Origin of the sequence: Algoriphagus iocasae (assembly GCF_014206875.1) — a bacterium.
GTDB classification, from domain to species: Bacteria; Bacteroidota; Bacteroidia; order Cytophagales; family Cyclobacteriaceae; genus Algoriphagus; species Algoriphagus iocasae.
The window spans coordinates 1,666,050-1,720,779 of record NZ_JACIJO010000001.1 but is presented as its reverse complement, the minus strand read 5'-3'; the positions used below and the strand labels follow the sequence as shown (position 1 = coordinate 1,720,779).

46 protein-coding genes and 1 pseudogene are annotated in these 54,730 nt (G+C 40.7%); 23 read left to right on the top strand and 24 right to left on the bottom strand.

What is annotated here, in order from left to right:
• Positions 1-72: 72 nt before the first annotated feature.
• Entirely contained in the window at positions 73-399 is a 327-nt protein-coding gene (locus FHS59_RS07400) for a hypothetical protein (RefSeq protein WP_184494446.1), read from the bottom strand.
• A 63-nt stretch (positions 400-462) separates the two neighbouring features.
• The gene (locus FHS59_RS07395; RefSeq protein ID WP_184494445.1) at positions 463-1,236 is read right to left on the bottom strand and encodes an AraC family transcriptional regulator; all 774 of its coding nucleotides are present in this window, start codon (positions 1,234-1,236) and stop codon (positions 463-465) included.
• Positions 1,237-1,420: 184 nt separating this feature from the next.
• Between FHS59_RS07395 and FHS59_RS23140 the strand changes: the two genes are divergently transcribed.
• Positions 1,421-1,609: a hypothetical protein gene (locus FHS59_RS23140; RefSeq protein WP_221444453.1), complete on the top strand. Its 189-nt coding sequence runs from the start codon at positions 1,421-1,423 to the stop codon at positions 1,607-1,609.
• A gap of 18 nt (positions 1,610-1,627) precedes the next feature.
• Here FHS59_RS23140 and FHS59_RS07390 read toward each other — a convergent pair whose 3' ends face one another.
• From FHS59_RS07390 to FHS59_RS07380, 3 genes are all read right to left on the bottom strand, one after another.
• Positions 1,628-2,278 carry a hypothetical protein gene (locus FHS59_RS07390; RefSeq protein WP_184494444.1) on the bottom strand — a complete coding sequence of 217 codons (651 nt, stop codon included), beginning with the start codon at positions 2,276-2,278 and terminating at the stop codon, positions 1,628-1,630.
• Between the two features lie 350 nt (positions 2,279-2,628).
• A complete protein-coding gene (locus FHS59_RS07385; RefSeq protein ID WP_184494443.1) occupies positions 2,629-5,286 on the bottom strand; it encodes an ABC transporter permease in 2,658 nt (885 codons plus the stop codon).
• A complete protein-coding gene (locus FHS59_RS07380) occupies positions 5,253-5,603 on the bottom strand; it encodes a PadR family transcriptional regulator (RefSeq protein ID WP_184494442.1) in 351 nt (116 codons plus the stop codon). The genes FHS59_RS07385 and FHS59_RS07380 overlap by 34 nt, the downstream gene beginning before the upstream one ends.
• A gap of 527 nt (positions 5,604-6,130) precedes the next feature.
• Between FHS59_RS07380 and FHS59_RS23600 the strand changes: the two genes are divergently transcribed.
• Entirely contained in the window at positions 6,131-6,298 is a 168-nt protein-coding gene (locus FHS59_RS23600; RefSeq protein WP_184494526.1) for a TrkA C-terminal domain-containing protein, read from the top strand.
• Positions 6,299-6,410: 112 nt separating this feature from the next.
• Here FHS59_RS23600 and FHS59_RS07370 read toward each other — a convergent pair whose 3' ends face one another.
• The 6 genes from FHS59_RS07370 to FHS59_RS07345 all read right to left on the bottom strand — a co-directional run bounded on the left by FHS59_RS07370 (position 6,411) and on the right by FHS59_RS07345 (position 14,240).
• The gene (locus FHS59_RS07370; protein ID WP_184494441.1) at positions 6,411-7,145 is read right to left on the bottom strand and encodes a YoaK family protein; all 735 of its coding nucleotides are present in this window, start codon (positions 7,143-7,145) and stop codon (positions 6,411-6,413) included.
• A gap of 492 nt (positions 7,146-7,637) precedes the next feature.
• The gene (locus tag FHS59_RS07365; RefSeq protein ID WP_184494440.1) at positions 7,638-10,088 is read right to left on the bottom strand and encodes an ABC transporter permease; all 2,451 of its coding nucleotides are present in this window, start codon (positions 10,086-10,088) and stop codon (positions 7,638-7,640) included.
• Between the two features lie 563 nt (positions 10,089-10,651).
• Positions 10,652-12,493: an ATP-binding protein gene (locus FHS59_RS07360; RefSeq protein ID WP_184494439.1), complete on the bottom strand. Its 1,842-nt coding sequence runs from the start codon at positions 12,491-12,493 to the stop codon at positions 10,652-10,654.
• Between the two features lie 571 nt (positions 12,494-13,064).
• The gene (locus FHS59_RS07355) at positions 13,065-13,448 is read right to left on the bottom strand and encodes a DoxX family protein (RefSeq protein WP_184494437.1); all 384 of its coding nucleotides are present in this window, start codon (positions 13,446-13,448) and stop codon (positions 13,065-13,067) included.
• Entirely contained in the window at positions 13,445-13,909 is a 465-nt protein-coding gene (locus FHS59_RS07350) for an SRPBCC domain-containing protein (RefSeq protein ID WP_184494435.1), read from the bottom strand. The genes FHS59_RS07355 and FHS59_RS07350 overlap by 4 nt, the downstream gene beginning before the upstream one ends.
• A gap of 7 nt (positions 13,910-13,916) precedes the next feature.
• Complete coding sequence (locus FHS59_RS07345; protein ID WP_184494433.1) at positions 13,917-14,240, bottom strand: metalloregulator ArsR/SmtB family transcription factor; 324 nt, start codon at positions 14,238-14,240, stop codon at positions 13,917-13,919.
• A 732-nt stretch (positions 14,241-14,972) separates the two neighbouring features.
• Between FHS59_RS07345 and FHS59_RS07340 the strand changes: the two genes are divergently transcribed.
• Positions 14,973-15,251: a DUF3892 domain-containing protein gene (locus tag FHS59_RS07340; RefSeq protein ID WP_184494431.1), complete on the top strand. Its 279-nt coding sequence runs from the start codon at positions 14,973-14,975 to the stop codon at positions 15,249-15,251.
• Between the two features lie 43 nt (positions 15,252-15,294).
• On the opposite strand, the gene FHS59_RS07335 is transcribed toward FHS59_RS07340, so the two are convergent.
• The 3 genes from FHS59_RS07335 to FHS59_RS07325 form a co-directional block, all read right to left on the bottom strand.
• Entirely contained in the window at positions 15,295-15,798 is a 504-nt protein-coding gene (locus tag FHS59_RS07335; RefSeq protein WP_184494429.1) for a hypothetical protein, read from the bottom strand.
• An 81-nt stretch (positions 15,799-15,879) separates the two neighbouring features.
• Positions 15,880-16,059 carry a hypothetical protein gene (locus tag FHS59_RS07330; RefSeq protein WP_184494427.1) on the bottom strand — a complete coding sequence of 60 codons (180 nt, stop codon included), beginning with the start codon at positions 16,057-16,059 and terminating at the stop codon, positions 15,880-15,882.
• A gap of 1 nt (position 16,060) precedes the next feature.
• On the bottom strand, positions 16,061-16,219 hold the full coding sequence (locus FHS59_RS07325) for a hypothetical protein (protein WP_184494425.1): 159 nt from the start codon (positions 16,217-16,219) through the stop codon (positions 16,061-16,063).
• Positions 16,220-16,944: 725 nt separating this feature from the next.
• Here FHS59_RS07325 and FHS59_RS07320 point away from each other — a divergent pair.
• From FHS59_RS07320 to FHS59_RS07275, 10 genes are all read left to right on the top strand, one after another.
• Complete coding sequence (locus FHS59_RS07320; protein ID WP_221444452.1) at positions 16,945-17,931, top strand: glycosyltransferase family 2 protein; 987 nt, start codon at positions 16,945-16,947, stop codon at positions 17,929-17,931.
• 9 nt (positions 17,932-17,940) lie between these two features.
• On the top strand, positions 17,941-19,761 hold the full coding sequence (locus tag FHS59_RS07315; protein WP_184494423.1) for an ABC transporter ATP-binding protein: 1,821 nt from the start codon (positions 17,941-17,943) through the stop codon (positions 19,759-19,761).
• Complete coding sequence (locus FHS59_RS07310) at positions 19,754-20,701, top strand: glycosyltransferase family 2 protein (RefSeq protein ID WP_184494422.1); 948 nt, start codon at positions 19,754-19,756, stop codon at positions 20,699-20,701. The genes FHS59_RS07315 and FHS59_RS07310 overlap by 8 nt, the downstream gene beginning before the upstream one ends.
• Complete coding sequence (locus FHS59_RS07305; protein WP_184494420.1) at positions 20,698-21,672, top strand: glycosyltransferase family 2 protein; 975 nt, start codon at positions 20,698-20,700, stop codon at positions 21,670-21,672. Before FHS59_RS07310 ends, FHS59_RS07305 begins: the two co-directional genes overlap by 4 nt.
• Positions 21,641-22,381 carry a glycosyltransferase family 2 protein gene (locus FHS59_RS07300; RefSeq protein ID WP_184494418.1) on the top strand — a complete coding sequence of 247 codons (741 nt, stop codon included), beginning with the start codon at positions 21,641-21,643 and terminating at the stop codon, positions 22,379-22,381. Before FHS59_RS07305 ends, FHS59_RS07300 begins: the two co-directional genes overlap by 32 nt.
• Positions 22,382-22,385: 4 nt before the next feature.
• On the top strand, positions 22,386-23,228 hold the full coding sequence (locus tag FHS59_RS07295; protein ID WP_184494416.1) for a glycosyltransferase family 2 protein: 843 nt from the start codon (positions 22,386-22,388) through the stop codon (positions 23,226-23,228).
• Positions 23,229-23,574: 346 nt separating this feature from the next.
• A complete protein-coding gene (locus FHS59_RS07290; RefSeq protein ID WP_184494414.1) occupies positions 23,575-24,681 on the top strand; it encodes a hypothetical protein in 1,107 nt (368 codons plus the stop codon).
• A 46-nt stretch (positions 24,682-24,727) separates the two neighbouring features.
• Entirely contained in the window at positions 24,728-25,753 is a 1,026-nt protein-coding gene (locus FHS59_RS07285) for a sensor histidine kinase (RefSeq protein ID WP_184494412.1), read from the top strand.
• A 23-nt stretch (positions 25,754-25,776) separates the two neighbouring features.
• On the top strand, positions 25,777-26,814 hold the full coding sequence (locus tag FHS59_RS07280; protein ID WP_184494410.1) for a histidine kinase: 1,038 nt from the start codon (positions 25,777-25,779) through the stop codon (positions 26,812-26,814).
• The gene (locus FHS59_RS07275) at positions 26,811-27,581 is read left to right on the top strand and encodes a LytR/AlgR family response regulator transcription factor (RefSeq protein ID WP_184494408.1); all 771 of its coding nucleotides are present in this window, start codon (positions 26,811-26,813) and stop codon (positions 27,579-27,581) included. The genes FHS59_RS07280 and FHS59_RS07275 overlap by 4 nt, the downstream gene beginning before the upstream one ends.
• Positions 27,582-27,989: 408 nt before the next feature.
• Here FHS59_RS07275 and FHS59_RS07270 read toward each other — a convergent pair whose 3' ends face one another.
• Positions 27,990-30,422: an ABC transporter permease gene (locus FHS59_RS07270; protein WP_184494406.1), complete on the bottom strand. Its 2,433-nt coding sequence runs from the start codon at positions 30,420-30,422 to the stop codon at positions 27,990-27,992.
• A gap of 655 nt (positions 30,423-31,077) precedes the next feature.
• On the opposite strand from FHS59_RS07270, the gene FHS59_RS07265 reads away from it, so the two are divergent.
• Positions 31,078-32,997, top strand: a complete 1,920-nt coding sequence (locus FHS59_RS07265) for a carboxypeptidase-like regulatory domain-containing protein (protein WP_184494404.1) — start codon at positions 31,078-31,080, stop codon at positions 32,995-32,997.
• Positions 32,998-33,070: 73 nt separating this feature from the next.
• Positions 33,071-33,910, top strand: coding sequence for an alpha/beta hydrolase (locus tag FHS59_RS07260; protein WP_184494402.1), 840 nt, complete (start codon positions 33,071-33,073; stop codon positions 33,908-33,910).
• A 454-nt stretch (positions 33,911-34,364) separates the two neighbouring features.
• Here FHS59_RS07260 and FHS59_RS07255 read toward each other — a convergent pair whose 3' ends face one another.
• Positions 34,365-35,831 carry a CotH kinase family protein gene (locus FHS59_RS07255; protein WP_184494400.1) on the bottom strand — a complete coding sequence of 489 codons (1,467 nt, stop codon included), beginning with the start codon at positions 35,829-35,831 and terminating at the stop codon, positions 34,365-34,367.
• Between the two features lie 534 nt (positions 35,832-36,365).
• Between FHS59_RS07255 and FHS59_RS07250 the strand changes: the two genes are divergently transcribed.
• From FHS59_RS07250 to FHS59_RS07240, 3 genes and pseudogenes are all read left to right on the top strand, one after another.
• Positions 36,366-36,686: a hypothetical protein gene (locus FHS59_RS07250; protein ID WP_184494398.1), complete on the top strand. Its 321-nt coding sequence runs from the start codon at positions 36,366-36,368 to the stop codon at positions 36,684-36,686.
• A gap of 46 nt (positions 36,687-36,732) precedes the next feature.
• Positions 36,733-38,067 (top strand): annotated as a pseudogene (locus FHS59_RS23595) (amidohydrolase family protein).
• 377 nt (positions 38,068-38,444) lie between these two features.
• Positions 38,445-39,905, top strand: a complete 1,461-nt coding sequence (locus FHS59_RS07240) for a potassium/proton antiporter (RefSeq protein WP_184494396.1) — start codon at positions 38,445-38,447, stop codon at positions 39,903-39,905.
• A 365-nt stretch (positions 39,906-40,270) separates the two neighbouring features.
• Here the strand turns inward: FHS59_RS07240 and FHS59_RS07235 are convergent, their stop codons facing one another.
• Together FHS59_RS07235 and FHS59_RS07230 are read right to left on the bottom strand one after the other, a co-directional pair.
• Complete coding sequence (locus tag FHS59_RS07235; protein WP_184494394.1) at positions 40,271-40,735, bottom strand: DUF4625 domain-containing protein; 465 nt, start codon at positions 40,733-40,735, stop codon at positions 40,271-40,273.
• Between the two features lie 15 nt (positions 40,736-40,750).
• The gene (locus FHS59_RS07230; RefSeq protein ID WP_317168172.1) at positions 40,751-42,994 is read right to left on the bottom strand and encodes a TonB-dependent receptor; all 2,244 of its coding nucleotides are present in this window, start codon (positions 42,992-42,994) and stop codon (positions 40,751-40,753) included.
• A 219-nt stretch (positions 42,995-43,213) separates the two neighbouring features.
• Here FHS59_RS07230 and FHS59_RS07225 point away from each other — a divergent pair, with 219 nt between their 5' ends.
• Together FHS59_RS07225 and FHS59_RS07220 are read left to right on the top strand one after the other, a co-directional pair.
• Positions 43,214-43,591, top strand: a complete 378-nt coding sequence (locus tag FHS59_RS07225; protein ID WP_184494392.1) for a transcriptional repressor — start codon at positions 43,214-43,216, stop codon at positions 43,589-43,591.
• Between the two features lie 34 nt (positions 43,592-43,625).
• Positions 43,626-44,396, top strand: coding sequence for a DUF4625 domain-containing protein (locus FHS59_RS07220; protein ID WP_184494390.1), 771 nt, complete (start codon positions 43,626-43,628; stop codon positions 44,394-44,396).
• A 182-nt stretch (positions 44,397-44,578) separates the two neighbouring features.
• Here FHS59_RS07220 and FHS59_RS07215 read toward each other — a convergent pair whose 3' ends face one another.
• From FHS59_RS07215 to FHS59_RS07205, 3 genes are read right to left on the bottom strand one after another with little or no spacing between them, the layout of a single operon-like run.
• Entirely contained in the window at positions 44,579-45,013 is a 435-nt protein-coding gene (locus FHS59_RS07215; RefSeq protein ID WP_184494388.1) for a DUF3299 domain-containing protein, read from the bottom strand.
• Positions 45,006-46,337, bottom strand: coding sequence for an ABC transporter permease (locus FHS59_RS07210; protein WP_184494386.1), 1,332 nt, complete (start codon positions 46,335-46,337; stop codon positions 45,006-45,008). The genes FHS59_RS07215 and FHS59_RS07210 overlap by 8 nt, the downstream gene beginning before the upstream one ends.
• Before the next feature lie 10 nt (positions 46,338-46,347).
• Complete coding sequence (locus tag FHS59_RS07205; protein WP_184494384.1) at positions 46,348-46,998, bottom strand: ABC transporter ATP-binding protein; 651 nt, start codon at positions 46,996-46,998, stop codon at positions 46,348-46,350.
• Positions 46,999-47,111: 113 nt separating this feature from the next.
• Between FHS59_RS07205 and FHS59_RS07200 the strand changes: the two genes are divergently transcribed.
• The 3 genes from FHS59_RS07200 (at position 47,112) to FHS59_RS07190 (ending at position 49,258) form a co-directional block, all read left to right on the top strand.
• Complete coding sequence (locus FHS59_RS07200; RefSeq protein ID WP_184494381.1) at positions 47,112-47,522, top strand: MerC domain-containing protein; 411 nt, start codon at positions 47,112-47,114, stop codon at positions 47,520-47,522.
• 6 nt (positions 47,523-47,528) lie between these two features.
• On the top strand, positions 47,529-48,722 hold the full coding sequence (locus tag FHS59_RS07195) for a GTP-binding protein (RefSeq protein WP_184494380.1): 1,194 nt from the start codon (positions 47,529-47,531) through the stop codon (positions 48,720-48,722).
• 170 nt (positions 48,723-48,892) lie between these two features.
• Entirely contained in the window at positions 48,893-49,258 is a 366-nt protein-coding gene (locus FHS59_RS07190; protein ID WP_184494378.1) for a CobW family GTP-binding protein, read from the top strand.
• A 307-nt stretch (positions 49,259-49,565) separates the two neighbouring features.
• Here the strand turns inward: FHS59_RS07190 and FHS59_RS07185 are convergent, their stop codons facing one another.
• The 3 genes from FHS59_RS07185 to FHS59_RS07175 all read right to left on the bottom strand — a co-directional run bounded on the left by FHS59_RS07185 (position 49,566) and on the right by FHS59_RS07175 (position 54,047).
• Positions 49,566-52,157 (bottom strand): ABC transporter permease, encoded by a 2,592-nt coding sequence (locus FHS59_RS07185; RefSeq protein ID WP_184494376.1) that lies wholly within the window; start codon positions 52,155-52,157, stop codon positions 49,566-49,568.
• Between the two features lie 35 nt (positions 52,158-52,192).
• A complete protein-coding gene (locus tag FHS59_RS07180) occupies positions 52,193-52,531 on the bottom strand; it encodes a PadR family transcriptional regulator (protein ID WP_184494374.1) in 339 nt (112 codons plus the stop codon).
• Between the two features lie 691 nt (positions 52,532-53,222).
• Entirely contained in the window at positions 53,223-54,047 is an 825-nt protein-coding gene (locus FHS59_RS07175; RefSeq protein WP_184494372.1) for a YihY/virulence factor BrkB family protein, read from the bottom strand.
• Positions 54,048-54,730 lie beyond the last annotated feature (683 nt).

Here is a 54,730-nt window from a genome sequence, read left to right as displayed (position 1 = left end):
GGTCTCTTACACCTAAAATTGTCGCTGGGTCGCTGACAGGACTTCAATTATAATCCAAATCCTTCTTTTTTGCTATCTGACAAACCTAAGGTATTTGTCGGGTAAACCTGTATCATTATGAAGACTGCCTTCAAAATCAGTCAATTGACAAATGATGTTATAGAAGTCAAGGTAAGTAGCTGATTTATCGATTTCATTTTCTGCCCAAAGGTAAATGCTATCTATTTGAACTTCAGATCGATACTTGTAGAGTCCTGAATTTGCTTTAACCCGTATATTTTTAAAGACTTCCAGATCTTTTCTCATACGCTCCTTCGAAAAAGGATCATCTATGGATTGGGCAAAAAGGTAATTTGAAAGGGTGAAAAGGAAAGCTAAGCAGTAAATTATACGTTTCATTCGTATTAATTTTTCCCCAAATTTAAGACCCTGCCCAAGGATACACTTGTACAATATTGGCAATTATGAATCTTGAATAAGATTGGACTGGTAGTTTTTAGGGGATATGCCCACGTAGCTTTTAAATGTCCTGGAGAAGTGGGGCAAATCAGAAAAACCGTACCGATAAGCCAACTCTGTGAGCTCCAAATGTGGATGAATTAAATTTTTGCAAGAAAATATTTTCTTCATCAGAATATAGTTCATCGGCGTCATTCCCGTGGATGCTTTGAATTTTTTGACAAACCCATATTTGTTGATATTAGCCATTTTTGAGAGCTCATCCAGGCAAAATCTTTCTTCGATGTTTTTTTCTATATAGCTGTTGATTTCTTTAAAATCACGAATAAAATTCCCGTCGTAAACCTGTTCATTTTCGCAGGAATAAAATTTTAATGCCCCAATTAACTTTTCAAGTAAAGACGCTATTGCTTTAGGGTTTCTACTGGCTAAAGCATCGATTAACTGCGCAAATTGCTGATTTACCCTTTCACTGGTCAGTTTCTTGTTTATAAATGTGATATTTCGCCCATTTAACACATATTTCATTAAGTCACTGGAAATATAAACAGTATCGAATTTCAGCTGGGAGTCTTTATCTATCAATGGGTTGGAATGTATTTCATAGGGATTGGCAATTGAAATACTGCCTTTTTCGCTATAGAGAGTTTGGCTTTCAAAATCAATTTGCTCAATTCCGCTATGGATCAGCGAAACACAAAATGTTTCATGAAAATGTTTCGGAAAATCCGTTGTTTGTTTATCTATACTGATATATTCCAGGTTATCGAACAACATGCTTGTTTATGATTTCCAGTTTTTTTACCAACGTTTATTCAGTTCATTCCAAGAGGTCTCAGGCTTAACCCCCCCATCGTTCATCTGTTTTGACTTCCAAAACATTGATTTCTATTGCCCTGTCTTAGCGAAATTAGTAATTTCATCAACTTAAAACTTATTCTTATACCAATTTAGAACCTTGATGAACAAACCGATTTTCAGCCACTGGATTTTCCCCGCATTTATTACAGGAATAGTACTGGGAGGATTTGGCTATTTATCAGTTGTAATTGGCTTGGAAGCTTATCAGCTTCCTATAGTCGGGTTATTCGCCATTCTCTTAGGCTATCTCTCTTTCAAAATAAGTCCCAAGAAAAATCACCGCTCATGAATTAATGCATGGCAGGCATTACTTTATTTCGAAACTCACCCCACCCTGCGTGTCATACTTTTGTTCTTTGCCAATCGAAAGCATCCATCGGTCATAGGTGGCCTTTGATAGCCACTGAACCTGGAAATTGTCAGCAAGGGATGGCTCTGAGGCTGCCTGTTTTGCCAGGTTATGTGCCTGTCGGTAAAGCGTACTGTCGCGGGCAGGATTATGATGCAGCACAAACGCGGCGTGAAAGCTGTCCATCCCTCCATCCTGTTTGTCATTTCTGATCAATTGGATCACCTGATTCAATCGCGTGCTGTCCCGCTCCTTCATGGTAGACCGGTAAGCACCCAGAAAAAACTTCAGGTTTTTGCGGTCACCCTGATCCATTTGATATGCATAGGCCAGTTCCTCAGAAGCATTCCCCGTGTGTATAACAGGTTCCTCAAGGGGTGCCATCAGGCTTATGATCAATCCGAAAAGAATCATACCAATAAGTGATAACGGAACATAGAACCATTTTCCGTGGATGGTTTTACGGAGTAACCTGACAATAGCTGCTATCAAAACATAGATCAGGATCAGACCTAACACAGCCAACAAGACAAAGGCGAAAAGCGGGTAGTGAAAGGAAAGGTATCCAACTACCACCAACCCGAGGATATAACTGATTACTTTAAACAAAACTGAAAAGGGTTTATGATTAGAAATTGATTGACTTAGCTATCAAAGTACTTTTCGAAAGCCAAAGAGGAACTACCAATTGATTTTATTTGAGATTGTTCTGCTCCCGGATACCAAAGGAAGAACTGTTGCCAGTAGGCTGTTCATGTGCGAACGGATGATGTACCTTCCCGAACAAGGGTTTGGGTTTTGAAGTACAGCGTGAATTAGCCAAACCGTCACAATACGATCAAAGCAGCCGTCAAAACATAAATTCATGCCACCAAGCGATAGGTTTTGGTTCCCACTCCGGTTTCACAGCCTCTATCATTCAATTACAAAGCCAATCAACTATCCCATACTCGGGATGCTCATTCGGACCGGAGACTATTCGCAGGGTTTACACTGGCTGCACGGATAGTCTGATAACCAATAGTGACCGCAGCAATCACACAGGTGAATCCAAGTGTAAGAATATAAAGACCAAGCCCCTGTTGTATTTTGAACTCGAAATTCTCAAGCCAATTTTTCATCAGGAACCAACCGACCGGGGCGGCAACTATAAATGCAAGTAGAATCAGACGGGTGAATTCCCTGCCGAAAATCCAAATAATCTCAAGGGAGCTGCTCCCCATAACCTTCCGTATTCCTACCTCTTTGGTTTTCTGAACTACCATAAAGGAAACCAATCCATAAAGTCCCATGGCTCCTATCAGAATGGCTATCCCGGTAAACAGTTGAACAGCACTCAGCGTGGTCGCCTCATTTTGGTAAAACCGGGTAATGCGATCATCCAGGTATTCAAATTCAAAAGGTTGATTCGGGTAGTCTCTTTTCCAAACTTCCTCTATTTCAGCCAGGGTACTTTTGGAATCCTCCATGTTGAGTTTGATGGCATAAGACTCATAATACCCCAAGTCTGATGTCAGGAGAGTCGGACTGATTTGCTCGTGAAACGAATTGCCATGAAAATCTCTGACAACCCCCACAATTCTTCCTTTCATATTACCCCCGTTGGCCGTAATCTCCCTTCCCAAAGCTTCTTCGGGAGAAGGAACTCCAAGTCGATGAAGTAAAGCTTCATTTACAAGCATTTCACGGACAGAATCTGAATGGGTAAGATTTCTACCTGAAACCAAGGTCAATCCGAAAGTGGACAGGTAGTCTTCATCTACCATTTTCATGTTGGTCAGAAAATCCAACTCTTCTGTTTGATCCCCGAATTGAATATTGGTCATCCAGCCATTTTCCGAAGCAGGTGCATCATTGCACAAAGACACCTGCTCTACCCCTTTAATCCTTACCAATTCATTTTTTAAAGCAGTTTTATTCTGCCTGGAATCATCCCCCATGCTGACCATTACGATGGCATCCTTATCAAAGCCCAAAGGGGCATCCAGCACATAGTCCATTTGTCCCATGATTACCACAGCAGAAATAATCATCACCTGGGCGATCACAAACTGCCCGACGATCAAAGCCCTTCTGGTATTAAATCCACCAAGATTCTGTAAGGAGAACTTTCCCCTCAGGGCCGCCATAGGCTTAAACCGTCCCATAACAATGGCAGGATAGCTACCCGCCAAAATTGTGATCAACAAAAACAGCGTTCCTAAAAAATAAATAAAATACCTGTCTGAAAATACCCCAAGACCTATATTCAGGTTAAACCTGGCATTCGCCATCGGTATTACTAAATAAGCACCGATCAGGGCAACCAGTATTGCCAGCAGACTGATTTGTGCAGTCTCAAAAATAAACTGCCAAAACAGCTGACTGCTTCGTCCACCCATTACTTTTCTCACCCCAACCTCCTTGCTTCGATGCAGTGCTCTTGCTGTTGCCAGATTGACAAAATTCACACAAGCAGTAACCAACAGAAGAAGCCCGATCGCTGTCAGAATCCACAAGCTCGATCTTTCCATGGTTCCCCCATACATGCTGTTAAAATGAATGTCAGATAGCGGTTGAAGACTATAATAAGCCCTTGTATCTGAACTTCCTATTGGGTATTTCTCCGTATAGTCCGACAGGATATCTTCGACTTCCCTTGGTGAGACATGTGGTTGTAACACTAAATAACACTGCATTCCGGAAGAAATACCACCCCAAAAACCATCGTCCGAAAGCCAAGGCATGTAGGTTTTAAAACTGCTGAAGGAGACATAAATACCGGATTTGAATTGCGTGTTAGCAGGAATATCCTGAAGTACTCCGTCCACTGCCAGTTCATATTCCCCATCCAAAAGGATGGACTTCCCTATGGGATTCTCCTCACCAAAATATTTCTGTGCCAGTTCTTCGGTGAGTAACACCGTGTTGGGATTGGACAGGGCGGATTTGGCGCTCCCAGCTTTCAACGGAAAATTAAACACATCAAAGAAATCCGGTTCAGCAAAAACAACTCCCTCAGCCTCTTTGTAATGATGTGCACCGTTTGAATCGCTCACAGTAATCCGCACATTGGGCGCCGAGTATGTCCTGATTACTTTTTGGGCAAAGGATTCCCTTTCCTTAATAAGTACCGGCAAGGGTGTGGGAACACCGCCAGAATGTGAATTTGTAGTGCTTCGCAATTCTGTGACAACCCGGTAAATCTTGTCCTTATCGGTATGAAAATCGTCGTAAGAAAGGTGAAGCTTGATAAATCCAAAAATGAGGATGCAGATGACAAGACTGAGGGAAAGCCCGGCTATGGTAAGCAGACTGTATTGCTTATTTTTAAGCAGGTTTCTCCAACTGATTTTAAAATAATTTTTATACATACCGAAAAGAATAAAATGTTGAGGTTGAGTCCTTGGACGGATAATTCCTGGTCGGAACAGCAGCAGAACGTCCAGAATAAATTTCCAATCTGCCTTTCGCTTTCCCAGTTTTTTATAATTGGACTGGTAAACTTCCAGTAGATCTCCTTCTATGTAATCCAGCATTCTGGGATGGCAAAACCATTGAAAAAAAGCCAGGAAAGTTTTTGGAGGTGAAGGTCTGGATTCTTTCATAACTGATCCATAGCGTATGATGAATTCCATATAGACTGAGGAATGGCAGCCCAAAGCCCATCCCTGCTTTCTTTTGCCAATCGAAGAGCTTTCATGCCCAGTGCAGTGATCTCAAAATACCTTCTGGGACGACCTGCTCTTTCGAGCGTGGCTTCCCCGGAATAAGACTTCAGATACCCCTTTTCCTCCATCCTATTCAAGGCAGTATGCAATGCTCCCATACTTACTGATCTCTCCAATCTCGATTCAATTTCATCTTTGACGGCCACACTGTATGCCTTGTTGTTCAATATGCCCACCGTCAGCATTACAATTTCCTCGAACTCACCCAAATGATACTTTCTCATAGTTGAATAATATTATCTAAATGTAGGAATAATATTCGTGCCAACATTTATTGAGCTTATTTAAGCAGAATCAAGGCATATTACCGTTCCTAATCTGTACAAAAACGATCAAGAACGGTCGCGAACGGTCACTAAAAAAACCTGGCAAGATCGAATAAGAAATTCCTTTGGGAGACACTGTCTCAGTCCAAGGGGTATCTTTTACCCAAGGGTTCTGGATACTACTTGCCTATTCTACACTCAGACAAAACGGGTTCAAGCTTGGAGATTTTGCCTTTGCTCATCAGATTCATGATCTTCAGTTTCACGTTGACGAACCAGGTCTTAAAAGCTCTTTCTTGAAATATTGCCAACATTAAGCAATCAGCAGTAATATTTCAGATTATATTCTCAATCGTGCTTGCCTCGGTTGCTATCCAAGCCACCACCCTCCCATTGGCTGCAAAACTTTTGCATCTGTCTCTCCCGGCCTCTCTAAAGAAAAGATCGATGTTGGACTTAGAACTTTCCGATGACTTTAAAATACCATTCTGGAATTCCAGATACCGCAGAACAGCATCATTGAGGGTGACCAAATTCTGGAGCTAGGATTCCCGAGTTCCTGTTTGATCGTTTTGGTGAAAAGGAATGGCAAATTCATAACGCCCTATGGAGAAACTGAATTAAAGGCTGAAGATGATTTTGATGGAAAATGACAAGGAAGAGGAAATCAAGGCTCTGATGTTAGTATGACACCAGGTATTCAGCATATCAAACTACTCGGGATATAGAATGATCCTTTCCTACTGCTTCGTCCAGAGTTTTTTGTCAGCTTTTCAATCCTCCCAATTTAAATTTTCGTCTTAAGGTAATGAATCGAAATTTAGCATGATCATAAACCAGTCCAATGATCAAAATGGAAGAGGCAATGCACAATACCAACAGTCCAAACTTGGTGTAAAAAATACCGCCGCAAATGCCTCCCAGAAAAAAGAAGCCGATAATGGACAAACGTAACTTAATTGATTTTAGAAGTTGATGCCGTTGATCAATCCCCTTGTAAAAAAACAATTGAGACAATTCAATTCCTAAATCGGTAAAAAGACCTGTTAGATGGGTGGTTCTCACCGTATAGTTCGATATTTTCGTCACGAATGAATTTTGAAGTCCCATCGAAAAAAGTAGGCTGTAGGCAATAACATTTGGATCCAAACTCTCAGAAGATCCTAAAAACCCTATTAAAAACAAGATCAGCGCTTCTATCAGAGCAGGAAATGCGAAAGGAAATCCCAAGTCATTTCTGGAGAAAGTCTCAATCAATAAATTGGAAACAAAAGACCCCAATAAAAAGAAAAATATAAAAAGGAAATAGACCAATCCTGTCCAAAATTCCAGCTTAAAAACCTCATCAACAAAAAATGCAAAATGACCTGTCACATTGGTAGTCAGTCGTCCTATTGCCAGAAAACCTGAAACATTTACGACCCCTGCAACAAAAGACAGCAAAGTCGCAACCCTAAGGTTATGTCTAAATGTTCTCCCTTTTCCTTGATGTCTGAACATCTCTTAGCTCATTGTTTTCAAGTTTACTAAAGTCACAGAAAAGTCAAATGCTTCCTGTTCAACAGGTTTAAAACCCCACTGTGGCCGAATTTATGAATTTGCTCATTGGTTCGATTACATGTTCCAAACTTTATTCCTCAGAACTGATTTCCACAGCTCGGTATAGTCAAATTTCCTTTGGAAATAGGTGGATTTTGTTCCTGCATTCCTCGATGTTTCATTGCAATTACTGGTACCATCCAATCATCTTTTGGGATACCATTGGTTTTATGACCTTAAACTTACCTATTCCAAAAGACAGGCTGATCATTCTGGATAGGATGTTAAAGTAAAAATAAAGCCAGTATGGTCAATTATAACCAATTGGGACAATCATAAATACTAAATGGCATTTCTGAAGAATAGGATTATAAAATGCAGGAAAATACTTAGAGATTTAATCCTTAAAAGCTGTTTCAGACTTTGCTGACTAGAAACCCCATTTCATTCAAACTATTCATTCTTTAAGCTATCGACAGGGTTTAGCAGCGCTGTTTTTATGGATTGGAAACTTACTGTCGCAAAGGAAATCAAACAGGCAAGAAATCCTGCAAAAGCAAACACCCACCAGTGCAGCTCAATTTTATAGGCAAAATCCTGCAGCCATTTTTCGGTAAACCACCAGCCAAAAGGAGTGGCTACCAGAATTGCTATAAGCACCAGTTTCACAAAATCCTTGGACAACAAGGCTACAATACCTACTAAGCTTGCCCCCAATACTTTTCGGATCCCAATCTCCTTGGTCCGCTGAAAGGCGGTCAGGGAGGCCAGGCCGAATAAGCCCAGGCAACTGATCAAAATTGCAATACCGGTAGCCAGGTTGATCAGTTTTGCCATATTCCGCTCCTGTTCATACATGGACTGGATTGTCTCATCATAAAATTTCATAGCGTACGTTTCCGGAGGGTAAAAGGAGTACCATTTCTGCTCTACACTTGCCAGTGTTTTTTGCCATTGTGCCGGATCAACAGTATCCAGTTTGATATTGATTGTCCCAAAGTTCTCAGGCTGATACATCAATACAATAGGCTCAATTTTGGAATAAAAATCACGCGTATGAAAATCTTTGACCACCCCGACAATCGGTAAAAGCCCCTCACCTCTTTTACCGATTAACTTCCCGACGGCGTCCGCAGGATTTTGGAAGCCGTAATTCCTGGCTGCAGTTTCATTGATCACATATTCATTGACCTGCTGTGCATCCCGAAGATTACGGCCGGCAATCAATTCCATCCCGTAAAGGTGAATGTAAGTGGTATCCACCCATTTGATGGAAAGTTGTTGTTCAACCTTATCCGCAACAGAGTCCTTTTCAAATCTGAAGGGGCTGGAAGAATATCCTGCAGAGAGTGGTTCTCTTCCCATAGACACTTGCTGAATTCCATTTTCCTTTTTCAACTCTTCGGAAAAAGTTATTATTTTTTGATTCAGTGTGCTGTCCCGTTGGATTTTCCATGGGATTTGAACCAGGACTACTGCTTCCTTATCAAAGCCCATATCTTTCTTCAAGGTAAAAGACAATTGTTGCCCGATAAAAAGGGCACAAACAATAAATACCTGGGCAATGGTAAACTGGAATATGATCAGTCCTTTCCGTAGGGTCAACCTACTTTTTCCAAGGGATTGAAATGCAGAGCCTTTGATGATGCCGATCGGCTGCATCGTGGAAATCAACCAAGCGGGATAGGCACCGGAAAGAAAGGTAGTCAAACCCAGGATCAACAGGAAAAACAGCACGACCCCAAGGGTATTGGTATACTCAACCACCCCCTCTGGAATAAGACCTTCCAAAAGTGAAAAAGAGAGTTTGGTCATCACGAAAGCCACCAAAGCCGAGATCAGCACCGTGACAAAAGTCTCAGAGATCACCTGTCCGATCAAATGTGATTTACTCCCTCCCAAAGTTTTTCTGACCCCGATTTCTTTGGTGCGCTGCGGGATTTGGGCAGTGCTCAGGTTAATGTAGTTTATGTAAGCCAGTAGCAATAAGAAGCCGGCCACTCCAACCAGACTATAAAGCACAGGTTTGCTTGCCTTGCGCACTCCATATTCCTTCACATGGGTTGAGAAATGAGATTCCTCCATCGGTAAAAGCGAATACCATTTGCTAACGTTTAAAGGTTCATCTCGCCGAGAGTTGAATTCATTCCATTTTGCTTGGGAGAGTTCATTAATCTGTTCCAACACCTGGCCTACCTTGGCCTCTGGATGAAGCCGGAGGTATATTCTATCACTTCCATTGGTACTGGTCCAGGCATCCAAGGGGTACACCTGCGGGCGTAAATAGACAAATTCCTGATAATTGAATTCACTGGGCAAATCAAGATCTTTAACTACCCCTGAAACAGTCCTCTGTATCTCTCCATCATACACCAATACTTTTCCCAGCACATCTTCAACTTTCGTTTCCGGAAAATACAATGCTGCCCTGCTCTGAGTCAGCACTACATTTTCAGGATTTTCAAACGCAATGCTGTGATCTCCTGCTAACCAGGTATATGATTTCAGATTGAAATAAGAAGGTTGTACCGCTACAATTCCTTCCTGCTCTTCAAACACCAGAGCAGGCTGATCAGCCCTAGGTACTTCGAGTTGGTCAACCCATTGTCCATAAACAGGTACGACCAGCTCCACTCCAGGAACTTCATCCCTGATGCTCTGATAGATTGGGGAGGAAGCTCCGCCATAGATAGATTCTTCCGCATCATACACCGCATGTGTAACCAGTCTATAGACATCTCCCTGCTCTACCAGATCAGTATCATAGCTAAACTCAAAATCTACGATTCTATAAATAACCCAACTGGCAGATATCCCGATTGCCAGTCCCAGAATGTTGAGAAAAGTAAAAAGCCTATGTCTCCATAGGTAGCGAAAGGTTGTTTTAATGTAATTTGAAAGCATACAAAGCAGCGATAATAGATAAGTTTTGAGGTAGCATAACAATTTTAAAATTCAGTCATCACAGCGATACCCTAAATTAAGGATTGACTATTTCCATGCCATTGAAAAGCCTTCAAATTAGCCCATATAGCAACATTTGGCAAAAATATTCCTTCATCATTCGGACAAAAGTGTCCGCTATCGCGCAAAGGAAAAAAACAGGCAGAAAGGAGGCTTGTTTTAGTCGATCAAAACCTGCGTAAATAGTTTAAAATCCAAGCCTATATAATAAATAAAGGATGGATTAATCAGTAGATTTAGGCCGTGAGAATACTCTCTTTCATAATTCTGCCGGGCTGTTTTTGCCTGTATTATCTCGGATACCTGATCTATTTCTATGCGTATCAGCATAGCCTAAACAGAGATTGGGAAGAAAGTATCTGGAAGAAATGTATGATGATTCTGCCACTGAAATGATGGAAATCTCGCTTTCCCTCCCCTATATGCCAACCTGGAATCTTTTCATGTAACTAATCTAGCTATGGAAGTAGACGGAATCTGAAAGGGAACAGGAGCTATTTTTATCAGGTAAAGACCAATTCAAATCTTGTCCCCTCCCCTTTTGCGCTTTCCACTTTAATTTCTGCCCCGATACTATCCGCAAAGTCCTTTGTCAGCATCAATCCGATTCCACTTCCCTTTTCTCCCTTGGTCCCTTCTGTTGAAACTTTGCTTGCAAAAATATTTTTGATTTGAAAATAATCCATTCCTATCCCGCTATCCTGTACCAAAATAGAATCCTCGTCCAATGAAACTTTCACCTGCCCCCCTGCTTCTGTAAATTTAATGGCATTTGAAATCAGATTCCGCAGAATTAAAGTCAGTCGATCAGGATCTGAAAAGAAGGTTGTAGATTCTGGGACCAGATTTAAAAATTCAATCTCCTTTTGTTGGATTTGCAAGTGATAAATATTTCTTATCTCCTCAATGATTTGATAGACTGCAACCTGACTAAAATTGCTTTGATTTTCTTTCATCTGGGTTCTGGCCCAGGTCAGAATGTTATCCAGCAAAGTGGATGTATTAGAAGTCTCTTTTGAAATCACCGAAAGAATATAATCCATCTCCCCACTCTCCAGATCACCTGTTTTCCATAATTCCAGCGCACTTGTCAAGGAGGATAAAGGAGATTTCAGATCATGGGAAATAATCGAAAACAGCTTTTCCCTGAACCTGTTTGATTCTTCCAATTCCTCAGACTGAACCCTAATAATCTCATTGGTTTCAGATAATTTCATATTTGTCAGGGAAATTTTTCGATTGAGTTTCAATTGCCGAAAAAGTAATCCCAATAAAATTATAGCGACAAAGAACGAAACTATCAATAATTCCTTTTGATGTTTTATTTTCAAACTCGCCATTTCCTCCATTTTGGCCAGTTTTTGAAGTTCAAGTTCTTTTTTATCGCTGTCATACTTAGAAGAAAGTTCTTCCCTTATTTTTTCCCTGCTGTCTTGGAAAATGGTATCCGAATATTGATCTGTAATCAATAAATAGTCATAGGCATTTCTGAATTCCCCTAGTCCTGCATAAAGGGAACTGAGTTGATCCGCAGCAATGGAAATCTGGAAAGGAGAGCCGATATCATTGGCAAGCTGAAATGCCTCTTTGGAGTATTCTATGGCCTTTCTAAGCTCCCCTTGTCTTCTGCTGGAAGTCGAGAGCCTGTTTAAAGAAGAGAGAATTCCTTCACTGTTATTGTTTGCTCTACTTAACTCCAATGCACGGGAAATGAGTCTCGAAGAATGCTCCAAGTCACCCTTTTCTTCATATAAATCAGATAGCTGAATCAGAGTTTGTGTTTCTCCACCCTCATCTCCAAACTTGCTCTTATAAACCAATGACTTCTCCAGGTAATACATAGCTGAATCAAAATCTTCCTTTTGATTAAAGGATTTCCACACATCTCTATAATAGCTTCCTAAGTTATTATAAAGTAAGCCCATTGCCTTTTCATGATTCAAGGCTAAGGCAAATTCAAGAGAGATTTTATATTCCTCCACTGCACGAGATAAGTCTTTTAATCGGTAATAATTGTTTCCAATATTTAAATGGGACTCCATAATCCCTACCGAGTCAGCAAGGTTTTCCCGTATTCTCAAAGCCTGATAATGGGATTCAAGGGATTTTTCAAAGTCACTTTTAATCAAATAACAAACCCCGATCAAATTATGGGCAGAAGCTTGAAGTACTTGAATGTCCTCCCTTTGAGAAATTTCCAAGCTTTGCCTTGAAAGCAATAATGCGGTATCCTGATCTTTAGCATAATAGCTTTTTGCCAGATCGAGGAGCAATGCAGATTTTGTGGAATCTTGGCCAGCTTCCTTAATTTTCTGAATTAGGTTCAGAGTTGGATCTGAATCCACTTTTTGGACCTGGATTAAAAAAACGAGAAGAATTAGTGGTAATACTGACACTTAAACGAATAAGATTTGGACAACAAAGAAAATTACTTTCCAGAAATTATCAGTCTCTTATTTAACACTAACTTACCGCTTATAAAAATTCAACCATGAATCATTTATATTATCCTGACTTCCATATCTATACTGAAATTACAAGTCGTCTAATTTTGGATTTACGCAGTTACATTTCCTCGATCTGATATCAATAAGCACATTCCCCTTTACTTGTTTTTTTCTGGTTGGAAAAGTAGCCATAATTACACCTAAACACCTTGTTCATTTGGATCTAATCCAAAGGCCTTGAGATTCCAATTATTCCTGATCCATCAGATAAGAATCAGGAATTAGCTATCTAATAGAATTAAACTCTACTAAAGTATTTGAGAATAAAGGTTCAGATCAAAAATTTATCAATCCATTTAAAGTAAAGAAAATATAAGATAGCTCCATAGTGGAAAATAATTCTATCCTCGATCAATTTAACCCAATGAGAGCCTCAATCATGAACTAACAAAGCAGATTAGACACCTCATTAATTCCCATTATTTAGGATTTTCCTCCCACTTGGTCTGGAAAACCAGGAAACTACTGTCAGAACCAATAGCAGTACTGGGCCAAAATATTCCTCAGCAGAATCCCCAGCAGCCAGATGACTAAAAATTGCCCCTGTCATCAAAAAGAAAAATCCGGCATAAGCCCATTCTTTAATCAGGGGAAATCCAGGAATAAGTATAGCCAAAACCCCGAGTAATTTCCAACTACCTATTAAAGTCAAAAAGTAAGGGGAATAACCTAAAGCATGCATTTTCTGCACCTCTTCGTCCATGTGAATGAGTTGTACAATACCCGTTGACAACATTCCAAGGCTCAACCAGCAGGTCACAACCCAATAAATAATCCTAGTTTTCTTACTCATCTTTTTGAAATTGCTATTTCCTGAAGTCTGTTATGGGCTGCGTTTAATCCGGAGGCAAAAGGAAGCTTTAATTGGGCTGCTCTCTGGTTTTCTGTTTGGTAAATGATCTGAATGGTCAACTTGCTCCTTTCCATAGAAATTTTTTCAAAATCCAAAAACTCCAATTGGACACCAATTGACGTATTCTCCATTTCAAAAGTTCTGATGATTTTTTGATTTTCCACAACTCTGTGGATAGCTCCATTTGCTCGAAAGACCACATTCCCATTTTGTGATGTTTCAAACTGATAAAAACCAAGATTCTTATTCTCCAGGCGGATAACCTTTGTTCCCATCCACTGTTCAATCAACTCTGCCTCTGAATAAGCTTTAAACAGCAGTTCGACGGGTAGATCAAATTCTCGCGTAATAAAAATTTCCTGCTTCCCATCCTCTGCCTTTACCTGTGTTTTCAATTCCATTTCCCTGTTATTTTTTTGATTGATAAGATTTCATGACTTCCTCCAGCTTATTAAATCGATCGTCCCAGATTTTTCTGAACGGTTCAATAAACTGTGCTACTTCCTGCATTTTTATCGCATTGAGATGGTAATACACCTCCCTTCCTTTTTGCTCCTGTTTCAACAACTCGCACTCTGTCAGAATCTGCAAATGCTTGGAAACTGTCGGCCGGGCAGTATCAAAATTAGAGGCAATGATTCCTGCAGTCATTGATTGAGTGGTCAAAAGCAGTAAAATTGCCCTTCTGGTGGGATCTGCTATTGCCTGAAATACATCTCTTCTGATATTCATGGATTTATTAATTAATGGAGGTCTTCTGTAAAACCATATAACGTGTAGCTATTTGACTACAAATATATATGAAGTCAAATGACTACACAATAATTTTTAAAAAAAATAAGCTCCTGAAAAATTAAATCTCAATGAATCAGTGCTCCTTTCTCATCCTGAGTGATTAAAAAACATGATTATCCACAATGGAGCCAGAAGTCAAAGAAAGAGTTTAGAAAGTCACGGATAATGTCGTCCACCGGCCAGAGTCCACTGTCCACAGCAGGTTGAAATATACTTTAACCCTTTTTTTAGGGGCTGCCAGTAAGCAAGCGGAAATATATAAACTGGAATTATATTCTGGAAGATGTTAAAAACCTGGAAAAGAAAATTGACCTCAAAATAGACCGATTAATCGCTCAAAACCTGAACCCATTTCCATTTGAGCGCATCCAAAAAGGAAAAGAACTCCGGGCTCTATGTCGAGCTATCAAGAAAATGATTGCTGATCAACAGGAGGATGATGCCCGATACCTATTGGATATTTTAAAAGAAAAGGGAGGCCGGATTTCTTGGTAATAAGTCCTGAAAAAATCACCCAAAATCAATCTAATTCGATTAATTTCAGCGTTAAGAAATCAGAGGAGCTTAAAGTAAGAGCTTATCATATTTGTATTAGCTGAAAATCAAGCCAATTGAAATTTCCACTGGAAGATCCCATTGATCAGGGTTTCAGATCCCTTACAAATCGCCATGACAAGACTTAGAATACTCTGTTGTAAAAAATTTCAGGATAGCGAACAGAAAATTGAGATTACCCAAGTTGGAGGTGTCAATGCCCGGGGCGAGAAATGGGCTATTTCCACCAAAGATGCTGTCCATGGTATCCAAAACGGAGATTATGAATTTTATATTGTTCATGAATTCCAGGAACTGGAAGTTTTGGTATCTGAAGATCCGGAAAAACACCTCTTTGCAAGAGGCCTGGGTTACCTCCATAATCTATTGGAAGACCTACCAGATTGTCCTTAAAAAAACAAAGGTTTCGTCCCTTAAAGTCCCCATTCCCCTGTGGTCAATCACGATAAAAAACGTATTTTAAAGGACCTACACAATTACCAAAAGTATCATTACAGGGATATTCAAGGATGAACGTATTTTTCTTCCTGTCATATTTGAAAGATGCTTTAGAAACCGCAACTGATGGGTCAAAATTAGAAATCAGTGCCTCTTTGGGAACACATACCTCATCATCTAGAGGTTTTGTAAGGTCTGGTCCAAATGAGGTAGTCCAATGAATGGTCAGCTCTTCACCAACCCATTGATAATTCCCCTCTTTAAACGACATTAAGCATCTCTTATCGGGATCATTGAAGTTTCTGAAGGCCTCTAACTTTACCTTACCCTCTTGGCTAAAAGTCATCACTCTCCCACTTGATTCATCAGATCCTGAAAAAACATGCAAGTAAGAACCTTCTAAAACAGTAACAGGCCCTTCATCGGTTTTACAAGAGTATGTAAGCAGTAGGAAAACCCCCAAGAATAGGAATCTGATTCTAAGTAAAAATGCATTCTTCATATTATCACTTTATATTGATAACGAGCACAATTCCAAACATGCAACTGAAGTGATTAAAAAAAGGGGACATCTCCCTTTTCTTTAAAATAGATCTTTGTTAAGAATATAATCCACCGCCTGTTGGGCTTTTCCAACTGCTTCCACTACCAGCTGTTTATTGTTTTTAAGCTCTAGCAACCAGTTTTGGATGTAGGTGGCGGAATTATCCAACAAGGCATCATTGAGAATACCAGTGAGGTTGTTCAGGTATTTAGCTCCCATTTCAGCAATGGGCTCTTCTTTGCTGTATTCCCTGTTCCAGTTTCGCTATCATCAGATCGGTGAATTTCTTATAGGTATCCGCATTTCCTTTTCTTCTGGTCCAAACAGATTTATTGGCCTTTGATCCTAGCGTCCCCTTACTCCTTGCTGATTTTTTCACCCATGTTTTTATCGTCTTTTGTGTTTTAATGGAACAAATATTTATGAAGCAGTACCAGCCTGAGCAAGGCACTAAATGCAAGTGGAAACGGAATAAAATAGAAAGGGCAAGAGCTTTGGCTTTATACCGTAGTCTCTTGCCCTGTGTGACGGGGTCAGGCTATATTGGCGGAAAAAGGAATTGAAAAATCAACTCAAATAAATTCCCTTTCCTCACTAAAATATATACAAGTTATTCCATTGGAGACTTGATTTTTGATCTCAAGAATACTGGTAGAACATGGGTTTGAAGGATTTGAAGTAAAGCCTTTTCGGTCAGATGAATCAAAAAAAAGCAATACCTGTCATTATTATCTTAAGACAATTTGAATGGGTTCGCCATCCTCTTTGCCACTAAAATTTCCTTTATAATAAGATATGGTTTATGCCAATTTTTGAATGAGAAAGCCACTTAAACTCATCATCCCATTAATTGTACCTTTTCAACACCTTACCTGAAATTCACCAAAACCTCGACTTTTTTTCTCACAATAACTCCTCCCTATTCTCACTTAAAAATTAAGTTTTTAATTCAATTATAAATTATTATTTCAAGAATATTGAAATAACCTACAGATGCTTTTGTCTCTGAAAATTCTCCTCCTTCTTCCCCATTACCAGAAGAAATTTTCCTGTTGCGTTTTTTACCCAACAGCCGTTTTCCGTAAAAACTAAGCCACTATTATTTTGAACAAAACCATTTCTGTGGTTCTTCCCAATTACAATGGAAAGAACCTGCTGGAGGAATATTTACCATTTACTTTTCAATCATTAGTACAGAGTAATGCCTTATTTGAAGTAATCGTCGTAGACGACTGTTCAAGCGATGACTCTGTTGCTTTTTTGAAAAAGTTCTATCCCGAAATCAAGATCATCCAGAATGAGAAAAACAGGGGATTTTCATTCTCCTGCAACCGGGGTATCTATGAATCCAGATACGACCTAGTCCTTTTGTTGAATTCAGACATCAAGCTGTCAAGGGATTATTTGGAAGTCCTTCTCCCCTATTTTGAGGATCAGTCCACGTTTGGAGTCATGGGAAAAATGCTGGATCCTTCTGGAAAATCAATTGAAATAGCCGCAAAAATCCCCCGCTTTAACGGCTTTAAGCTCAAGACAGACAAACAGGCATTTCCAAAAGATCCATCATTTGGGAAAGTGGTCACCTCTTTTCTATCAGGTGGCAACTGCCTTTTGGACAGAAAAAAGTTAGTAGAACTGAAAGGTTTCGATGAAATCTATTCCCCATTCTACATGGAAGACCTCGACCTGAGCATCCGAGCCTGGAAACTGGGCTGGAAGTGTTATTATGAGCATCAGGCGGTCAGTTTTCATCTGGGTTCAGCGACCACCCGGACATTTTTTGGGAAACGCGAGATCAAGGAGATTTACTTCAGGAACAGGATGTTTTTCCATGCCATCCACCTCGATAGAAAAGATCTGAAAATATGGAAGTTCAAACTCCTCTTTCTTGAAGTGCTCCCCAAACTTCTGCTTGGACAGTTCTGGATACTCAACTCCTTCACCGCACTCCAGCGAAAACAATACCGCATAGATCATTCCCGAAGGAAAATCCGTCAGCTGATGATGAAGTACAAGGGTCGAAAAAGCATCGCCCAGATTACTTCTGAAATAAACACTTTCAATGCCGGCAAACAGTTGATCAGGCTTTAATCGATTGTCATGAAAACTTATTGGAGATTACTGCTTTTTGCGAGGCCCATCGGCAGGTTTGCCTTTCCCTATGTGCTGTTCACCATTCTTACCGTGGTATTCAACACCTTAAATCTGGCGCTTCTGGCTCCATTACTCAGCACCTTGTTTGAGGAAGGAGGTGTCCAGACATCCAAACCGGATTCCTGGTTTGAGATCATGGACCAGTTCAGTTATTATGTACAGCTTGTCAAATCAGAACAGGGGGCTTTTCAGGCATTGAAATGGGTCTGCCTGTTTATTTTCCTGTCAGTATTTTTAAGCAACACGTTCCGTTACATATCCCAGCGGATTATAGAAAACCTACGGATCCACACCCTGTTAAACCTGAGAAAATCCGTATTCAACCATGTCATGGACCTTCATGTCGGGTACTTCAACGAACAAAGAAAAGGAAACATCATTGCCAAAATCACTTCGGATGTTCAGGTGGTCCAGTACTCTGTCACCAGCACCCTTCAAGTGCTGTTCAAGGAACCGTTTCAATTATTGGCCTATTTGTTCATTCTGTTTGTCATCTCCTACAAACTCACCCTCTTTGCCATTCTGGTGATTCCTATATCCGCCTTTGTCATTGCCCGGATCGTCAAGCGCCTGAAGGCACAGGCGACCGAAGCCCAAGAGCGTTTCGGTATCATGGTCAGCTATTTGGACGAGGCCTTATCAGGGATCAAAATCATCAAGGCATTCAATGGTTCTGAACGGATCAAAAGCAGATTTCACGAAGAAAACCTGAGGTTTTCCGAACTGGGAAGAAAAATGTCCTACCGTCAGCAATTAGGCTCCCCTGTTTCTGAACTGTTGGGCGTGGTCATGGTGATCATCATTGTTTTATATGGCGGTGGACTTGTGATCAACAGCCAATCAGAATTAAGTGCCTCTGCATTTATTACTTATATCGCCATTTTCTCCCAGATCATGAGACCTGCCAAGGCGATAACAGAGTCCTTCAGTACCATTCATGCAGGGATCGCTGCCGGCGAAAGGGTCTTGGATTTACTTGATGAAAAGCCCAAAGTACAGGATACCCATAGTCCCTATACCCTGGAAGGTTTCCGAAAAGGAATCAAACTTGAAAAAGTAAGTTTTTCCTATGGCGACAACCAGATACTACATGACATCGACATGGTAATTCCAAGAGGATTTACGGTTGCGCTGGTGGGACCTTCCGGAGGAGGAAAGTCCACTTTGATGGATTTGATTCCCAGATTTATGGATCCCCAGAAAGGTAGGATACTTATTGATGGAACCGACTTAAAATATGTATCTGCTTCCTCCCTGAGAAGTCTGATCGGCATTGTCAATCAGGAGTCCATTCTCTTCCATGACACCATTGCCAACAATATCCGATTTGGGAAACCAGAAGCCAGTATGGAGGAAGTCATTCAGGCGGCAAAAATCGCCAATGCCAATGAATTCATTTTGAATACCCCACACGGTTATGAAACCAACACAGGAGACCGTGGGATTAAATTATCAGGGGGGCAGAAACAACGGATCTGCATTGCCAGGGCCATTTTGAAAAATCCTCCCATCCTGTTATTGGATGAGGCCACTTCTGCCCTGGACACCGAATCCGAATTCCTGGTTCAGGAAGCCCTTACTCGCCTGATGGAAAACAGGACCACACTGGTTATCGCGCACCGTCTAAGTACCATCAAAAATTCCGACCTGATCCTCGTCCTTGATCAAGGAAAGATCACCGAACATGGAACCCATTATGAGCTTTTACTTCAGGAAGGATTATACAGCAATTTGATTGACAGACAAAGTTTTGAGAGGCATGAATAACAAACCATTAATATCTATTGCACTGTGTACCTATAACGGGGAAGCCTACTTGAAGGAGCAATTGGAATCTCTGGTCAGCCAGACCTATCAACCTATAGAAATCAGAATCAGAGATGACCAATCCACAGATGGCACAGTGGAAATCATCAGAGAATTCCAGTCTCAATACCCTTATATCGGTCTGGAGGTAAACCCAATTAAACTGGGGCTTCAAAGGAACTTTGAACAGGTATTCCAAGACTGTACGGGTAACCTGATAGCCCCATGTGATCAGGATGATATCTGGCACCCGGAAAAAGTCCAGCTATTGGCAGAAGCATTAAAGGGACATCAGATCGTTTACCATGATTCTATTTTGATCGATGCAGATGGAAAGGATATGGGAATAAAAATGTCCGATAAATTCCGGTTGAAAAACTGGAACCGTCAAGAGCCTTTCTTATTGTTCAATTGTATTTCAGGACATAGCATGTTGTTCCAAAAATCCCTTTTGAAAGCAGCGATTCCGTTTCCTGATACCGGGTATTACGATCATTGGATAACCTATGTGGCCTTGGCTAAAGGTACTATCGGTTTCGTTCCAAGAGCGCTGGTCAATTACCGGCAGCATGCAGCCAACCAAACGGATTTGTTGGGAAAAAAGCAGGTATTATCAGGAATAGAAAGAGCCAAAAACAGGATTAAAAGAGAAAACAGCTGGCTTATGAGCTGTGAGCGTTACAACCAGCAACATGTCGGAAATCCTTTCATCCATCCATTTGCAGATTGGGCCCTAGCCCGGGAAAACTCTTTTTTCAGTTTTACCCTCGGCTGGCAAATTTTCAAACACCAAGAGCTTCTATTGGCAATCCTTCCTGGTTCTTTCTTCAAAAAAGTGGGCTTTGCCTTCCGCTATTCTTTTGGCTTAAAACTCAAGGCAGTTTATTATTCATTCCTATGAAAGTCTCCATTATTATTCCATGCTATAATTACAGCAGGTATCTGCACGAATGCTTTTCCAATTTACAAGCCATGACCTACCAGGACTGGGAAGCCATCGTCATAGACGACGGTTCCACCGACCAGACCATGGAAGTAGTCAGAAGTTGGCAGACCAAAGAACCAAGGATCCAGTATTTCTATCAGCAAAACCAAGGAGTTTCCAAGGCCAGGAACTATGGTCTGAGCAAGTCAAACGGAGACCTGATCCAGTTTTTGGATGCTGATGATCTTTTGAGCAAGGAAAAATTGGAAGTGCAGGTAGCCTACTTCAAAAAGTTTCAGGAGGCAGATTTAACCTACACAGAAAACTACTATTTCCAGGACGGGTTTTCCAAAACCAAATTTCCGGATCAGGAAATGTTGGGAAGGGAATGGATGATCCGCTTTTCAGGAGAAGGTGCTTTTGCCATGGAACAATTGATCCGAAATAATCTGGCAGTGGTCAGTAGCCCGATGATCCGAAAGGATTTGGCAAAAAAAGCCGGCAATTTCCCCGAATCCATCGCACATACCGAAGATTGGCAGTATTGGATGCAATGCGTTCTGGCGGGCGCAAGAATCCAGTTCATCCAGAATAAAAACGCCTATACACTTATCCGTGTCCACGGGAAAAGTGTCAGTCAGGCAACCCAGACTATGCGGTATGGAGAGCTAAACCTCAGAACCTGGCTTTCGGAGACCCTCTCTAAAAACATGCTTTTTTCCGAATCAGAAACAGCCCGGTTATCTGCCCTCAACGAAGATCGAAAAAAACAGCTTTTTAAATACATCATGTACCATGGCCCATTGACCAGCTTCGGCCATCTGAAAAAACTGGCAGGAATGTATGACTGGCCAACAGTCGTTTCCTTCTATTTCAAAGCAATCAATTTCAGGAGAAAAACCATCAATAAAACCCATGCAGGAAATAGACATCATCATTCTCTCTAATGCCCGAACCCAGGAACTCCGGGAAATCACTTGTCAGGCCATAGAAAGTCTTCTTGCTTCAGAAGACCCGGATAAAATCCGATTCCTGATCCAGGTTTATGAATCAGCGGATACCCATTCCTATGTATATCCCTATTGCAATACAAAATTTCCCAAGAGGCCATTCAATTACAACCGTTTCATGAACATGGGGATCCGGAGTGGAAAAGCTCCCTTTATCTGCCTTTGCAACAATGACCTGTTGTTTCAGCCTAATTGGGCCAGCAACTTATTGAAGGCATTTGAATGTTTCCCCGATATGAACAGCGCATCCCCCTACTGTCCCATGAATCACGAGGAACGTGGTGTACAGGCAAACTCAGGGGTTCATTGGGGTTACGAAGTGAGAAAACATATAGCAGGATGGTGCCTTTTCTTTAAGAGAAGCATGTTGGAAAGGACCGGGTTATTGGATGAACGTTTTAAGTTCTGGTATGCCGATAATGATTATGCCAAAACCCTGCAGGCCAAACAGGTTCTTCATGGGCTAGTTACCGATTCTCATGTGTACCATCTGGAAAGCCAGACTTTAAAGACCAAATCTGAAAGGGAACAATTGCTTTTGACCACCGAGGAGAGATATGTCTATGAATACAAGTGGGAAGGCAGAAGCTATTTTTCCTATTTAAATACCAAGCGCAAGAAATTTTTCAAAAACCTAAACTCCTGATCAAATGCCTCATTATCCATTGGTTTCGATCGTGATTCCCTGCTACAATGCAGCACCCTACCTGGAAGAAACCCTTTCATCCTGCATGGCCATCCACTATCCCCATTTTGAAATTATCGTGATGGATGATGGGTCGGCAGACGAGAGTAAGTCCATTTTGGTAAAATGGGCCAATCAGTACCCTGAAAAAATCAGAGTATTTCAACAATGTAACCAGGGTCCATCTATTGCCAGGAATCAGGGAATCCACCATGCGAATGGGAAATACATTCTTCCAGTGGATGGGGATGACAGGATCCATCCCGATTACATCGAACAAGCAGTAAAGGAGCTGGAATCAGACCCGGATATAAAACTGGTTTACTGCGAAGCAGAAAAATTTGGTGGGAAAACAGGGCACTGGATTCTGAAACCATTCTCACTCGAACAGCTTGCTCAGGATAATATGATATTTGTCTCCTCTCTGTTCAGAAAATCCGATTGGGAAAAAACCGGGGGATTTGATCCAAGGTTCTGCTTTGGTTGGGAAGATTGGGAGTTTTGGATCAACCTACTCAAACATGGGGGAAAAGTTGTCAAACTTCCGTTTGTAGGCTTCTATTATAGGATAAGAGCCAACTCACGCAGAAAATCCACCAACAAAGCCGCCAAAAAAATGACCATTGATCTATTAAATCAAAAACACCAAGAGTTTTTTGATTACTTTCTCAATGGGCCATTAAGAAACCCAAGGGGACTTTCAAAGTATATTAACCCTTTCTGCAAAGCCGCTGTTCTTCTCACCTTATTAAAACCAATTCCGGCAAAAATTCAAGCCACCTGGAATTCAATATTAACAAACTCCTAAGCTGGATTGAATCTATCAATCTTTAGTAGGCATAAAATACTTTCAAGCGACTTGGACCACTGTCCAAGGAGATCCGGTGATGCTGAACCGATAGGAGAACCTACCTCAAAGACATATAGGATGGATCTGGAGCAAAACTAAACTAGCCGGAAACTGAGACCATAAAAAGCATGTATCTCTGATAGCCTGTCCCGATGAATACCTTAGGTCTGTCATTAAATTTTATTAAGGCCAAATTATCGACAATTCGCTCCACATATTTAACAGTTGATGACCATCTGATTTTTTCATTCACATATTCCCAGCACTTTTGAATCACACATTTGTCCCACTAAAAATTATCACCATGAATATTTCAATAAAAAATTTAGCCACTATCCTCCTCGTGACTTTTTTTCACATTGCTACAGTGAGTGGCCAATCTATCAGCACCTCCAGTAATGGTAGCAATACGAGTTATGTCTATAAGGACAATAATCAAAAACTCAAAATAGAGTACAATGGAACTATAAAAATAAGTGCAGATGGAAAATCAGTTTCCTCAGTTTCGCCTGGTAGTCAATTGAAAATTGAAAAAACCACTTTTGGAAACTCAAGGGCTATCGTAATCAAAAATGATGGAAACGGCCTGAAACATGAATATAAAGAAGGGGGAAGAAACAAAGCTTTTGAACCGGATGGAAGAGTTTGGTTGGCCGAAATACTTCCAGAAATCATGAACAGTACAACCTTGGGGGCTGAAGAACGGGTGGCTTCGCACTATTCAAAAGGGGGAGCATCGGCTGTTTTGGAATTGATAGATCAGCTGAATGGAGATTATTTAAAAAGCACTTATTTGGGTTTGCTGTTGAAAAAAAACCTTAATGCAACAGATATTTCTGCCTGCATTGACAAGACGATGTCTGAAATTGACTCTGACCATTACCAACTCGAAGTGTATAAGAAAATTGATCCCAGCTATTTTAAAAATGTAAGTCAGCTAAACAAGGTGGTAAGCGCACTGGATTCTGATCATTTCAAAACAGAACTTCTGAAGCCAATCTTCAAAACCAACATTATGGAGGGCAAAGGCAAAGAATCTATTCAATTGATCAAAATGGTAGACAGCGATCATTTCAAAACTGAAATTGCCAAAACAATAACCTTCAGTTCCCTTTCCAATCAGGAGTTAAAGTTCATGGTGGATGAACTGGTACCGGCAATAGATTCAGATCATTTCAAAAATGAGCTATTGAAAACAGCTTTTGATAAAGGAAATATGGACGAAGGGAGATCTTTGATTATTCTCGATGGCGTAGAAAGTATAGAAAGTGACCATTTCAAATCTGAACTGCTGACATATGTTTGTAAAAAACAGGGTTCCGAAAAAGTAAAAACCAAAATCATGGAAATTGCCAAAAACTCCATAGAATCTTCCCACTTCCTGGGCGAAGTTGCTAGATGTGCCTCCTAATCAGTAGTTTCGGTAAATTTTCAAATCCAGCATCTAGCAACATTACATGTCAAGAGCTCTTTCGGTTTTCCTATCCTTCCTTTTAATTCTCAGTTTAGGCTCCTATCTATTATACAATGGAGGTTTGATAGACTGGCTTGTAAAAGCTCCCTGGTTTCAGGGAGCTGCACTTCTGATCAGCTCTATTGCTGGATTGGGAATACATTTTGGCAGTTCAGCTATAAAAAAGAACCCTTCCTGGGACCAGGGAAATGAAAGCTTGTATATCTTATTATTTCTGCTGACATGGGGTACCCTCAGCTTTTATTCCTATTTATTGGAAAGTCTAATGACCTACGGAATAGGTGAAAATGATTTGGGAATCGGAAAGGGGTTAACCTTGAAAGGAAGTATAGTAGGTCTGATAATATCTATTTTAATCGTTTGGATCAATTATTCATGGATAGCTTATGCCCAATTCTCCAAAAACACCATTCAGCAGCTAAGAAACGAGCGAAACAAAGAAGAACTACAATACAGACTCCTCCGCTCCCAGTTGACCCCGCATTTCCTCTTTAATTCACTCAACACTGCATCCAATCTGATTGCCACAAATCCTGATCAGGCAGAGAATTTTATTCGAAAGCTTGCCTATAACTTCAAGCATCTGATAAAAAACGGAATACAACCACTGAATTCCCTGGAACAGGAGTTGAAGATCGTAGAGAATTACATGCATCTGATGAATGTCAGGTATGGAGAGAAAGTAATCTTGGAAAAGCGCATCAAACCAGAAGCACTTCGACAGCAACTGCCTGCCTTGGCTATTCAATTGTTGGTAGAAAATGCTCTTAAGCATAACGTGGCAAGTCAGGAGCACCCGCTAAAAATTACTATTACTGCAGACCAGGATAAGGTTGTCGTCAATAATACCATCACGCGAAAGCCAGAGCAAATCCCTTCTATCGGTATAGGACTTACCAATCTGAAAGCCCGTTACAATCTCTATGGCAATCAGCAGATTTCCATCCAAGAATCCCAAGCCTGTTTCTTTGTAAACTTGCCCTTTATCTTTCCCAGTATTCCAAAATGACCAAGGTTCTAAAACATAACCCCTTGACTAGATTGCTGCTTCCTTTAGGAGTTGGAGCATTGGTGTACCTTTGTGTTTTGCTGGCCTTCGATACGGTGGGAACAGCCTTAGAGGACTTTTTCACTCGGGAGTTGATATTCTGCATCGCAAGTAGCTATTTGATTCTGGAAGGCAACAGGCTTTTAATCAACCTGTTTGAGTCTAAGCTAACCTCCTCTTCTGGCTTTAAAAAGCAGGTGATCAGATTAGTGATTCTCACCGGTGCTGGAAGCCTGTTATTGACCAGTGGGATGCTCATCTCCTATTTCTCCTGGTTTGAAAATATGAGCGATCCAATGGTCTATTCCACTGAATTACAGATTTTCAATGGTCTTTTCCTTTTTGTTTCCCTGATGTACCAAGGGCATTATGTTGGCTATTACTATATCCACAACAAATTTCAGCAAGAGCTGGAACTGGAAAAAGTGGAAAAGGAAGTATTGGAGAAAAACAAAGATCTGTTTCACTACATGATGAATCCGGAGTTCCTATTGGTAGGGCTTGAATCCATCGTAATCAGAATTAAAGAAGATGATTTGATCATGGCAGATGAGGGAATTCTGTTATTGGCGGATATTTACAGGCATTCCCTAAAAAATCAGGAAGAATTGGTTCTGTTGAAAGAAGAACTTCAGGCGATGCAAAGCACCCAGAACTTTTTTAAACAGTTTGTCGGTAAAAACATCAAGCTGAGCCAACTTCCAGAAAGCAAGGATTTATTGATCGTACCGCGCACCTTGACAAAAATTCTAGAAGCAATAGCCTACTCGCAGCTTTCATCAGCATCCCTGCCTTTACCTCTCAACTTTGAACTCTCGGATAACGATCTCATCATTAAGTTTGACACCAATTATTCCCTGACCAATAATGAGTTGTTGATCGATACCCTCAAGGTCATCAAATCCCAATATGGCTGGCTAAATGGCAAGCTGCACTGGCAAGACCTCAATGTATTTTCCATTTATATTCCTCTGGAGCGGCAATTTAATTCCCAACCTCCAGTACAACCTGCAATCCAATGAAAGTAATACTGATTGAAGATGAACTTCCTGCAATTGAGAAATTAGGTCACTTTTTGAATAAATATGACCCTGAATCAGCTATTCTTGGTGTTGCCTCCTCCATAGCCGAAGCTGTACCTCTATTGAGCAACTATGGTGAAGAGGCCGATTTATTATTAGTGGATGTCCAACTGGAAGACGGACTTTCTTTCCAGGCATTGGATCAGGTTTCATTTTTCAAACCTGTAATTTTCATTACCGCCCACAGCCAATATGCACTGGAGGCCTTTCAAGCAAATGGAATTGATTACTTGGTAAAGCCAATAAGGTATGCTGCATTTGAAGCGGCCTTGGATAAATTCCAGCAATTGAGCGGTAAGTCTATGAATCAAAGTCAGAACAAGGAGCTATGGCAGTATTTCAAAAAGCCCACATACAAAGAACGTTTTATGGTAAAAATAGGAGAGCATATTCACACAATTCCAACTGAATCCATCCAACTTTTTAACTCTGAAGGAAGGAACACCTATCTTTTCTTGGAGGATGGAAAAAGGTTAATTACGGACTATAAAATGGAATCTTTAGAAGAGATACTCAATCCAACCAAGTTTTTTAGGGTTAACCGTAGTTTCATGATTCACCTAAATGCAATCAAAGACGTATTGGTTTATTCAAACAGTAGACTCAAAATCAATCCAAAAATTTCTTTTAAAGAGGAAATCATTGTCAGTCGAGATAGAGTCAACAGATTCAAAGAATGGCTTGGTGGAGAAAACCATTCTGGATGATTTAGCTCAAGCCCTTACTTGCAGTTTTATTTCAAAGTTCCCCAATTTTAGACTCTTGCAAACAAGCTATTCCTCAATCAAATAGAGGATGTAACTTAATACATTTTGATTCTTCAGCAATACCTATTGCTTGGCATCTCATCTGAAATAGCAGCCAAAACCCATACTTCACATCCAATGATTTTTAATCCAATGAACCTTCCCATTTAAAAATAATCACTAAATCTAAGTATGGAATTTTCAGTAATTCTTATAAACATATTGATATTATGTTTCAATAAGGAATAAACCCCTGTTTTTAGGGTTTATTCCGAACCAAAATATAACCTGATTTACATTCTAATACCTACTTGCTTTTATAGAATGTAGGCCTGATTTCCTTAACAACCTCCCAAAATAATCCCTTGGCTACTCCGATCTTAAGGAATGAATAGGGTTACTATGAGCAGTCCAAAGCACACGGGCACTGACAGTAGCCAGTGCTAAGAAACCTGCAAGGAAACCTGCTCCTACAAACATCCACCATTGAAGGGAAATTTTATAGGCAAAATCAAGGAGCCAGATATTCATCAGATACCAGGCAATCGGTGATGCTATCAGTAATGAAACCAGCACCAGTTTAAGGTAGTCAATGGAAAACATCTGAACAATGCTGACTGCGGAAGCACCTAAAACTTTCCTCACACCTATCTCTTTGACCCTCTGCTCTGTCGAATGCACTACCAGCCCAAAGACTCCCAAACTTGCCAAAAACAGCATAAGACCACTGAAAATAGTAAACAACTGAGCCTGTCGATGCTCTTTGTCATATTGCTTCTTCTCCAAATCGTCCACCCATTCAAACTTAAACGGCTTAGCGTCATAAAACTCCTTCCAAATAGCCCCAACGGCATCGAGTGCCTGGGATTCCGTTCCATCTTGAACTTTGATCAAAACCGAAGCATATTTAAATTCATTATTTGCCATGATTACCGTAGGCTTGATAGGGTCTCTCAAAGAAATACTGTGGAAATCACTTAGTATTCCTATTGGAGTTTCTTCCAAATTGGATATGGCTCCTCCTAATTCTGTTACTCCCAAAAGCTCCGCGGTGCTTTGAGTTATTAGAATTACTGGAGAGACCTTATCATTTGCTTCACTATCCTCCACAGAAACCAATGTGCTTTGCAAGTTGTCCCTTTGCTCAAAATCTCTTCCCTCTTTAATTTCCATCCCCATGACTTTGGGCAGATCAATATCTCCGATAATGTAATCAACCGGAATGACCTGATCAGGATCCTGTGGATTTTCGATTCTTTTGGTCAAAGAACCAGACCCTTTGGTAGGCACCCAATTACTAAGACTCACCGCTTCTACACCGGCTATCTTTTCAATTTGCTGTTTGAGCTCAGCAGATTTGCCTTCTGTCGCAAAAGAAGAAATACTCAGTACATGGGAAGGGTCATAGCCAAGATCTTTGTCCTCCATAAAGCGCATCTGAGACCAAACAGTCACTGTGCCGATCAAAACTAAGATGGCAAAAACAAATTGAGTAGCCACTAAACCTTTTCGAATAATGGAGACGGAGACACTTCCCTTCCTGTCAAAACTGTTTTTCAAAGCATTCCCTAGCGGAAAACCCGCCACCATCAAAGCGGGGTATACTCCTGCCATGATACCCAACAGAATGACGCATATGGCAAATCCCAGCAAAAGGGGAACATTTTCGAAAAACTTTATTTCAAGCCGGTGACCTAATAGTTCTTCCACATGTACCAAACTCAATCCATATAAGGTACTTGCCAAAAGGGCTGCAATCAGGAAGAACAGCAGGCTTTCATATAAAAACTGTGAAATCAATTGCCTCCTGCCGGCACCCAATACTTTTCGAACACCAATCTCCCTGAATCTCTTGATGGATCTGGCAGCACTGAGGTTGACAAAGTTGATAAAGGCAATCGTCAGCAATAGAATGGCAACCCCGGAAAATAAATAGACATTGGCAGGATTCCCCTTGACTTCCTGACTAGCAAAGTCTGATTTGAGGTAAATATCTTCGATGGGCTGGAATTCATAGGTATTAACACGTTGCTTCAACTCATCAGAGGCATCGGTAATGTAATCCTTATACCATTTGTTCACTTTATCTGTAAAAGCCGGAATAACTGTTTGCGAGGAGACCAGAATCAGTTGTTCATCAAAATAGCCCCAACCCTCCCTACTTAATGGTGTATCCGAAGGTTTGGAAATCTGAATTCCGTCAGCTCTCAAATAGGTATTGGAGGGAATGTCAGCGATGATACCTGTAATCAAAAATGGTCTGGAATCAGATAGATAAGGAGAGACTAGTTGGATTTCTTTCCCTACAGGAGACTCATTGGGAAAATGAGAATCCACAAATGATTGGGTGACAACCAAATTCCCAATCCCCGGCCTATAGTGCTCAGGAGCTCCCTGTAAAATAGTGAAATCAAGCATCTCCCATACATTGGTATCTGCCTGAATCAAGTTCATCTGTATAACATCCGTACTGTGCTCATCCAACCGGAAATTGTAATTCCCTTTGGATATACTCCCAGCTGCTTCGACTTCCGGGAAATTTTCTTGTAAGGTGGCCGCCAAGTTCGTAAATGAGGACTCCGACTTACCCTCCATCCCTTCAGATGTTTCCACAGTCAGTATACGGTAAAGCCGGTCCTTTTTGGCCCAAAAACTGTCATATGAAATTTCATCCAAAACTACAGTTGCCACCAATAAGCATGATGCCAACCCGATCGTCAAACCAAAAATATTAATGAAAGAATACGTTTTGTCTACGATTAAATTTCGCCAAGCGATTTTGAAATAATTTCTCCACATCATGGTTTATATCTGTTTGAAATTGGGGCACACAGCTCCCAGAAGACTTTTGGAATTCCCATTTCTATGCCATTATAAATAGCCTTGGAAACACTCTAGAGGTTTATTTACATCGGATGAAAAAAAAATTAGCGAACAAAATTGGTCGAAATTGAACATATTGGTTGCTATAAACCTCGAAACTAATAGGTGTAGTTGCACCTGATCTAAACGGAATTTAAAGCAAATTTAGGCTTCATAAAATATCGCTACAGAATAATGAGGCCAACTTGATGATCCAAGTCAGATGCAGTTTCATTTTTTTTGGCACTGGATGGAATTTATAATTCTCCCTTACCCCTACTTTCGGTATCGCCAGGCTCTCATTGACATGCTGCATGAACCTTGGATTGAAAATTACTTTGAGAGGCCTAATTCTCTATGAACCCATGGATTATAGTACACAATAAAATTCCAACCCAAAGACCCGTTTTTCATCAATTCCGGGAATTCCCCCTAGAACCAAATCTAATTTCAATTTGAAAATGGATCTAATGGATTCAATTTTTTGATTGCTGCATTCCTTCGGATCCAACATTCCTTTTTAAAAAAATCAAGTTTACCGATTCCAACCTTTCAACTACGAAGAGCCTCTTTTATATATAAGTCAATAAAATCGATGAGGTACTTCCCGCTATTAGTTATTCTATTATTTACAGGTCTTGACACTTTTGCACAGCGTTACCATGCCGGATTTCTTTCCATACAAGTACAGGACACCACAAGAATCTTTAAACCCAATACAGCTCAAGGAGACAACCTGCACTACCGCCCTGTTGAGCTTGACATCTGGTATCCTTCAGAAGAACAAGGAAACAGCGAACTGGTTTTTGAAGATCTTTTCTCGCTTCTTGAAAAGCGAGCTACCAAGTATCAGGACGGGCAGGACTTCAGCGGGATGACAGAAGAACTTGCACAATTCTACGTGGCTCAGCTAGGGATAGGAACCGATGGGAAAAATCTATTGGATATACCCACTCAAAGCTATTCTGATCTTTCATTCCCAGACTCGACTCATCCGGTCATTCTATATATGGCAGGGTTCAACGGCATGGGTTTCGAAAACTATAAAGTACTGGAAGAACTGGCGCAAAGTGGCTATTTGGTTATTTCTATCTGGTCGGTAGGAAGATATCCGGGCGATATGACAAATGAATTGGAAGATATGATGGAACAGGTGCTGGATGCGGAATTCGCAGTGGCTTACCTCAAAAAAAAGGGAATTGTCAGTGGGGATTTTGAAAAAATGGGAATCTTAGCATACAGCTGGGGTGGAATGAGTGCTGCTGCCTTTATTGCCAGAAATCCCGATACCAAAGCTTTTGTATCCTGGGACGGGACAGAATCACACTATTTCGGAGAATCAGAGGTGGATGACCGCGCCATCCGGAAAATATATGATTCCAAGCTACTGAAACCAGAAAGACTTAAAATTCCCTACTTATATCTTGAAAGCGGGGACAAATTGGACAATTTTACGCCTTCTGAAAGCTACAATTACTTTGAGAAATCCGAGGCTGAAAAATATTATCTTCGGTTCCGAAACAGTAAGCATTCCGATTTTTTTGCAATTCCCTCCATTCTGAATGCCTCGGCTAATTCTGTGGATATCTATGAACAGATTAAAACCGCCACTGTCCTTTTTTTCAACAAAGTACTCATGGGCAAAGAAGACTTCACCAGCTATTGGGCAGGTCTAAAATCACAGGATAATACCACGGATCAACTCTTCTCTTTATCTGATCAGGAAGAGTCAGAGCTAGAGTTTTCAGGATCAATTATTGACTCTAATAATGACAAACCTATCCCTTATGTAAATATTGGGGTTTTGAACAAAGGAATTGGGACTGTATCTGATCCAAAGGGAGAATTCTCTCTTTCACTGACAAAACAATTCATAAAGGATACTATCAGAATTTCCGCCATAGGATATAAATCCATTGAATTTCCCATACAAAAGTTAATGTTTGAAGAAATGCCCTTATCAATTCATCTGGAGGAACGATTTGGCGAATTGGACGAAGTAGTGGTATCTACAGAAAGATTAAAAAGAAAAACCCTCGGAAATAAGACACAGAGCAAATTCATGAGTACTGGATTCAGCTATGATCAACTTGGGGCTGAGATGGGTATCAAAATAAATATCCGTAGCACCCCTACTTTGGTAGAGGCCTTCAACTTCCATGTATCCTACAACAGGCTAAGTGCTCCTTCAGTCTTCAGGTTAAATTTTTACCAGGTTGAGCAAGGCAAACCTGGAAGAAATATCCTCAGGGAAAACATACTGATCAAAATTGCCCCAAATCAAACAGGAGAAATCAGCATGGACCTCCAAGCCTATCATATTGTATTGAGCGAGGATGTAATCGTGGCATTGGAATGGGTGGAATCTGAGGGAGAAAACAAGGAAGGGGAAGCTATATTTTTCTCGCTTGGACTGTTTAATTCAGGAACGCTTTACAAAAAATCCAGCCAATCAGAATTCCGTAAGCATAGCAGTCTAGGTGTGGGGTTCAATCTGGATGTTTCAATCCTATAGTCTCTGCTAACCTAATAAATTTATTTAAAGAACTATTTCAACAAAGTGATTTCTTAACCGAAACCTAAAACCCATGATATTTAAAAAACTCATCCCAATTTGGACAATCATCTTGTTGACAGCTTGCTCAACGGTTGAAAGTAAAAAAGATCGTTTTGATTTACATTTTAATCAGTACTCAGAATATGTAAGAGATACATTCTACATTGATGTACAGCTCCCAATAGAATATGTGGAAAATCCAGATAAGAAATATCCAACGCTAGTATTCGTTGACGGAAACTTCTATTTCCCTACGATGTCTGCCATCCTTCATCAATATGAAAAAACAGGACTTCTGGAACCCTTCATTGCAGTTGGAATAGGTTACAAATCGTTTAAGGCAATGGACTCTTTGAGAATGAGAGATTATTTATTTCCAAAGGCATTGCCTTCTGACGAACTTGAAGCCCCTGGGGGTGGTCAAAACTTTTACGATTTCATTACTAAAGAATTATTACCAAGAATTGACTTGGACTTTCGAACTGATACGACTGACAGGACGCTTATGGGGCATTCCTTTGGAGGCTACTTTGTGCTATACAGTTTATTACACCAATCAGCTGTTCAAGCAAATGATTTCAAAAACTTTGTTTCGGCTAGCCCGACCTTATGGTACAACGACTTTTATTTAAACAAGCTACCCGAGCAACTTTCGAAAAACCAGAAAAATATTGGGCTATACCTGAGTGTTGGAGGATTAGAAGATTCAACATGGTCGGTTAATCCTGTAAAAAGTTTGACAATGAAACTACAAAACAAACCAGTTAAAGGACTTGATTTTAAAAGCAGGGTTTTTAATCATTTAGACCACATGGACGTTGCTCTATTGACATTCACGAAAGGACTCCAGGAGTTGAGAACCTCAAAATAAATTCTGCAAAGCAGAGCCCCACCAGGGCGGTAGTAGCTTTGCCGCGACTTGACCTTTTCCACACGCCACCTGTCCTCTCGCTAAAAATGTCAGCCGGACATTTTATTCTCGCTCGATCCCCATTGCGACAAAGCCTGTCCCGATTATTTCGGGGGCAATAGAACATAAAATAAAGATTTAGCCCACAGATGGCGTTATTCGGATTCCGAAAATTATCGGGATGCAATTCCGAACTCATATCTCAGGAATTTGTAATATCAATAATATATACCTCAGAAAGGCTATGAGGGCCATGGCCTTAAACCTATCCCTGCTTTGGAAATTATCTTTGCGAAACTTTTGCGAGCTCAGCGCCTTTGGAGTTCAAAACAATACATTCCAATTCTTCACATATAAAATCATTGAATTTTCCTCTAAGGAATAGACTTTAAAACTAAGTGTTTTTTAAGATGTTTTACCAATTTCCGATCTCCGCATCCATCCAAGAAGATCGATCCGTGAGATAGACCTTGAGGTTTTGAATAGACTGATCGTAGTTCACGCCTATGCCCTGGTCCCATTTAGCATAGTTGCGTGAAACGGCTCCATTCGTCTCCAAGTAGGTCTTGGCATCATCTACCACTTTTTGCAACATTACTTTGTTGAGTTCACTTTGTCGCAGAGATTGCCATCGGGTTTTTACCTTTTGTCTGAAAATCGGGTCTTCCAGCAATCTTTGCCACCAAAATGGAACCATCCAAGGGTCATTGGATACGTAATTATTGTATTTAACTACCCAATCATTGATTGGTATTCTGTTTGTTTCGTCAAACCCAATGTTCATATCCCAAATCGGTCCCATGGCCAACTTTCCGTCCCGGTCTTTTTCGACAAAAGTACTGATTCTATAGGCGTCGACATTTCGGCATAGTTCGGTGATCAGAAAATAGTCTACAAAAGAATCTACCTCCATGAAATTGGTATAGGTCCGTGACGAGCTTGTAAAATCATCGGAGATCAGGGCATTTTCAAATTGATCCACATATTGCGCTATGTACTCCTTTTGGGCTTCGGTAATGTTCTCAGCTTTGGGATACTCATAGGTAAAATAAGTTTCCAGATATTGATCTGCATGATATGGTGGCTGGAAGGCTGGAAATGATATTGGTTTGCTAAAAATGTCAAAATTACTTCGAAAGCTATTGGCCGAAGTATAGCGGGCATCATCGTCCCAGTTGTTTAGAAAATAGGAAAGTGGCTTATTATCCTGTTCCGGCCCGGCATCTGACTTGTCAATTTTTAAGATATAGCCACCACTAAGGTTGGTAGTAGAGGCATTCAGAGATTTGATATCGATCCGGTTGGAATCGCGCTTGGGTTTTTCGCAGAAATAATAGACCCCGAGGTATTCTCCATTGACTTCAAGCTCCACAAATTGCCCTCTGCTGGCATATTTTCCAATTTTCCGGGAAAGCTCATAACCCACATGATTGTAAATAAGGCTTCGATCCCAGATGTATTTATCATTCAGGTTGACTACATGCCCAATCAGTCTCCAATCTTCTTCTTCCGGCATTCCAAAGAAGGAAACATCTACCCCCTCTCCTGTGCCATCAATAGTTTCGAAGTTAAAGCCTTTTTTATCAGAAAGACGAAAGGAAGTTTTTCCCCTATACTCCAGATCAATTGCTTGCTCTTGGATCAGCTTCTTTTGCTGGTAAATCTTCATCTGAGCGCTGACTCCCGGCTCATAGGGAATCTCTTTTCCTCCAGTACTGATGACCAGATAAGGAATTTCACTCTCTTTTGTATCAATAGCAAACACCTGCCCATCATCTCCTTTTGATACAGGTTTCTCTACCGGATCAGAGCAGCTAACAAAAAGAAAAAGAATAATTGTGGATGAAAGAAGAAAGGATTTGGAGAATATTCGAATCAACATTGAATTATTTTTTGCCAAACATAATGGATTCAACACAATTAAAAAGCCAGGAAGTAATCGAGCCCATAATTGTTTCCTGATTCGATCCTTAAAAAACTGTAAAAATAGCCAACCTTTGCCCAAAGACGAGTTCGGAAACCTTCCTGAATAAATTTATTGCTTCGGAAATCTATACTCCATTCGAGTTTTTGGCAGGAAATGATCAGGGATCTCTAAACTTAACTATCGGGGCAATGGCTATTAACCTATCGGTGCTTTGGAGCTTTTCTTTGTGAATCCTTTGTGAGCTTTGCGGCTTTGAGGTTAATAAAACATCTTACCTCCTCCCTAAAGAATGCTAAGGCCTCACTGAATTATCATCCTATTTTGTAAGCTTGCAGTGTAATGGTTTAAAACTAAATGAAGTAAAGCCATAGCTGTGTAGAGTGAAATAAATGGGAATAAGGCTTAAGGATAGAAAGAAAACATCTTCATCCATGAAAAACACTATGGGTATTTAATCCTATTTTTAAGAAAAGTTAAATTTCTAGAAGAATGGAAAGAGATCATAATTTTAATTATCGTCAACCTCTAGTCACTGCATCTGGAATCATTTTGGGATTTGTATTGAATTTTGCCACTGACTTGGTTAAAAGAGACAATAAAGGTGATTTTGTTTCCATGGCCATTCTGTTGTCAACAATGATCGGTATCATTTTCCTGATTACTTCCCTATACCGAATTTTGAATAATAAGTATGATCGAAACAATGCTGATAAGTATTATTCAATTACTCTGAAATTATTTTTAACCGGAGTAGTTTTCTCTTTCTTAGGTGCACTTGTGAAAATGACCTATACGCTCATCTTACCTTAGACTTGAGAACCCCAAACCAGACACCTATCATTTAAACACTGATAAAATGAAACGAAAGTTATTCTTTCTATTTTTCTTCCTAAGCACATTTAGTTTGGTTTATTCTCAGACTCCTCCGAGTTCCATCATTTTTGAGAACGTCAAATTCTTCAATGTCAAATCCAAAACACTTTCAGAGGCAGTGAATGTTTGGATTGAAGGTAACAAAATCAAAGGCATCAGTTTGGAGCCTATTGCTAAACCGGCAAATACCATACTGATAGATGGGACAGGTAAAACCCTGATTCCAGGTTTGATTGATGTCCATGTACATATGGTTTTTGGAGCCTTAACAATGAGAGATATGCTCAATCCAAACTTATCTGAGGAGCTAATCCTACAAAAAACAGCTGTCAACGCGGAAAAAATGCTGATGCGAGGATTTACAAGTGTGAGGGATGCAGGTGGCCCTATTTTTCCGCTGAAGTCAGCAATTGATCAAGGGAAAATTATCGGGCCAAGGATCTGGCCATCTGGCGCAACTATCAGTCAGACTGCAGGCCATGGTGATTTTAGAACTCCTGACGAACGTTCCAGACGCTTCTTTGGTACACCTAGCAGAGCAGAAGTTTATCAGGCTACCTTTATTGCTGATTGAAGAGATGAAGTTTTGACAGCAGTAAGAGAAAATCTCCGCTTCGGGGCAAGTCAGATCAAACTGATGGCAGGAGGAGGAACTTCTTCTGCCTATGATCCAGTGGATGTTACACAATATACTTTTGATGAAATGAGGGCCGCTGTGGAAGCAGCAGAAGATTGGGGCACCTATGTAATGGTTCATGCCTATACATCCAGAGCTGTTCAAAGGGCTATTGAAGCTGGTGTTAAATGTATAGAGCATGGTCAGCTTTTGGATGAAAAAACGCTAAAAATGATGCGGAAAAAAGATGTTTGGTTAAGTCTTCAAAACCTGGTTGAGGATACACCAGATATGGATCCACAGCGAAGGGAAAAACGCAAACCTGTACTAGAAGGTCAGGAGAAAATATGGGGCTTGGCAAAAAAACATAAAGTCAAACTTGCTTGGGGCACTGACTTTCTTTTTGAGCCAGATCTAAATGAACAGCAAAACGAATATATTTTGAAGTTACAAAAATGGTTTACCAATGGTGAAATCATAAAAATGATCACATATGATAATGCGCAGCTTTTACAACTTTCAGGTTTGAGGAGTCCTTACCAGGGAAAATTGGGGCTAGTGGAAGAAGGAGCAATTGCTGATTTGATCCTTGTGAATGGAAATCCACTCGTTGATCTAAACTTGTTATCTACGCCAGAAAAGAATTTCCAAGTAATAGTGAAAGATGGAAAACTGGTAAAAAACCAAAAGGATCCCCAGTAAGGGTTTTCAATATCACAAGATTGTTTGCTATATAATTACGAATTGCAATATAGTTTGCAAACTTGGCCTGGATTTAAATTCTGATTTTCATTTCCATTATAACGCTGCCTAAATTTCTGTGCCAATTGGTTAGGTTTTTTCCTGAAAATCACAATACCCAGCTGTTCTATTGATAATCCCATTAAAATTGGAAATTTCTGATTCTCATTAAAAAAAATATCCTGAACAATAGCGGGATTTAGCAGTCAAATTGATTGCACATCACATTCAAAACCTTGGGAATATATTTTTTGTTTACCTGCAAAAGAGGATTTAAAAAAAGCCAAACTAAAAATGAATGTAAACTTTTATAGTTTTGATTATTCCATTTTTGAACGATGACATTAACTGCAGAAAACATTCTTTTAATCAGCTCAGTATTATTGTTGGCTGGAGTTTTGGCCAGTAAGACTACCGGAAAGACAGGAATTCCGATGTTATTGATATTCCTCGGAGTCGGCATGCTTGCGGGTTCTGATGGGATCGGTGGGATCAGATTTGACAATCCCGCCATAGCCCAGTTTCTGGGAATTATAGCACTAACCTACATACTTTATTCGGGTGGTCTGGATACAAAATGGCCAAGTATCAAGCCGGTACTGAAGCCTGGAATAGCTCTTTCAACGCTGGGAGTCTTTCTTACAAGTTTATCTCTTGGCTCATATGTGTATTGGATTACCGAGCTTAATTTTCTGGAAAGTCTTCTTCTCGGCGCAATTGTTTCTTCTACCGATGCAGCCGCAGTATTTTCTGTTTTGCGGGCAAAAAGCATAGGGTTAAAAGGCCACTTGAGACCCTTATTGGAGTTGGAGAGCGGTAGTAATGATCCGATGGCTTATTTCCTCACTGTTTCCTTGCTAGGTCTGATCACATTGAAGACCGGATCGATTTGGGAAATTATTCCTATGTTCTTTATCCAAATGTTGGTCGGGGGTTTTCTGGGCTGGTTATTTGGCAGAGCTACAGTCCTATTGATCAATAAAGTTAAACTGGACTTTGAGGGCTTATATCCTGTGATGCTTTTGGCTTTGGTGCTCATCACATATACTTTTGTTGATTTACTTGGAGGCAACGGTTTTCTGGCAGTATACATCAGTGCTATCACTGTGGGCAATGGTAAAATGGCCCATAAGAAAAGCCTGATGAAATTTTTCGATGGGATTGCCTGGCTGATGCAGGTCATTATGTTCATCACATTAGGTCTTTTGGTTTTCCCCAAACAACTTATCCCCGTTTCAGGAATTGCAATTTTAGCAGCATTATTCTTGATTATGGTCGCAAGGCCTTTAGGAGTTTTCATCTCCCTTTCTTTTTTCAAATTCAAGCTTCGGGAAAAAGTGTTTATTTCCTGGGTAGGTTTAAGAGGGGCCGTCCCCATCGTGTTTGCCACCTTGCCCCTCATCGCCAACATAGAGCAATCTGCAGTGATATTTCATATGGTATTCTTTATCGTGCTTGCCTCAGTTGCGATCCAGGCCACTACCCTTCCTCTTGCTGCAAAACTCCTGCATCTCTCTCTCCCTGCCTCCCTTAAGAAACGTTCTATGTTGGACATAGAACTTTCCGATGATTTTAAAAATGCCATTCTGGAAATCCAGATACCGAAGGAAAGCAACATAGAAGGCAAAAAAATCCTAGAACTAGGTTTCCCGAGCTCCTGTTTGATAGTTTTGGTGAAAAGGAATGGCAAATTCATTACGCCAAATGGGCAAACAGAATTAAAAGCGGAAGATGAGCTGATGATAATGATGGAAAATGACAAGGAAGAGGAACAAATAAAAGGATTGCTTCAGATCTGATCACTTTACACTTGCGCTGGTTAAAACAAGGCAAGCATACCCAATCAAAGATAAGAAGTCGGCAAAGCCTGAACCATCGCTCCTCCCATTAAAACAAAAACCCGCTACGGCGACTGACTTTTTTCGTTGTGTCACTACTTTTTCAGTAAGGTAATACCCACTATTAATCGTTCTTTTGAAGCCGTTCAGTAGTATGGCCACCGATGCCAGGAGCCAAAACCAATGATCAAAAAGATAGCCGAATAGCCATTTTTAAAAGTCAGCCAAAGGAAATTGCCAGCCACAAAAACATTCAGTATTAACACACTGATTAAAAAAAGCTGCCTAGATTCCTAAGCAGCCTTTCCAATAAATCTTCAACCAAATTATTCAATCTTAATACTCATGCCCTGCAAAGTCTGCCAACCCTCCTGGTCGGTCAACCGGATCAGAAAATGATAATCACCGGGATCTATATCAGCAGGAATTTCAATCTCAGCGGTCCCCTTATATTCTTTCAAACCCTCGGGAATGGTAAATGTCTGAATCAACAATAAAGGGTTCACCGGGCTTTTTACCGGATCCTCATCACAGCTGTTCACTTCTGTACTGTGGGTGTGGTGATCAAAATTGTGGTGAATGTCCAGACTAAAACTTCCCAGCTCTACATTGTCTGAGAAATATGCTTTGAACTCCAAGGTTGTTCCCCGCTCAATCACACTGCATTGCAGAGGAAATGAATCATCCTCAATCATTATTTCCGGATATTCTTTATCGATCAGGGGCTTTTCATCTTCCCCACAGGAAGCTAGGAAAATCATCATTAAAATAAATAGTGACCAATTTTTCATATTATTTATAGGATTTTAGAATTCATAACTTAGGGATACACTGATATTCCGGCCTGCCTCCGGCAAATTGATCAGGCGATAGAAACTCGTGTGGTTCAGGTATCGTGTATTGAAGAGATTCTGCACTTGAAAGTCAGCCTGGACTTCCTGTCCGAATAAAATAATGGCAGTCCCGGCCCTTAGGTTCACCAACTGATATCCCGAGGTGACTTTCTCTGGAGGTACAATATTTTCCTGTCTTGCGGTAGCTCTGAAATCCACTGCGAAATAGGGATTTTTGAAAAACCCTTCTGCCAAGGGCTTGTAGGTGGCATTGATAATTCCTGATGGAGGGGGTGAAAATGGCAAGGTAAACCCTTGCTTATCACCTGACATCTGCTCGCTGTAAACATATTCTCCCAACAGCTCAAAACTCCATTTCGAATTCAACTGATGCATAACACTCATTTCGGCTCCGTAGCGCAAAACTTCCGCCTGGGTATAGTTGAAAACCTGATTTCCGGCGCCATAGAGCACATCCATTTGGGCGGTTGGATTGAGGTAGATGTAATTGGAGAAATAATTCACAAACGGACTGAAAGAAAGCAGCCATTTTTCTTTCTTCCACTCCCCTCCCAGGTCCAGCTGCAGAGAACGTTCGGGATCCAGACCTGCATTGCCCCGCTCGTAGCGGAAATAGTGATAATTCACCCCATTTGCCGCCAACTCCTTTGCAATGGGCATTCGGAAACTGGTCCCCAGATTTGCCTTGAAAATCAGATCTCCCGGTTTATAATTCACCCCTACTGACCAAACCAAGCTGTTGAATTTTCGCTGAAATTCCTCTGCCCTATACAGGTAATCTTCTTCGATTGCCTGGGATGCATCTTCCACACTGGGAAACCAATCTTGGTATTCCTCTACATGGATTTGGCTGTGATCAAAACGTAACGCAGCAGTCAGTTGCCACAGAGGAGCCAATTTGAACTTATCGATTGCGAAAAATCCATAGCTGTATTGCTGAAAGGCCGGAATCAAAAATCCCCATCCACCAATATCATTGTGCTGGTATTCCCCACTGGCACCAAATCCCAGTTCATGCCGGTCCAGAAAAAGTTCGTCTTTCAGGTTTATGGAAAACACCTCTTTATCAAATGCTCTTTCTTGTGTGGATGGATAAGGAAACTCAGATGGAAAAATGGCAGGCATGTAACCATGGTTAACATACTGGCTCCACTCCTTCCTGTCATTTCTCTGATAGCCAAGATCCAATTGGAGAAAATTATTTCCGGCCGCATAGCTGGCTTTATTGATCACTTTGGTATGCGTCACCTCTTGAAATGGCAAAAGGATATCCCGACTGGAGCGGTCATGAAGCTCGGTATCCACCTGCCTTGGCTCCAATCCGTGGGCATTGGCAAAGAAACCTGCTTTGGTACTCACTCTACTGACTCCAAGTGTATTCCGGAAATTTTTCCCTAAAAATCCCACGCGAGTTGAAAAATCAAGTTCCTGCCCGGCAGAGTTTCTGACTTGCCCCTCGTGCAAGGCTACTCCAAAATCATAAACAAACACGGAGTCTGTAGGAACTCTAAAGTCCCCATAATCAGCCACTGTCAGCCTACCTTCAGCAAACCAGTTGTTTTTTCTGTAAAATACATTGGCTGAACCACCAAGCCAGCCATTGTTGGATCGGGTCCCGAGTTCGACCGAGCCTCCGAAACCATCTTCTGTCGGCGCCAATTTCTCCCGGATATCAATCACTCCGCCGATCGCGTCAGAACCATATTTGAAGGAGGCTGGACCTTTTATAATTTGAATCTGGTCAGCTGCAAATTGATCCACTTCCAGCCCATGATCCGTTCCCCATTGTTGGCCTTCATGTTTCAGCCCGTTTTCCACTACCATGACCTGGTTGAATCCCAATCCACGGATCAGAGGTTTGGAGGCTCCCGAACCGATTCCTATCATGCTGATACCCGGAATCCTTTCCAAAGACTTCATCAAACTCCCGCTACGGTTTTCTCGGATAAAATCCTGCTTTACAAGCTCTATCGCATTTGACTCTTCCCTTCGGATCATCTCTGCCTGATCAATGACCACTACCTCTTCCAATTCCTGGATTTTAGGAGTGGTGTCAGATTGAAAAAGGTGTATTAAAGCAAAACGATTGGAAGCCATGCTGTGATTTACAGCGGGAAGGTCTGTTTTTTTCGAAGGAATAGCTGCTGCCATTCCAGTTAAAAACAAAGCAGAAAGTAATAAGGAAAGTCTGATCACTGAGTCGTAAATGCAATTATATTGCAAATATAGAAAGACATCATGTTGAAACAATGTTGCACTTAATTAATTGAAAAAAATTCTCAAATACGTCAACACACGATCTAATCGAGGATTTTTGAATTTTTAGAAAAAGAAAAAAACAAAACTTATTTGCAATACTATTGCATTTAAAAACAGATTTGGCATATTTGCAATAACGTTGCAAGTAGCATTGACATGGGAAATACCATAGCCAGAACAAAAATCCTGAAGATCATAAGCCTAGCTAAGCATCCTGTCAATTATAGTGGGATAAAAGATCTGGTGGGCAATTCGTTCAGCAGGGTAACGATATACCGCATGTTAATTAGACTGGAAAAGGAGAGTTTAATCTATCGCTTTCCGGATTTAAAAGGGGATTTCAGATACTCCATTTGTTCGGGTTCAGAGGAGACCACTCCAAACAATCACTTTCAATGTACAGTGTGTGACACCGTTTATAAGCTAGAACGCGAACCTATAGAAGTGTCTATTCCAGATGACTATTTAGTACATACGGTACAGGTATTGACTGCTGGCATTTGTCCGGAATGCAAGATTTTTAAAGAAAACTAAATCAAATCTATAACCCACAAAAAGTAAAAACACTATGAAAAAACTTAAACACGCTTTGCTACTTCCAATTTTGGGACTTGCGCTTTTTTCCTGCCAGGATGACGAGGACGTAAATTTTGATGCACCTGCCATCTCCGGCTTCGAATTTGGAAAAGGTGGAACTCACAGTACCGACGGAACAGCTTTTAGAGGCTCAGATCTACATCTAGAGGCCGAAATCCTTGCAGAAGCCACGGTTGCCTCCATCACGGTAACCATCCATGGACATGATCTGGAAGTTGGCGAAGGTGAAGAGGAATGGGATTTTTCCCAAACCTTTACGGACGAAAAATATCGTGTTAAAAACCCAACTTTCCATGAGCATATCGACATTCCTTCAACAGCACCAGTTGGAGAATACCATGTGACTATGGAAGTGACCGATGAAGCTGGAAAAACTTCAGAAGTTGAAGGACACTTGGAAGTAATGTCCCCAGTAACAATCAGTGACTTTGAAATGGACGAAACTGTCGCACGTGGATCCGACTTCCATGTGGAATTTATGATCAATGCAGTGAATGGAATCCATCAGATCACGGTGGACATCCATGCCCATGGAATTACACCAGGTGCCGGTGAGGTAGAATGGGACTTTGAAGAAGTTTTCGAAGAAGGCTATCATGAACTGTCCGAAGCTAAATTCCATGAGCACATAGACGTGCCTGCTACTGCTCCTGCCGGAGAATACCATATGATTTTCACTATCGAAGATGAAGATGGTAACACCATCGAATATGAATCCCATATCGATGTGACCGTCAGTTAATTTCAAATTATAAAATCTAACAAATAAAAAAGCCAGACTGCTTTATGTAGTCTGGCTTTTTTATAGTCAAAATCTTTTAAAAACTGAGTCAATATCTTCCAAGTTCAGATTATAGAATGCAATGACTTTCATTTCAAATAAAAATAGAAGAATCGTTTCCTTTCCCACTTCTATACCCAACCTCATTGATACACCCTCGCATTCTCCAAAATATAATTGCACTGATAAATATCCACGGCATTGAGTTTTAGCTTGCCACGAAAAGTTAGTACTTCATCCATCTTGAAACGGGGATGGTCCTTCCCTATCTTCAGCTCAATAATAGACTCAGGACCTGCTCCACCACAAAAAAAACATGCCGCAAAAGGATTAGCTGAGAGAATATAGATATCGTTATCGGGATCGATGATCAAAAGGTACCCTTTGATGATCACCTCTTTGTTATTTAAAGCCAAAATAGATGGGCCAAATTTCGGGAAATAGTAATATGCATCCACTTCCTCGCTGTACTTATCTATAAATGTGACATCTGTGAGTGTATCCCAAGTAATTTTGGTTTGGGAAAAGACAGGAATGGAAATTAGGAGCAATAGCGCTGTCAAGCTGATTCTAAGCATCGGAAAGACTTTTGGAAATATCAATTTTATATACTGTAATGGCTGGGATCAAGGCTGCAAAGAACCCAATCAGGAGTGTAATCAGCATCAATATTCCTTCTTGCCAGATCAATCCGCCTCCAAGGAAATCATAATGGTATTCTGATTTTAAAAGAAGGGAAACCGCTACCAATCCTATTCTGCTGAGGGCGATTCCAAGTACAAAGCCAGAAATCGACACCACCAAACCTTCCTGAAATATCATGCCTAATAGCTGTCCCCTAGAGGCCCCATAGGTTCTAAGTAATGCCATTTCATAGGTTCGGTCCCTTAGGCTCAAATACAAACTGATAAAGACCGAGATTCCAGATACCAGAATAACAATCATGGCAACTATATTCATTGTGGTAACAGCGATTCCCATTAGGGAAAACAACTTGTTCAGTTCGTAGTTAGGCAATGCCGCTTGCATATTAGTGTTTTCATTGACCATACGGGGAAGCTGCACCAGACCAAGTGGATTTTTGAATTTCACTAAGAGTGCTGTGATTTCCCGATCCTCCTCATAATCCTGCTCTACTCCTTCCTCTTGTTCATGACCATGACCTTCTTCATCGTGATTATGATCATCATTCTTCTGTGTATGGTCAGCACTATCTGCTGCATGTTCTTCATGCTCTCCTTTTAGCTTTTGGGATTCCTCATGATTTTCTTCTTCGTCATGAGCATGGCTTTCATGTATATCCCAGACACTTTGGAGATTAGTTAAAATAAGCTGATCCACTACCGAACCCGATGGTTCGAATATTCCTTTCACAATATAATCCTGTCCTTCATGGACATGTCCTCCTTCGCTCAATCCATGAGCCCCCTGGAATTTATCGCCCAGGTTCAATCCCGTCTTTTCTGCTACCGCTGCCCCTATTGCCACTTCCATGGATTGGGACCAAAGGCTCCCCTTGGCTAATTGCATCGCATAGTTTTCAGGATAGCGCTCGTCTGTTCCTACGATTCGAAAGCTCTCATAGGAATCCCCATAGGATAGCGGTATTCCATAGTCAATCAGTCGGTTTCTCAATAGGGAATTCGCTTCGGAAAGCTTGATATTGCCGGTAGGTACATCTACCTGAAAAACTGCCGAAAGAATCAATTGCAATGGACTACCTTTTGCACCTACGACCATATCAATGCCCCGAATATTGGAACTCATCTGCTCCTTTAAATGCCTGTCCACATGTAGCATTAAGGAGATCAAAGCCACTCCCAAAGACAGCAACAACAGGCTTAAACCAGTGGAAAGTGGTTTGGCAGTTACGTTTTTGATTCCAAGTTTGAAAATATTCATGCTGCTTTTATCAGTGGATTAGAGATTCAGTTCTAGTCAGATTGATCGAATTGGCAAACTCAGATTTCAGGCGTTGATCATGTGTAATGATAATCAGGCTGGATCCAGATCTTTTGGTCAGGTTTTTCAGCAATTCTACCACCCGAAAACAGTTTTTATCATCCAAAGCTGCCGTAGGTTCATCAGCCAGGATCAATCGGGGTTTATTGATGACAGCCAATGCTATCGCAGCACGCTGCTGCTCACCCTGAGAAAGATTTCTTGGGTTTTCTTTCAGTTTAGAGATCAATCCCAGACGATCCAGCACCACTTTAATTCTATGTAAATCCTGGTTTTTTCCGGCCAAAAACTGAATCATTTGAAGATTTTCAGCTAGGGATAGTGACTGTATAAAATGAGGTCGCTGAAATACCATCCCCACATTGGCACCACGAAACCTATCCAGCTCCTTCCCTTTCAAAGCTGTAATTGCCGTTTCCCCAATTGAAATTTTTCCTGTTTTGGGTTTCAAGAGACCACCTATGAGATGCAGAAGTGTGGTTTTCCCAACTCCTGACTCTCCCAGAATCAGAAGGTTGGAGCCTTCTGAGAGTTCTATATCCGGAAATTCAAAGCTGTTGCTCTGGTTGTACTCAAAAGAAACTGATTGTGTATTAAGCATGAATCTGTTGAATGAATGACAAAACTATTACTAGTATTCTTTAAATGCAATATTGTTGCAGTTTAAAAAACAGAACCTATATTTGCAACATAATTGCATTTAATCATATTTCCATGAAAAACACTTTTATAGGAGTCCATTTGGATTTTATAGGATTCTCCACCTCTATTGCATGTGCCATCCATTGTGCGTTTTTGCCATTTATAATAAGTGCACTTCCATTCTTTGGACTGGGATTTTTGGAAAATCCCTGGATAGAATATAGCGTCATCCTTTTGAGCCTATTTCTGGCACTCTTTGCACTATCCCATGGCTACCTTCGGCATCATAAAAAAATGGTCCCCATCCAAATTGTCAGCCTAGGATTTTTATTGATTGCTATAGGCCTTCTCTGGGCACCTGAAAACCTTGAATTTATCATTACTCCGGTTGGCGCAGTATTAATAGGTGTCGCCCATTACATCAACTGGCTGTACATCAAAAAATCAAAAGTTGAGTATCCCGATTGCAAAGATCACAATTAATATATTATGCAAAATAGAATTCCGGTAACCGTCCTGAGCGGTTTCCTTGGCGCGGGTAAAACGACCCTGCTCAACCACGTACTAAACAATCGAGAGGGCTATAAAGTCGCGGTCATCGTCAATGACATGAGCGAAGTCAATGTGGACTCTTTACAAATTCAAAATGAAGTCAAGCTTTCCCGCACTGAAGAGAAACTCATCGAGATGTCCAATGGCTGCATCTGTTGCACGCTCAGGGAAGATCTGATTCAGGAAGTACAAAAACTGGCCAAGCAGCGTAAGTTTGATTATCTCTTGATCGAAAGTACAGGGATTTCCGAACCCATCCCAGTGGCGCAGACCTTTTCCTTTGAAACAGGTGATAGTTTATTGGATCTCTGCCACATCAGTCAGCTGGATACCATGGTGACTGTCGTGGACGCGTTTAATTTCTTCAGGGATTTTGGCTCGGCCGAAACCATTCTGGACAGAAAAATGACGGATGATCCAGAGGATGCCAGGTCGATTGTCAACCTATTGACCGATCAGGTGGAATTCGCCAATGTCATCGTCCTCAACAAGGCGGATCTGGTTTCTGAGGAAACCCTGAAAACCCTGGAAGGCCTTCTTATCAAATTGAATCCTGAAGCAAAAATCATCAAGACTTCCTATGGTCAGGTGCCAATAAAAGAAATCATGAACACCGGACTTTTTGACTATGACAAAGCCGAGCAATCTGCAGGTTGGCTCAAGGAGCTGAACAATGAACATGTACCGGAAACGGAGGAATATGGGATCAGCAGTTTTGTGTACAGAAATCGACGCCCTTTTCATCCCCGAAAATTCTGGAACTACATCAGCAATTCCTGGCCAGCTAATGTAGTCAGAAGCAAAGGATTGTTTTGGCTGGCTTCACGTCCCCATCATGCCTTACTCTGGAGTCAGGCCGGGGGATCACTTAAAGCGGAGTCCTTTGGCACCTGGTGGGCGGCATATTCCGAAAAGGAGCGTCTAAGAAATCCAAGCTTTGTAGAAAACAAAGCCCTAATTATGCAAAAGTGGAACCCAACCTATGGTGACCGGATGAATGAACTGGTGATTATCGGTCAGGACCTGGATGAAAAAGCCATCACCAAAGAGCTCAACGATTGCTTGGTCCAAGACCGTGATGCTCAACAATTCTCACTTTCCAGGCAACTGAATGACGAGTGGCCATTGTAGGGTAAGATATCTATACTGTAAATTGACGAGGACTGTTTAGTGAATTGTCTGTCGTCATTGCGAACGACGAAGGAGTGAAGCAATCTCCTAGCATCAGAAAAGATTGCCACACGGCCGAAAATGGCTGCTCGCAATGACGAAATAACCTCCTTTTCATTTCCAACAGAAGAATGACAAAGTCCCAAAACTCCAAAAAAATCAAAGTTTACCTCCTAACGGGATTCCGTGGTGCAGGCAAAACTACGGTATTAAATGGCCTCTTGGAAGCCAAAAAGCAAGAGGAAAGCATAGTTATAGAGAATGAATTTGGCAAGGTGTCCATTGATGCCCATCTGGTTAAAAAAGAATTCTGTCCAGTATTTGAAATGAATAACGGGTGCATCTGCTGTAGCCTGGACAATGAATTGGTGGATGTGCTGGCTAAAATCCTGAATGCCGAAACCCAACCGGACAATCTTTTTATCGAAGCTTCTGGAGTAGCTGACCCTGGCGGGATCGCCGCACTCTTCAGAAATCAGGAAGTAGCGGATATTTGACGATCCTAGATTCAGGCTTTCATCTTTACATGCTTGATGTATCTTGACACAAAAGAAAAACTGAAACGGATCAGCCAAAGCAAAAAGGAGAAAAACGCTCTTTCAGGAAAGGAAGGGTAAATGAAAAACGGCTTACGAATAGTAGCGAAATAATTAATTCATGAACCTTAATAACAGCTATTACAGTTCTGACATTCTTCAATATTCATCCTCCCCCTTCCAAGCTAAAAGTCAAAAGCTGACTTCTTAATGGTTTCAATCCTGAAGAAACATTTAAAGCTTATTTGAAAATTATAAGACTATTTCCCTATTCACTTTTCAGGTTTTTTACCGGATTGCTCAGCGCGGCTTTTATTCCATGAACACCCGAAGTGAGCAGTCCTATGGCTAAAGTTACCCCTGCTGCTACCGCCACAGCCCACCAAGGCGCACTGATATGAAAGACAAAATCATCCAGCCAGAGACTCATCGCCCAGTACGCAATTGGAGAGGCAATCAGGATTGCAAGGAATACCAATCGTACGAAGCTCCCCGAAAGAATATTTAAAATCTGGAAGGTGGAAGCACCTAAAACCTTACGGATACTCACCTCCTTCAAGCGCTGCTGGATCAGATAAGAAGACAATCCAAATAAACCGAGGCAGGCCAGAATTATTGCAATGGTTGAAAAAAGATTCATAATCTTGCCAAGCTGCATTTCTGACTGATACATTCTGGTGTAATCCTCATCTAGGAATTTGTAGGAATAAGGCATTTCCGGCAACACTTTGTTCCAGGTTTTCTCTATAAAATCCAGTGTCTCCGGAATATTTTCCCCATTGATTTTTACCAACAACCTACCACCCCAGGAGGCGGTAAACAAAACCAAAGGCTGGATATCATTTCTTAATGACTGGAAATGAAAATCTTTAATCACGCCCACCACTGTCCCTTGGTCATTGAGAATCATTTCCTTACCTACGGCTTCTTCAGGGCTCCATCCGAATTTAGCTGCTGCACTTTCGGTGATGATGTAGTTAAATGTCAGGTCATCATCACCTTCTGAATAAGTCTGTCTCACTTGTTGCTCGGTAAAATTAGACCCGGCCAGAAGTTCCAAACCTGTGACTTGAATGAAGTTTTCATCTACCGGATTACCATTGACAGCGATCACCTCATTTTCCGGTCTTGTTGGCAAATTCATACTGTAACCACTATAAATGCTCACCGGACTCGAGCCAGTTCTGGAAACCTCCAGAATCTGGGAGTTGGACTTCAGCTCCTTCTTGAGTGTATTGACTTTCTGAAAATCGGTACTCCAACCTACAGGAAAGGAAACAATGTGCTCTCTATCGTATCCCAAATCCCTGCTTTGGATAAAATTAAGTTGCCCTTGCACAATCAATGTGGCTATGATCAGAAAAACGGAAATCCCAAACTGAAAAACAGTTAATGACTGCTGAAGCCATTTGGCAGAATCGGTGTTTTTAAAAACTCCCTTCAGCACCTTCATAGGTTGGAATCTGGAAAGGATCAGTGCAGGATAAGCCCCGGCAATTAAACTTAACATCAGAACCAGGCTCAGCGCAAAGCCAATAAATACAGGGGAAAGCAGATCATCCAATTGCAATTGGCGGTTGATCAGATTATTGAAACCGGGTAAGAAAAGATAGACCAATACGATGCTGACCAAAACTGACAAGCCGGAAAGCAGGAAGGATTCTCCTATAAACTGCCAAAAAAGCTGCGAAGGTTCTGCTCCGGAAACTTTCCGAATCCCTACTTCTTTTGCCCGCTCCACAGATTTGGCGGTACTCAGGTTGATGTAAGTAAAACAGACAATCACCAATATCAAAAATGCCACTCCTGCCAGCATATAGAGGTAATCTATGCTGGTGTTCGGCACAAAATCAGAATAAGGAGAATGCAAATGCACCCGATCAAAAGGTTCTAAAGTAAAATTGACATTTGCCCCAATTTCAGCAGATTCCTTTTCCATAAATGGAGGGATTTTTTCGGCCAAACTCCCGAAAGAATTCTGATCCTGCAGTAGCAAATAGGTGGTATAATTGGCATTCCAATAGGTATTATTTTGGTTCTGTCCCAAAGAAGAAAAGGAAGCTAAAAAATCAAATCGAAACTGAGAGTTATAGGGATAGTCTTCCATTACCCCGGTTACCTCATACATGGTTTTATCTTCTCCGATTTCAAGCCCCTGACCTACTGGGTCTGAGTCTCCATAATATTTTTTTGCCATGCTTTCTGTCAGAACCACCTTATTAGGCCCATTAAGGGCTGTTTTGGCATTTCCTTGTACCATCGTGAAAGCAAAGGCATCAAAAAACGTGGAGTCGGCATACATAAAATCGGGCTCTGTAACGGGACTTCCCTGAAGCTGCAAAATTGCAGCCGATTTAGACATCCGGATTCCTTTCTCAACTTCTGGAAAGGTGCTTGAAAAAACCGGAGCTACCTTGGTACTGGTGAACGTCCCTTTTTCACTTTCTTCTGAGCCCAGAAAAGAATATTCCATCACTACCCTACCTATTCTTTTTGCATTGGGCTGAAAAGTGTCGTAACTCATTTCATGATTGATAAACAGTGCAATCAATAAGCAGGAGGTAATCCCAATTGATAAGCCAAGCATATTAATGACTGTAGAGGTCTTGTTTTTCCAAAGAGTCCTTCTGGCGATTTTTAAATTATTGCGAAACATATCAATGTGATTAGTTTTATATTCTTTGTTTTTGATCCCTATGATTCCTGGCCTGAATAGAAGCAGGACATCCCATATAAACTTGATATCTGCTTTTAACTCCCCCTCCTTTTTCAAACGTTCATGGTATAGTTCCACCAAATCGCCCTCTATTGAATCGAGTAATTCTTCAGAGCAGAACCAGCGGAAAAATTGAAGAAACAACCGGGGTGGTTTTATTTCCTTTTGCATCTTATCTCTTAGGTAAGCTTAAGTTTCCAGGCAACTTCAGGAATCGAATTCCAAAGCTCTTCCCTGGTTTGTCTGGTGAAATACATTGCTTCCCTGCCCAGAGCTGTAATCTGAAAGTATTTCTTGGGGCGTCCTGCCCTTTCTTGGTTGCTTTCCCCTTCCCTTGATTTAAGATATCCTTTCTCTTCCAGCCTTTTCAGTGCAGTCTGCAATGCACCTACACTTACACTCCGGTCCAGCCTATTTTCAATTTCTTTTTTGATGGAAACCCCATAGGCCTCATTAAATAAAACCCCTACGGTAAGCATGACCACCTCTTCAAATTCTCCTAATTGATATTTCTTCATTTCATTAGAATTTATTCCTATTTGTAGTATTTAAAATTATGCCAAATCTAAAACCGCTGCAAATGTCCATTTCAAGGTCTTTTTGACTTCCAAAACCAAAAAAAGTGGACGATTTCGTTCGATTTCGGAACAAGCAGGTGAAAAAGAAGAATACATGAAGTCATAGGTAAAAACTCAGAATACTTTAATTCCAAGCTATATCAACAGAAGTCACAGATAGTCCCAAGAATTAGTTAATGTCTCGATAATTGCTATTTACTTCAGAGCAAAAAATAACTTGATTATCCGCAATGGAGCCACTTGTTAAAGAATGAGTTTAGAAAGTCTCGGATAATCGTCCATTGTCAACAGCAGTATGAAAGATACTTTAAAATCCCCTTTTTCTTTGGCTAATGGTAAGAAAGCAGATATACATATAAAATGAAATTCGTTAACACTGTATTTTCTCCATTTTTGAATCAGTGAAAAGGGACTGAGTGAAGAGAGCTACAACCAAGCTTTGAAGGATTTTGGAGAAATTACCTTGCTCAGGTAATCATGGCAATATTTGCCATCAATGCATGGAACAGGCTCTCAGTCAGCACGAACAAGCCCATTCCCACCGAATAACTTTGGTTGAAAAGGCTGGATTCTACCATTTGGAATCTGGTCTTTTCATTTCTATAGTTACGATGAACAGGGATTATTGCAATTAGTCTTCCTTATGGGCTGACTCCCCCATCACATGTTGCTCAATACCATAATTCAATTCAGCGCCAAGGAGGATAATAAAAGTGCTGATAAAAAGCCATAGCATAAGAAAAACAACAGCTGAAATAGATCCATAGATTTCACTTAAATTCCAGAAATGTCGGATGTAAAATGAAAAAGCAGAGGAAGCCAGAAGCCACAAACAAGTGGCGAACACGGCACCAGGTAGAACCCACATAAATCCTGGTTGCTTTCTTTTTGGTGCAAAATTATAAATTAGTCCAATACTCCCTACCAGAACAATCCCCATCACTAGCCATCTCAACCAACTGATAAGTCCTTCGATGTGATCAGGTAAACCTATTTTTTCAATGATTGCGGGGAAAGCAATAATCAAGGAAGCGCTTAAAATGATCAGAATAATTGCTCCAAAAGTAAATAATAGAGTAAGTCCGTTATTTTTGATGATCCCCCTTTTATTATCGGTATCATAGGCAATATTTATTCCTCTGAACAAGGATTTTGTCCCAAGATTACCAATCCAAACGCCCAAAAGAATAGCAAAAAAAGTACCCCAACCAAGAGATTCTTCTTTGCTTTTGATGAATTGGTCCACCCGGTATTGAATAATTTCATGGGTTTGCTCAGGCATTAGTGAGCTTATTTTGGATACCTGTTCCTCAATTTGCTGATGGTCCATGACAAAGCCATAGATGGAAATAAGTGCCATTATCGCAGGAAAAATGGCCATAAAACCAAAAAAACCCACTCCTGCTGAAACTATTACTACATTATTTTCGCCGATTCGTGCTTGTACTTTTTTCAAAATACTCTTCCAATCAGAGAATGATAGATTAAAAATAGATTGCAAAGGTTTGTGCATTATTTTAGCTTCTCTTGGATTTTCACTCAAGATACAGGATGCTTTTATTCTCTCTAACTAACTCCAACTTTCTTTTTTGATCAAGAAAAAAACTATTCCGTTTTTTGAAAAGTCGGGGATATTTATCGTCTGTTCTTAACCTTAATATCCATGCTCTCCAGTAATTGCAATCCCTAACCCTTATCTCTTGGAATATATTATCTGCAATGGAGCCAGTAGTTAATAAATGAGTTTAGAAAGTCGCGAATAGTCGTCCACCGACAACAGTCCTCTGTACATAGCACGTTGAAATATACTTGAACCTCTTTTTTCTTTGGTTTCAGGTAATAAAGCGGATTTGCATAGTCAGAAATTTGTAATTCCGATAATTTAATACCTCAGAAAGGCTTTGGGCTATTAAGGAATTCTCCTTTGCCAATTAATAGGAATGTAGGCATTCTCCCACAATGCTATTCATTTCCAATAGATGAATTTGATGAGAAGTAAATATTTGCTTTTCTATTTACTCTAAATAGATTCGCTATTGTTGATTTTAGTGGTTTGTTAAAACAAAAAACACGGCAGAGTTCTAGAAGAATCAGAGGCATTCAATTCGACCTGAATTCGAAAGCCTCTGAATCAAGTCT

Excerpts from the sequence above, each read along its gene's own strand:
- FHS59_RS07370 (WP_184494441.1), bottom strand. The coding sequence starts at position 7,145 with ATGTTCAGACATCAAGGAAAAGGGAGAACATTTAGACATAACCTTAGG.
- FHS59_RS07275 (WP_184494408.1), top strand. The coding sequence starts at position 26,811 with ATGAAAGTAATACTGATTGAAGATGAACTTCCTGCAATTGAGAAATTA.
- FHS59_RS07295 (WP_184494416.1), top strand. The coding sequence starts at position 22,386 with ATGCCTCATTATCCATTGGTTTCGATCGTGATTCCCTGCTACAATGCA.
- FHS59_RS07310 (WP_184494422.1), top strand. The coding sequence starts at position 19,754 with ATGAATAACAAACCATTAATATCTATTGCACTGTGTACCTATAACGGG.
- FHS59_RS07195 (WP_184494380.1), top strand. The coding sequence starts at position 47,529 with ATGCAAAATAGAATTCCGGTAACCGTCCTGAGCGGTTTCCTTGGCGCG.
- FHS59_RS07285 (WP_184494412.1), top strand. The coding sequence starts at position 24,728 with ATGTCAAGAGCTCTTTCGGTTTTCCTATCCTTCCTTTTAATTCTCAGT.
- FHS59_RS07340 (WP_184494431.1), top strand. The coding sequence starts at position 14,973 with ATGACAAGACTTAGAATACTCTGTTGTAAAAAATTTCAGGATAGCGAA.
- FHS59_RS07385 (WP_184494443.1), bottom strand. The coding sequence starts at position 5,286 with ATGGAATTCATCATACGCTATGGATCAGTTATGAAAGAATCCAGACCT.
- FHS59_RS07190 (WP_184494378.1), top strand. The coding sequence starts at position 48,893 with ATGACAAAGTCCCAAAACTCCAAAAAAATCAAAGTTTACCTCCTAACG.
- FHS59_RS07260 (WP_184494402.1), top strand. The coding sequence starts at position 33,071 with ATGATATTTAAAAAACTCATCCCAATTTGGACAATCATCTTGTTGACA.
- FHS59_RS07220 (WP_184494390.1), top strand. The coding sequence starts at position 43,626 with ATGAAAAAACTTAAACACGCTTTGCTACTTCCAATTTTGGGACTTGCG.
- FHS59_RS07215 (WP_184494388.1), bottom strand. The coding sequence starts at position 45,013 with ATGCTTAGAATCAGCTTGACAGCGCTATTGCTCCTAATTTCCATTCCT.
- FHS59_RS07210 (WP_184494386.1), bottom strand. The coding sequence starts at position 46,337 with ATGAATATTTTCAAACTTGGAATCAAAAACGTAACTGCCAAACCACTT.
- FHS59_RS07400 (WP_184494446.1), bottom strand. The coding sequence starts at position 399 with ATGAAACGTATAATTTACTGCTTAGCTTTCCTTTTCACCCTTTCAAAT.
- FHS59_RS07240 (WP_184494396.1), top strand. The coding sequence starts at position 38,445 with ATGACATTAACTGCAGAAAACATTCTTTTAATCAGCTCAGTATTATTG.
- FHS59_RS07380 (WP_184494442.1), bottom strand. The coding sequence starts at position 5,603 with ATGAGAAAGTATCATTTGGGTGAGTTCGAGGAAATTGTAATGCTGACG.
- FHS59_RS07180 (WP_184494374.1), bottom strand. The coding sequence starts at position 52,531 with ATGAAGAAATATCAATTAGGAGAATTTGAAGAGGTGGTCATGCTTACC.
- FHS59_RS07300 (WP_184494418.1), top strand. The coding sequence starts at position 21,641 with ATGCAGGAAATAGACATCATCATTCTCTCTAATGCCCGAACCCAGGAA.
- FHS59_RS07305 (WP_184494420.1), top strand. The coding sequence starts at position 20,698 with ATGAAAGTCTCCATTATTATTCCATGCTATAATTACAGCAGGTATCTG.
- FHS59_RS23140 (WP_221444453.1), top strand. The coding sequence starts at position 1,421 with ATGAACAAACCGATTTTCAGCCACTGGATTTTCCCCGCATTTATTACA.
- FHS59_RS07250 (WP_184494398.1), top strand. The coding sequence starts at position 36,366 with ATGGAAAGAGATCATAATTTTAATTATCGTCAACCTCTAGTCACTGCA.
- FHS59_RS07255 (WP_184494400.1), bottom strand. The coding sequence starts at position 35,831 with ATGTTGATTCGAATATTCTCCAAATCCTTTCTTCTTTCATCCACAATT.
- FHS59_RS07315 (WP_184494423.1), top strand. The coding sequence starts at position 17,941 with ATGAAAACTTATTGGAGATTACTGCTTTTTGCGAGGCCCATCGGCAGG.
- FHS59_RS07270 (WP_184494406.1), bottom strand. The coding sequence starts at position 30,422 with ATGATGTGGAGAAATTATTTCAAAATCGCTTGGCGAAATTTAATCGTA.
- FHS59_RS07345 (WP_184494433.1), bottom strand. The coding sequence starts at position 14,240 with ATGAATATCAGAAGAGATGTATTTCAGGCAATAGCAGATCCCACCAGA.
- FHS59_RS07350 (WP_184494435.1), bottom strand. The coding sequence starts at position 13,909 with ATGGAATTGAAAACACAGGTAAAGGCAGAGGATGGGAAGCAGGAAATT.
- FHS59_RS07205 (WP_184494384.1), bottom strand. The coding sequence starts at position 46,998 with ATGCTTAATACACAATCAGTTTCTTTTGAGTACAACCAGAGCAACAGC.
- FHS59_RS07355 (WP_184494437.1), bottom strand. The coding sequence starts at position 13,448 with ATGAGTAAGAAAACTAGGATTATTTATTGGGTTGTGACCTGCTGGTTG.
- FHS59_RS07365 (WP_184494440.1), bottom strand. The coding sequence starts at position 10,088 with ATGCTTTCAAATTACATTAAAACAACCTTTCGCTACCTATGGAGACAT.
- FHS59_RS07200 (WP_184494381.1), top strand. The coding sequence starts at position 47,112 with ATGAAAAACACTTTTATAGGAGTCCATTTGGATTTTATAGGATTCTCC.
- FHS59_RS07395 (WP_184494445.1), bottom strand. The coding sequence starts at position 1,236 with ATGTTGTTCGATAACCTGGAATATATCAGTATAGATAAACAAACAACG.
- FHS59_RS07235 (WP_184494394.1), bottom strand. The coding sequence starts at position 40,735 with ATGAAAAATTGGTCACTATTTATTTTAATGATGATTTTCCTAGCTTCC.
- FHS59_RS07290 (WP_184494414.1), top strand. The coding sequence starts at position 23,575 with ATGAATATTTCAATAAAAAATTTAGCCACTATCCTCCTCGTGACTTTT.
- FHS59_RS07330 (WP_184494427.1), bottom strand. The coding sequence starts at position 16,059 with ATGGGAGCTAAATACCTGAACAACCTCACTGGTATTCTCAATGATGCC.
- FHS59_RS07265 (WP_184494404.1), top strand. The coding sequence starts at position 31,078 with ATGAGGTACTTCCCGCTATTAGTTATTCTATTATTTACAGGTCTTGAC.
- FHS59_RS07335 (WP_184494429.1), bottom strand. The coding sequence starts at position 15,798 with ATGAAGAATGCATTTTTACTTAGAATCAGATTCCTATTCTTGGGGGTT.
- FHS59_RS07225 (WP_184494392.1), top strand. The coding sequence starts at position 43,214 with ATGGGAAATACCATAGCCAGAACAAAAATCCTGAAGATCATAAGCCTA.